This is a genomic window from Desulfitobacterium sp. PCE1 (assembly GCF_000384015.1).
Classification (GTDB): domain Bacteria; phylum Bacillota; class Desulfitobacteriia; order Desulfitobacteriales; family Desulfitobacteriaceae; genus Desulfitobacterium; species Desulfitobacterium dehalogenans.
The window spans coordinates 2,742,338-2,799,347 of the sequence record NZ_KB913023.1 but is presented as its reverse complement, the minus strand read 5'-3'; the positions used below and the strand labels follow the sequence as shown (position 1 = coordinate 2,799,347).

The following is a 57,010-nucleotide window of genomic DNA, read 5'->3' as shown; positions in this document are numbered from 1 at the left end:
TTGCCGCAGGCGACTATTTATGTGTATGATTCCAGCAGTCAGATACAAGGGTTTCTTGGACTGAATGGAGATTACATTGAGGGAATTTTTGTTGATACAGAATATCAATCCAAGGGAACTGGCGGTCAACTGCTCAATTATGCCAAAGAGAGGCATAACAAACTTCTTTTGAATGTTTATCAAAGAAATGAGCGGGCAGTAAGATTCTACTTGAAAGAAGGATTCGTAATTTTGTCGGAACAGATTGAGGAGGAAACCAAAGAAAGCGATCTCACGATGGTATGGAAGCACAGTAGATTAGAGTCAAATCCAATTGAGTAAAGAAGAATTATTTAATGTTGAAGGCATATAAGGGAGGAAGCATTTTTATGAAGTTTAGTTCGGCGCGTTATGCATAGCAAAGGCTATCGCATAGCATCAAAAAATTGATACTTGTATAGCCTTTGCTCATTCCTGAACACCCAAATTAGGAGGAGCATAAATGAGCTATATCAAAGCAGCCGATGTGCTGCCCAAAGAAATAATAGATCTAATTCAAAAATATATTGACGGTGAATATGTTTATATCCCAAGAAAAGAAAGCAATCGTAAGGCATGGGGAGAAAACACCAAAGGCAAAGAGATGATTCTTTTCAGAAACATGGAGATTTACGAAAAATATACAGAAGGAATGCCGGTTGGCCATCTTTCGGAAACTTACTATTTATCACCGAAAAGCATACAGAAAATTATTGCAAAATTTAAACTGGAGAACCAGTAAACAAAGAAGCGCCATGGCGCTTCTTTGTTTCTGAAACGTCAATTCGGTTGCTCCTATGAGTAAACAGAATCTATACTATTTTATGAAAGAGTAAGTGCGCCCCAAAAGCCTGTCCCTTATTTAGGAGGAAACTAAGATGAAGAAGAAAGCTACTGTTGTAAATATCGTGAATAAACAAGTCCAAGTATTAGCGGAAGGTGAAATCATTTCCTGCCTGCTTCCTGGCTCTTTGGTCTCGAAGAAGAATGCATTGATTGTTGGTGATCAGGTTGAAATAGGACTTGCTGGGAATGATCAATATAAACTGATTCAAGTTCTGCCAAGAAAAACTGCCTTATATAGGGGAAATCGTCGTTCCACAGAAGAGAAAGTCCTGGTAGCAGCGAATGTTCAGTATCTTTTGGCGATCGTGACCGCCGATTACCTGCTCAATCAGGCAGGTTATTTGGAAGCGGCGATTATCGCCGCCAAACGAGCAGGAATTCAAGTCGGTATATTTATTAGCAAATGGGATTTAATTGGGGAAAGCAATCAGGCTCTGTTAGAAGCCAAACTGGCTCTGTATCAAACTTCCGTCGACTTCGTATTTGTAGGTTCAGCTCGTGAACGGCAAGAAGAACTAATTAAAACAGTTGAGGGAAAAACTGTGGTTGTTGTTGGTGATAGGTCTTGCGGCAAAACGTCTTTGATACATGGGAGTCTAAACAAACCATTAGAAAAAGAAGATTCCCGCTGTACTATGTCAAGCACTCATACCAGTGTTTTACAGGTTGGCTCCAGAGGAACCTTATGGATTGATACACCGGGCTTTCGCGATTTTGCCCTGCAGGAAATTTCCGCGGAGGAACGAAACGCGGTATTCCCTGAAATAGCGCAACTCATTGAAGGTTGTTATTTTAGGAACTGTACGCATGTCCACGAGGAAGGGTGCCAAGTTCTTGAGGCGCTTCGCGCGAAAAAACTCAAAAGAGAACGATATGATGCTTATCAGAAAATGGCGGATACCAGAGTCGTTACATGTACTTCCCCTAGAACTGATTATCGGCATTCAGCTTGTACAGAGAGCTTTACATGCAAGGCATGTGGGACGCTTGTTGTGCCGGAAGGTGCTGGGAGCCAGCATCGCAACCATTGCCCGAAGTGTTTATCGAGCGTACATGTAGACAATGAGCCGGGCGACCGTGCTTCCCTGTGCAAAGGAATAATGGAACCGGTCAGTGTGTGGGTGCGTAAGGGCGGTGAATGGGCGATTATTCACAGATGCCGAACGTGCGGCACTTTGAATTCGAATCGAATTGCAGCAGATGATAATCCGGCCCTGCTCATATCCATTGCAGTTAAGCCGTTGGCTATGACACCATTTCCCCTCGATAAATTGTCAATTAAAGATGGCTGCAGCGAAATTAGTTTTGGTAGATGATGAGTCCATTTCAGGTGAATATGAACAATACGGTGAAAGTGCGTTTCCAGACCATGGAAACGCACTTCCTAATTTTCAATATTGAAATGATGCTTTTTTTGTTGTATCTAAGTCAGTAATGCAGAGAGATCCTCGGCCTGATGTACGGGTTTGTGGCAGGCGTAATTTTGACATAGATAAGCGGTAACCTTGTCAGAATCCAAAGGATAATCCTTTAACCAGGGGATAAGCTCAGAAAGGGTACCATCTTCATAGAGAAGAGTAGTATAGGGACGGAATTCTTTAAAGATCATAGTCCTCATGTTCCTTAGCTCAGGCTGCTGCAGAGAGCCGGCCAGGATAATCTCCCTGCTTTCCTGGAGAGCGAACTGGATGGCTTGCAGAAAAGCGCTATATCCTGAAGGGTAAGTTGAAAGAGTGGATCTAAAAGCCATTATCTGTTCAGATGCCCTTTTCTCCAGATCCCCATCTCCAGTAAGCCGGGCAAGCCGAATCAGATTTAGGGCAGAGACGGAGTTCCCTGAGGGAGTTGCCCCATCATAGATTTCTTTCGGGCGGATCAGCAGTTCCTCAGCGTCTTTGCCTGTTAAGAAGTATCCGGTCTTTTCCGAATCCCAGAAAAGTTCATCCTGCTGACGTTGCAGCTTTAGAGCGAATTCCAGATACTCCTTTTTTCCGGAAACCTGATAAAGTTCGATGAGCCCCCAGATTAAAAAGGCATAATCATCCAAATAGCCTAAATGGGCGGAATCGCCATCCCGGTAGCGGGCCAACAGGCGTTGATTGGGGTAGAGGTTTTTTTGGATAAAATGAACGGCTTTCTCTGCTCCTTCACCGTAGGCGGGATCGCCAAGGATTTGGGCACCTTTGGCTAAGGCGGCGATCATTAATCCATTCCAGGAGGTGAGGATTTTATCATCCTTGTGAGGATGGATTCTTTTCTTGCGGACAGCAAAAAGCTTTTTCCGGGATTCTTCGAGGTGTTTCTTGAGGCTTTCAGGAGATTGATTCCATTCTGACTCCAGAGCTTCCCAATCCGTATCCAGAAGATTGGGGATATTTTCCCCTTCAAAATTGCCTGCCGGGGTGATTCCGTAGGCCTGGCAATAGAGCCGGCCTTCTTCGTCCCCAAGAATTTCGTGGATCTCCTGTGGAGCCCAGACATAGAATTTTCCTTCCACTCCTTCGGAATCCGCATCTTCTGCAGAATAAAAGCCTCCTTCCGGAGCGGTCATATCCCGGAGGACATAAGTGAAGATTTCCCGGGCCTTTTGCTCATCATGAGGGTTATGTTGGACTTGGTAGTTCTCAAGATAGGCAATGGCTAACAAGGCATTGTCATAGAGCATTTTTTCGAAATGAGGAACAAGCCAATGACGGTCCGTACTGTAGCGGGCGAAGCCAAAGCCCACATGATCATAGATCCCACCTTGTCCCATGCGCTCCAGAGTGGTACGGACCATAAGGGCGGCCTGCCGGGCCGCGGAGTCATCCCCATGGTCATGGGCATAACGCAGAAGGAAGGTTAAATTATGGGGGGTGGGGAATTTCGGTGCCCGCCCAAATCCCCCATAGTGGGGATCAAAGGACTTTTGCAAGGTTTGAAAGGCTGTGTCCAGAATCTCCTTTGCCCAAGGAATAAAATCGTCCTTCTGAGCAGGAGTCAGTGAATCCACAGAGGGCTCTTCACGAGAAGTAACAGCCTTATAGATGGCTTCAGCCGAGTCGCGAATCTTTGGCTTATCTTTTTGCCAAAGCTCTCCCAGCTGGGACAAAAGATCGAGAATTCCTGGTCTCCCGTAGCGGCTTTCTTTGGGGAAATAAGTCCCGGCATAGAAAGGCTTCCGCTCATCAGGAGTCAGAAACAGGGTCAAAGGCCATCCCCCTGAGCCAGTGAGAGCCTGACAGAATTCCATATAGATATGGTCTACATCGGGGCGCTCTTCCCGATCCACTTTAATGGGAACAAAGTAACGGTTAATGAGTTGGGCGACCTCCTCGTCTTCAAAGGATTCCCGCTCCATGACATGACACCAATGACAAGTCGCTTAGTATAGACAACTACGAATACCCAATAGATAAAAATATCGGCTTATCTTCGGCTTTTGCTTTAGCAAAAGCTTCTTCACTCCAAGGGTACCAATCGACGGGATTATAAGCGTGTTGAAGAAGATAAGGAGACTTTTCATTGTTTAATCTATTGGGTATGCTTTTAACGTTTGTCATAGGGCATCACCTCCTTGTTTTATAAATTTCTTATATTATCTCACAATGGGCAATGAATATGTTATGGCCGCTATAAAATCTTCTTAGATGATGGAATATGTGAGAAACAAGAGTAGCTACATGAGTGACAATAATGAGAATCGGAGAATTTTCTTCCGAAACGTCCGAAAAGGTCGGAGAAAAAAATTCTTACTATAACCCGGATCACGCAACGACCTAGGCCAAAGTTAACTGCATGTTGAAACTTCCAGATCCGTTCAGCTGTGCAGCCTATTGCGAGTAGAAATAATTCTGCGAAAAAAATGTGGGACTCCTAGTTAATATTGACGTTCTTCGATATGAGTCATATAATAAACATATTGATAAAAGTAGATTTGAGGTATTGATATGGAAAATAAATATCAAAATAACGCAAAAATTTTTAAAGCACTCTGCGATCCAAATCGGCTCATGATTATAGAGATGTTGCAAAGTGCTGAGAGATGTGCCTGTGAAATCCTCGAGGATATGAAGGTCGGGCAATCAACCTTATCACACCACATGAAGATTCTTTGTGAATCCGGACTTGTGGATAGCCGAAGGGAAGGAAAGTGGATGTACTATTCTCTTGATAAGGAGGGATGCGAAGCTGCCAAAAATCTGTTGGATGAAATAATAAGCCAAAAGGAAAATAATAATGTAGGAGGTCGCCAATGTGAGTGTTAAAGACCCAGAGAAATTATTAATGCTAGATCACTTTCTCTTGCCAAGTCTTGCTAAGAAAAAATATAAGGAGATTGGGAAAGTTGCCCAAAATAAAAAGGTTCTCCGTCCGTCTTTAGTTCAAAACTGGATAATAGGTCCTGTGTTGATATGTACAAAGTAAAGGTTGCTTTCATCTGTGTTCATAATTCTTGCCGTTCACAGATGGCAGAAGCCCTTGGTAAAAAGATGGCTTCCGATGTATTTGAGCCCTATTCAGCGGGCACTGAAACCAAACCTTCTATCAATAAAGATGCGGTCCGAATTATAAGACAGCTTTATGATATCGATATGGAAAAGACGCAGTTTTCCAAGCTTATCCAAGATATCCCTCAACCAGATATCGTGATTACGATGGGATGTAATGTCTATTGTCCCTATGTACCCTGCAAATACCGAGAAGACTGGGGTTTGGAAGATCCAACCGGAAAAAGCGATGAAGAATTTATTCTCACGGCAAGAATAATAGAAAAAAAGGTTTTAGAACTGAAAGAACGGTTAACTAGCGGCTGAAATTAATGTCTAAGTGAGGAAGAGGTGGAGTATGTTATCCATCGAAACGAATAGAGAAATTAAGATCATGCAGACATCAACTCAATTAACCTTTCACGATAGATTGGGTTCGTGGAAGGCTCGTTGGGGTATTAACAGAATGAATTATAAAGTAGAGGCGGGGCTTTATCGTGTGGGAGACCCTAATGAGAATTCCCCGGTTCTCGTTACAGCCAATTACAAAATGAGTTTCGATAGTTTGCGGAAAGAGTTATCAGGCCTGGACACTTGGATTTTGGTTCTTGATACTAAGGGAATAAATGTATGGTGTGCTGCCGGCAAGGGGACATTTGGAACAACAGAGCTCCTTAATCGTTTAGCGATTGTGCAGCTTGATAGGGTTATTTCACATCGAACGCTTATCTTACCTCAGTTAGGAGCTCCGGGTGTAAGTGCCCATGAGATTACAAAGTATTCCGGGTTCAAGGTCATTTATGGGCCGGTGAGAGCCAAAGATTTAAAAGAGTTCATTCAAGCGGGAATGAAAGCCACGCCTGAAATGAGAAAGGTGCGATTTAGTGCGTATGATCGTCTTGTTTTAACACCGATTGAACTTGTGGGCACGTTAAAGGCATCCTTAATGATTTTTGGAATACTTTTTTTGTTAAATCTTATGGGGCTTGGGCCTTTTGGTTTGGTCGACTTTTATGGATATATGGGTGCCGTAATTATCGGCTGTGTATTGACGCCGGTATTGCTACCCTGGATTCCAGGGCGGGCCTTTGCGTGGAAAGGTTGGTTATTGGGACTGGTTTGGACTGTGTTTGTTAATGCCACTAATGGATGGCCCTATGACCCACAATACAGTATGCTTCAGGCTCTTGGGTATGTACTTGTTTTTCCTGCAGTTTCTGCATATTTAGCCATGAATTTTACTGGTTCTTCAACGTACACTTCCTTCTCAGGGGTTTTGAAAGAGATGAGGATAGCAATCCCGGCTATAATTGTATCAATTTTTATAGGTTGTGTATTGATTTTAGTCAATAGCTTTATATAAGAATTAAAGGGAGATTAAAGCATGAAGAATCAATATTTAAGAAACGTTTCAACCTTGAAATTGGAACAAAGCCTATGCACAGGCTGTGGAAAATGTATCGAAGTTTGTTCTCATCAGGTTTTTGCGATCGTTAACAGTAAATGTTCTGTTGTCAATAAAGACGGTTGCATCGAATGCGGTGCCTGTGTTAAGAACTGTCCGTTTCTTGCATTAGAGGTCAAGCCTGGCGTAGGTTGTGCTTCAGCTATTATTAAAGGTTGGTTGACTGGCACAGAACCTAGCTGCGACTGTTCTTCTGATAGTGGAAGCTGTTGTTAAGTTGATACCACAACAATTCTTAGTGAATTTACAACATTGCATGGTTGCATAAGTACTAATACTCGAAATTTATGTAGTGAGCTCCCTGCTTTTGTCTGTGAATTTCACGATCCCTGGCCCGTCGGCATATTCTGCATTAGATCAATTAAGGAAAGGGCGGGCATAGGGAGTGAATGATTTAGCAACCGAACGGACGCCGCTGGTGATAGCGGCTGAAATAAATATGATTACCCACCAAACCAAAAAAATTCTGCTTGCTAGTGCCGTTGAAATCGGCCGCCGGCTGAAAGAAGCGAAGAGCTTGGTCAAGCATGGGGAATGGGGTAAGTGGCTGGAAGAGTCGGTGAGCTATTCCCAGCAAACTGCCGGGAGACTGATGAAGCTCTATGAAGAGTATGGGTCCAGCTTCCCTGACGGATCCGACAGCTCAAATTCGTCACCAGGGGTCTGTTGACAAATGGGGTAAATCATAGCGATTAAGGACCATCAACAATAATTAACTGAGAGATTTCTCTGCAGACTTACTATCCTCAGCTTAATTTGCGGATAGGAGACAGCTGGCCTGAGCGGTGCTGTCCCATACTTCACCAATCTTTTCAGGTTCAGGGCCATTGCCGAAAAGAGGCATTGTTCCTGGACTTTCTCAATGCCTCGCTTGCGAGTGAACCTTAGATTGTGACATCGCTTTTGAAGAGCAAAATTCCCTTCACATATTACCTGCCGCTTGCGCATGACGTAGCGGTATAAGGCTGTTCCGACTAAGGCGTGATGGCGTTCCTGATCTTCTTGATAGAAATCCCGTCTGACTTCTTTGTAATTCGCCTTCCCGGCAATACATTGACTTTTCAAAGGACAGTTTTTACAATCTTCTGATCGTGTGACATAGTTTTTACCCACTCTGTAATGTGCTTTTCTTACACCTATGTAACGCAGTGTGCAGTCGTTAGGACAGATATAACGGTCATTCTGAACGTCATAGTGAAAATCCTCAATGGTAAACAGTCCTCTTTCTTTACGCCAATGGGCTGTATGACCAGGATTGACAGGGATATAGGCTCTTATTCCAAGCTGATGTAATCCATGATGAACTGCCACTGTATCATAGCCGCTATCCAATCCGGCATAGCGGAAAGGAAGTCGACATTCTTTCTTTTGGTAAGCTATCCGTTCCACACAATAGGGGGCGTCGGTCACATCCCCCGGCGTGACATGGACGTCGGTTACGATACCATAGCGGATATCTGAGCTTTGATGGCAAAGGTAGTGAAAGCCTGCCGGCTTGGGATGTCTGTGCATCCACCCGGCTTCAGGATCAGAGAGAGACTTTTTTTTAACCGTCAAGGTCATGTCTGCCTCTTCTGTTTTTTGCCGGATATGACCGCCGTGCTCGTCGTTGAGCTTGAGCCAGTAGTCATTCGGACCTTCCACAAGAAGGACTTTCTCTGCATGTCCGTTAGCGGCATTGGCTTTAATATGGGTGGAATCCATGACAACGCATTCACCGCCGATGAGTCCTGCTTCGGCGCAACGCTCAACCACGGTATTAAAGATCTCCCGAAACACTTCCGTATCCTTGAACCGGCGTCTGCGGTTTTGAGAAAAGACCGAGTGATCCGGAACCTTATCTTCTAAGTCAAGACCTAGAAACCAACGATAGGCGATATTGACGAGGATCTCTTGTTCCAGCTTCCGTTCGGAGTCTATTCCGTAGAGGTAGCCGATCAAGAGCATTTTTACAAGAACAACCGGATCAATGGAGGGTCGTCCTTTATCGCTGTATAAAGGCCTCATCATGTCATAGACAAAGCTGAAATCTATGGCTGCGTCCAGCTTGCGCAGAAAGTGCCCTTTCGGCACGAGGTCCTCCATAAAGACACAAAGCATACGGTTTTGTTTGTGTTGTTGCTCTTTCATCATTGGCGCCACCCCCTACACCATTATACCATGTCGAAGGAGATACCCTTTGATTTTCCAGGGTCCAAGGGGAGTGATGGTGAAAAACGCCGGTTTTGAGACGAGTCATCTAGATGAGTAATTTCGAAATGATCTAATCTTGAACTTACTTGTCATATCTCGATGTTGGCTGACAAGCATCTATGCTTTTGTCAACAGACCCCCAGTGTCGAATTTGACTTACACCCAGGCTCTCCTCTTGCTGAGTTTACCGGGAGAGGAGCGGGAGGAATTCATGGCCCAGAACGATGTGGCTGGCATGACGAAACAGGAGCTGCAGCAGGTCCTGAAAGACAGAGATCAGGCCAAGGTGGGGAAGGAGCAGGCCGAACAGGAAAATGAAGTACTCAAAAAAGGGCTGGAGAAGATCGACAGCGCTCTCTCCGAATTAAAAAAGGAACAGGCCAAAGCCCCAGTACAGCCTGATCATCCGGAAAATGTCCAAGGGGAAGCCCCGGCAAGCCATGCCGCTTTACCGACTCACAACCTTCAAACCGAACTGGACCCCAACGCCGCCTCTAAGTATGCGGAACGCTGCGACACCTGCTGCAAAACCATCAGCACGACCTTCTTCGAGTTGACGACGGCCCTTACCAATCTGACTCATCTTGATGCGAAGCTGAAAGAGGAAAAAAGAAAAGAAGCCCAGAAGCTGCTTGATTTCATAGCTGAGATGATTAAGGAGTGGCCGCCTGCCAAAAAGCCCCTTAAAGTTATTCGCTGATTGTGGAACCTTTCGTCAGCCCATGCCATAGTATGTTGATAGGACAGCCTAGCCTGTCACATGGGGATGAAAGGAGATGATGTTAATGCCCGTTGTTGCGGTACCATCCGGCGCGGCCCTGGTATTGGTCTATCAGACCGGCCTCAGCCCCACCGGCGCTCCGATCACCAGGCAGCGAACCCTGAGCAATATTGACTATAATGCTACGGAGCAAGCAGTCTATGAAGGGGCTCACGCCATTTTTAGCCTGTCGGAGTATACACTCCTGGACGTCTATTTCCGCAAAACTGAGGAATTGATCAACGAGGAATAAATTCAGGGTAAATTCAAGGGAAGGGAGGTGCCTCATTTGGCCGTGACCACGAGCAGAACAGGAAGGCTAACCTTCACAACCAGTGGAGGGAATACGTTCTCGATAACGGTTCCCCAGCCGCGGGAGGGTATTCAGTTGGCTGAAGCCATGAACGTCATGAATTCACTGATTGCCGGCGGGATATTCCTCACAGCACACGGCACCCTTACAGGCGTAAGGGATATAAAGGTCATCGACACAACGACGAATGACCTTTATGATCCTCCGCAAGTGTAAACGGGCAGTGCCAGCTTAAATGATGAAAGAGCGGGGGCAGGCTGAAGGAAAGCAGGATTTGCCGGCAGCTTGCGCCCCGGTCTCATCGTTTTTCCTGCACGCTGTTAATACTATGATATGAACTTTCCGCTGTTTGATCTATTAAATATTTAAAAACAGGAATAGGAGAAGCACCTTTCGGAACTTCTCCCGCTGGATTATTTCTTTTCCACCGCGACCCAGATTTCGCAGGTATAGCTGGGGTCCGTCACATTGGCCGAGGGGTAAGCCTCAAAATCCGTACCGCCGCAGGGCTGATACTCACTGGTAGGGAAAAACTCGCTGTAGATCTGCTGATAGAGCTTCTGGAACGCCTCCGGCATCTTGCCGATGCAGGGAAACACTACATAAGTGTGGGCAGGAATCTCCTCCACAGTCAAGCCGGCATCGGTGACAGGCATACCGTTGTAATGGGCACCGATGGCGTAGGGAAACTCCGTGTCACTGGCATCCTTGCCAAAGCTGGTGCCTACGATGCAGTTCGGAAAAATATTATCCTCTGGGATATACTTGCACAGCGCCGGAATGGTGCCGTCCGTGCTGCATATCTGCCAGAAACGGGAGATTTCCTCCGTCGTCAGTTCCGCCTTGCAGGAGACCTGCTTCTTTTTGCAGATGATCTGAAATGCGTCCTTGGTCTCAATTCTGTAATTCATCATGTTTCCTCCGTCTAAAATCAGTTTTACGGAAAGCGGAGAAAAGGATTTGAGCGCAGCGCCGCCCTGCTTCGCCTGCGAGGGTGATACCCCATGGAATCGGGTGAAAGCACGGCTGAAACTCTCAGGCGTATCATACCCGTACTTGAACGCGGCGTCGATTACCCGGATGCCTGACGACGCAAGCTCGTTTCCCGCAAGGGAGAGCCGCCGCATCCGAACGTAATCGCCTAACGTGAAACCACAAAGGATGCTGAAAACCCGCTGAAAATGAAAGCTGGACGAATAGGCCTGCTTCGCCGCTTCTTCATAGTCAATGGGTTCCGTAATATGGGCTTCCACATAATCCACAGCCCTCTGTATACCTGTGATCCAATTCATCGCTTCGCTTCCTTTCCGTATGAGTCCATGATAAAGGAAATTACGCTATGTTTCATGACATTCCGTGCGGTTCGATGTTGACCCACGGGTGGTAGGGAGCTTATCAGATCGGAATTTAAAAGAAAGAGATGATATAAATTTGCTCCGTGTTCACTCTATCTTTCGACAAGAAAATGATATCATAAACGCAGAGCATTGCCATGCAAATTTGTAAACTCGCAATGGACAGTCAACGTCTCATTACAATTCTACTATAGAAAAGATAATCTAGTTCGGCCTCAAAATTCATTTAGGTGATAATAAGGTCTTGACATCCGATAGACATATCTCTACAATTTAGGCAATTTACCTAAATCCAATCAAGGATTAGCCAAATGGCTAATCAAATGGAGGAGGAGCAAACTGCTCGGCAATTGGCTGCAAAAACATGTGCTGATCGAATACTCGCCATTTTTAGAAATGGTTGCCAGCCTTCATGTTTTACAGGATCCGGAACACCACCTGGGGAGACTGAACTGGGCACGGGAAACAGAGGCCTTACTTTCCCATGCTCTGAAGACTGGGAAAATCAATTTGTTCTAAACTAAATTTCCACAATATTCATGCTCTGGAAAGGAATATAACATAAGGATGACGAAATAGAGTAGTAAATAAGGTGACTTCTATTAGAAATAATGTAAAGGAGTGAAGTGTATGAGTTTATTTAAAAGGGTAAGTGACAACATCAGGGCCAATCTTAACAGCTTGCTGGATAAAGCCGAGGACCCGGAAAAAATGTTGGATCAATATCTTCGCGATATGGAAGAGGATATCGCCGATGCCGAAGTGGCTGTAGCCAAGCAATTGGCAGTGGCCTGGAAATTCAAAGCTCAGTTAGATGATGCGGTGGCACTGGTCGAGAAACGTGAAGCTCAGGCTATTGAGGCCCTGCAAAATAACCGTGAAGATCTGGCCCGCAGAGCCCTTGAGGACAAAAATATCAATAAAGCCAAGACCGAGGAATACCGCCTGCAATACGAAAACAGCAGTTCCATGGCCGAACAGCTTCGCTCTGAGTTAAAAGATATGAAAAATGAATATGAGAAGTTGCGTGTTAAGCGGGATACCCTGATAGCCAGGGCCCAAGCTGCTAAAGCACAAAAAGAAATCTATGGAGCCACGAGCGGATTGGGTAAGGACAGCACCCGGAGGAATTTTGATAGAATGGAGGATAAAGTCCTGCGTATGGAAGCTGAGGCCAAGGTCGCGGGGGATTTAAAAGAAAAAGATCTTGATCAGGAGCTGGAGTCCCTGGGCAAGGATGCCGAAATAGAAAAGGAATTGGCAGCCTTAAAGGAACGCCTTATGGCAAAAAACGAGTAAGAGCCGGAGGTTAAATAGCGAGGGGAGGGGATAGTTATGCTGGAAGTATACTGGATGTGCTTAATCGGCGGAGTACTTTTCGCCCTGGTGAGTGTCATTTTTGGTGATGTATTAGGCGATATTTTTGATGGATTATTTGATGCTCTCTCCTTCGATAACGTTGATTTTCTTCACCCCATGGTTCTGATCGGGGGAATGACCATCTTTGGTGGTTCCGGGGTGATGCTGAGCCGATATACATCCATGGAGCCCGTTCCTGTCGCCCTGCTTTCCCTGATGATTGCTATTGCCCTCTCGATAGTGGTCTATTTCGCCTATGTGAAGCCTATGAAAAACAGTGAGAATTCCACGGGTTTTTCCATGAAGGATCTTGTGGGCAAAATCGGTGAGGTAACGGTTCCTATTCCGGTGGGAGGTTATGGAGAGGTGATCCTTAAGGTTGGGGCAGGCAATACCAACCAGATCGCGGCCACTCTTGATCAGTCGGACATACCTGCCGGGACGAGAGTCGTGGTGGGGGAAACAAAAGAGGGAGTGCTCTATGTTTTTCCTTATGATAAGGAGGAGATGTAATGTTTGATTTACTGGTTATTCCTATGATTGTGCTGGGGGTCATCATAGTCCTTGGGTTGGCCTTTTGGGCCAGATATAAGACGGTAGGGCCTGATCAGGCCATGATCGTTACCGGTTCTTACCTGGGCACCAAAAATGTTCATACTGACGAATCAGGCCGCAAGATTAAAATCGTTCGTGGGGGCGGGGCCTTTATTCTGCCTGTTTTCCAGCAAGCAAAATTTATCTCTCTGCTTTCACACAAGCTTGATGTAACCACTCCGGAGGTGTACACGGAGCAGGGGGTTCCGGTTATGGCGGATGGGGTGGCTATTATCAAAATCGGCGGTTCTGTGGAAGATGTGGCTACGGCAGCCGAGCAATTTCTGAGCAAGCCCGCTCAGGCCTTAAGTCAGGAAGCCCAGGAAGTTTTGGAAGGACATCTGCGGGCGATTTTAGGGACGATGACCGTCGAGGAAGTCTACCGCAATAGAGATAAGTTTGCTCAGGAGGTCCAGGGGTCTGCAGCCAAGGATTTACGGAAAATGGGTTTGCAAATCGTATCCTTTACCATCAAAGATATCCGCGACAAAAACGGTTACCTTGAGGCCTTAGGTAAACCGAGGATTGCTATCGTCAAGAGGGATGCTGAGGTTGCGGAAGCGGAAGCAGTGCGTGACGCCCGGATTCAGAAAGCGAAAGCCGATGAAGAAGGTCAGAAGGCGGAGCTGTTGAGAGATACGAGCATCGCAGAAGCAACGAAGGAAAAAGAACTCAAAGTCGCTTCATTTAAGAGAGAACAGGATACAGCCATGGCAGAGGCCGATCAGGCCTATCATATTCAAGAGGCCCGTTCCCAACAACAGGTTACCGAAGAACAGATGAAGGTTTCTCTTGTCAAGAAAGAAAAAGAAATCGAAATCCAAGATAAAGAAATATTGCGCCGCGAGAAGCAGTATGATGCTGAAGTCAAGAAAAAGGCCGATGCCGATAGGTATGCCGTGGAGCAAGCCGCTGAAGCGGATAAAGCCAGAAGAATGCGGGAAGCCGATGCCCTTAAATACAAGATCGAGGCTGAAGCCAAGGCCAATGCCGAACAAAAACGCCTGGACGGTCTGGCCATAGCAGAGGCTGAAAAGGCTAAAGGAACTGCGGAAGCCGAAGTCGTCCGGCTTAAGGGATTAGCTGAAGCCGAGGCTAAGGAGAAACTAGCCGAAGCCTTTGAAAAATTTGGTCAGGCTGCCGTTTTGGATATTATCGTGAAGATGCTGCCCGAGTTAGCCGGAAAGATCGCCGAGCCTTTAAAAGCCATTGATAAATTGACGGTTGTCGATACCGGAACAGGGCAAGGAGCGGCTAAGTTAAGCAACTATGTCACCTCACTCATGGCAACTGCTCCGGAAATGCTCAATAATGTATCAGGAATCGATTTGGAAAAGCTGGTGAAGCAACTAACCGGTGAGGTTGTCGATTCTGTGGAGCCTGAGGATAAAAAAACAGACATGGAATAAGAGAATAGGAACGAGAACTAAAAGACACTTAGCCAAATCGGGCTAAGTGTCTTTTGCTGGATTCAGCTACTCCATCAGATCAAAAATCTCGTGCCAACGCTTTTCCAATCCTTCTTTCTCCGCATAGACCTGCTGTAATCGCTCCAGATCCCCAATATCCTGGAGCTCAAGATCCAGGGATGAGATCTTTTCCTCTAAGTCCTTGAGTTCTGATTCCAGCTCTTCGAGACGATAGTCTCGGGTCACTTTATTCTTTACAGGGAGAGATCTGCTTCCACTCTGATTAGGGATTTTCTCATTACTCCTTTCGTTAAATATATCGGTTTTGTCGGGGAGGAGGGCTCTCATTTTTTCTTCCGCATAGTCAAAGTTTCCTTCAAAATGGTGCAATACTCCGGCTTCAATCCAATACACCTTATTAAAGAGCTTATTGAGAAAGTAACGGTCATGAGAGACTGCCAGTAAGGTCCCATCATAGTTTTCCAGGGCATCTTCCAGAACTTGCAGGGAGTCGATGTCCAGATGGTTGGTGGGCTCATCAAGAATCAGCAGATTGGTATCCTGATACATCAGTTGTGCCAAGCGGAGCCTCATCCGCTCCCCGCCGCTAAGCTGAGATACTTTCTTATAGACCATGGGACCGTAAAATAGGAAGCGGGCGAGAATGCTTCTGGCCTCTCCTTCAGCCACGGGAATTTCGGCGCGGAAACTATCCAGGACTGTTTCTTCTTTAGTATCTGAGAAAACATGCTGGGATAGATAGCCGATTTTTACATTGCTCCCGATGCTCACTTTCCCTTCATCCGGACTGAGTTCCTGCAATATCAATTTAATTATAGTGGATTTTCCCGTTCCGTTTTCACCGACGATGGCAGCCCGTTGGCCAAAGGAAAGGTGGATATCAACATGGGTAAAAAGAGGTTGCTTGCCAAATCCCTTAGCTACCCCTTGGAGCAGAACCACATCCTTACCGCTTCGCTCGGACGCTTCCATCTCCAGATTTATTTTTTTACGGATAAGCTGAGGACGAGTAAGCTTTTCCATTCTTTCCAGGGCTCTTTCGATGTTTCTGGCTTGCCGATGGAGTCCTTCATTGGGGGGATTAGCGCGATTTGCCCATTCCCGTAAGCGCTTAATGGCTTCCTTCATCTTTTTGATTTTCTTTTGCTGCTCTTCGTAATCATGGAATTCTTTAAGAAGGCGTTCCTCTTTTTCTTTCACATAGCCCGTATAGTTGGTATGATAGGATGCCAGTTCGCCATCTGCTAAATCCAAGATCTTCGTTGCCACTTCATCCAGAAAAAAACGATCGTGGGAGATAACCAAGACAGTGCCCCTGTAGTTTTTGAGAAAACTACCAAGCCATTTTACGGCAAACAAGTCAAGATGATTGGTGGGTTCATCCAGTAATAAGAAATCGGGATTCCTGAGAAGGGTGAGAGCTAAGCCGACCTTGGTTTTTTCCCCTCCGCTCAGAGTCGAGAAATCCCTGGGCAGCAAGTCCCTGATGTTGAGTCCATGGGCTATTTTTTCAAGGTTAGGCGCGATTTCGTATCCGCCTTGGAGTGTGAATTGATTCAGGTAATGGCCGTAACTTTCCATGAGTTTGTTCAGTCTATCTTGGTCTTGTTCCAGAGACATGGCTTCTTCAAGCAGTCTCATCTTCTCTTCCATCTCTAAAAGTTCATCATAAGCTGTCATCAGGACCTCTTTCGCTGTTAATCCATCCTCAAAGTCCGGAATCTGCATAAGATAGCCGATCTTTAAACCTTTCTTCCAATGGATGTGCCCAGCATCAGGGTCTTCTTGACCAGCCAGCAGTTTGAATAAGGTGGTCTTGCCGCTGCCATTGGGGCCGACTAAGCCCACTCGCTCATTTTCCTGGATCTCCAAGGATATATTTGAAAAAATAATATTGCCCCCGAACATTTTGGTCATTTTATTAACACTGCATGCAATCATGGTATACCTCCGTTATTCATTTAAGATCAAAACTAAACTCCGCCGGTGCCGCCTGCGGCATGACCGGCTACCCGGAAAAAGACCCGCAAGCGTAGCTTTGCGCACAAGAGTGAACAGCTTTAGCGGAAGGGCGACCGGGTCAACAAAGTTTTCTTAACATAGCAGAGCCACTGGTTCACATCAGGTATTACCCGAAGGTTTGGCGTAGCTGTTAAGAAAGCGAGTTGACCAGCCCTGGAGCTATGGAGTGAGCGTTGTGCGTAAAGCTACCCGACCCTGGTTGGTCTTTTCATCATCTGAAAACATAAAAAAAGCTATGGAGAAGACACTGCCCCATAGCTTAAAAAAGACGTGATGATGGCACAAAAAAAGAGGAGCCTCTAAACTCCTCCATAGCCATCCTATAAATATATGAGTAAATAGGGGTAAGAGATGTTTTCGCCGTTTTAGATTTGCTATTCAATTGCTAAAAAAGGACATAGTAATCCCCTTGAAAGCAAAAGTGGCAAATTTTGCACGGTTAATATAAAGGAATTCCATTAAAAAGCCGTGCCTTAAAACAGCTTGCATCGCTACCCACCTCCTCAACAACTCATTTCTGATCTTTACTATTCTATCATATCAGGAATGATATAACTTTCAAGAGCCTGGGAAGAATGATTGAAAAATTTTAGGATATAATCAATAAAAAGGCTTGTACTACAAAAAACATTCAAAATATTAGGAAAGATGATAAAATAGACTAAAGGATAAAGAGAGACCTAAGGGAGAGGAGAGATCGTGATGGCAAAGGTTACATTTTTTCCTGGGAAAAAAACAGTTGAAATTTCTGAAGGGACGACCCTATTGGAAGCAGCCATTGCCGCAGGGATTCAATTGGAAAGTACCTGCGGAGGTAGAGGAACCTGTGGGAAATGTAAGGTGCAAGTAGAGCCGGGAAAACTGGATTCTCATAAAGACTATGGAAATAAGTTCCTGAGTGAGAGTGAGAAAGAAGAGGGATGGGTCTTAGCTTGCAAGGTCCAGGTACAGGAAGACTTAACGGTGCAGGTAAAAGATCAGCAAAAGGATGCCCATCGGCGTAAAACCGGCCTGGATCAATCCATCGATGTGGAGGTTAACCCCAGCGTTGAGAAGCATTTTCTGCAGCTTTCGAGACCCACGGTGGCTGACCAAACTCCGGATTGGGATCGTTTAGTAGCTGCCCTGCCTAATCAAGCCACCCTTTTTAACCGTCGGATTGCGGTAAATCTGCCTAATGTTTTCCGTGATGCCAATTTCCAAGTTACGGCGACAGTAGCCGGAGATTCCCTTTTAGCAGTGGAGGGAGGGGATACCACCCAGAGAAGTTATGGATTGGCCATCGATATAGGGACCACCACCACAGTGGTTTACCTTATGGATTTGAATAGTGGGAAAGCCGTGGATAGTGATGCTGTAACCAACCCTCAACGGGTATTTGGTGCCGATGTTCTTTCACGGATTACCTATGCTTCTAAAGGGCCGGAGCAATTAAAACAATTGCAGACCTTAGTCATCGAAGGTTTGAATAAAATTATCGAGGGGTTATGCAAGAATAATCAGATCCGTCGTGAAGAAATTTATCAAGCGGTCGTGGTAGGAAATACGACCATGAGCCACTTGTTTTTGGGAATTGACCCAACCTGCCTGGGCCCGGCACCCTTTATTCCGGTGTTTCGCCAGTCTGTTCAGGTGGAGGCCCTGGAGTTGGGATTAAATATACTTGAGACCGGTCATGTGGTAGTCGTTCCCAATGTGGCGGGGTATGTAGGTGCGGACACTGTAGCGGTAATGATTGCGGCAAAAGTGGATCAACTACCCGGATATACCCTGGCCGTTGATATCGGTACCAATGGAGAAATTATTCTTGCCGGCGGGAAGCGGATTCTTACCTGCTCTACGGCTGCAGGTCCAGCCTTTGAGGGAGCAGAGATCAAATACGGCATGCGGGCAGCCGATGGAGCCATCGAGCGGGTTAAAATTATCGATGATGTGGAACTGGCCGTGATCGGAAATACGAAACCCATCGGGATCTGCGGTTCAGGATTGATTGATGCCATTGCCCAAATGGCTGAAGCCGGTGTAATCTATGAAAGCGGACGGATTGTCAATGTACCGGAGGATTTGGCAAAGCTTCCCCCTAAGATTCAAGAGCGGATTCGTCAAGGGGAGGGAGGATTTGAATTTGTCATAGCCTGGGGAAAAGACAGCGGCTCAGGGGAAGATGTGGTCCTCACTCAGAAGGATATTCGGGAATTGCAACTGGCGAAAGGGGCTATTCTGGCCGGAATCAAGATTCTTATGAAAGAGATGGGAATTGGGCTGGAGCATCTGGACCGTGTACTGTTAGCCGGGGCTTTCGGGAACTATATCAGTAAGGAAAGTGCTCTGCAGATTGGTTTGCTGCCGGATGTACCCGTAGAACAGATCAAGGCGATTGGAAACGCAGCCGGCAATGGGGCAAAAATGGTCTTGTTATCGAAAGAGGAACGGAAAAAGGCTGTGACCTTAGCTGGACTTTCCGAGCATTTGGAACTGTCTACGCGAAGCGATTTCCAGGATGAATTTATTGATGCTTTGGCATTTGAAAGGTAAAACACAAAATATATCCTTGGTATGGTGTAGTGACGGGCATTGGTCCATTATTTTATCAAAGAAGAGAAACATAGTTAGAGTATTTTAGCTATGTTCCTCTTCATTTTTATTTTATACCTGGGTGGTGATCCGAGTAGGGTTCTCAAGGTTTTTTCTTGTTCACATGCTCAAGCAACCAGGGAAAAAACCACTTCATTCATAGAGGCTGAACAATTTTGGGGTTAACTAGCAAGATTAATGCATACATGCTATAATCATATAAACCAATCATCCTACGTTTGGAAAGGGGTAAAATAATTTATGGTGATTGAGAAAGCAAGCCGTTCAACCCTTGTGGATCAGGTCACGACACAGATTGAACAAATGATAGAAAGTGGTCAATGGAAAATCGGAGATAAAATCCCCGCAGAGCCGCAATTGATGGATATGTTTGAAGTCAGCAGAAACACATTGAGAGAAGGGATACAATCCTTAGTTCATGTTGGTTTACTTGAAACCCGTCAAGGTATCGGTACTACGGTAAAATCCAACAGTAATTTAGCGCTTGCCTTGGAAAAAAAGATTCGGCAAAGCGATCTTTTGGAAGCCTTAGAGGTACGTTTGGGATTTGAACGTGAAGCGGCCCAACTTGCATGCAAGAGAAGAACAGCTGAGGATTTAATACAAATGAAAATTTGTCTTGATGATTGTAAAAAGGCTGCTAAAAGTCATGATCCGTTTCAATTTGCACTGATGGATATTGCGTTTCATAAATCGATTGCTAAAGCCACACACAATAAGATGTTCAGTGAGCTGTATGAACATATCACAGATGCTTTGCAAAATTCTATTGATAGAATTATGCGTATCAAAAAACCAGCCAATTTTGAAAATGAAATTCATACAGATCTTTTTCAAGCAATTGAGGCAAGGAACTCCCAGTTGGCCTTCGAAAGTGTGACTCATTATCTGAACGATGCAATAGAAACTCTAAGTACGATAATTAATGAATAGAAGAGAATATAACATACAAGGAGAAACTATACCAATGAATCAAATAGGCATCAAACACGAAAAAAACTTATATCCCTATTCAAAAGGAACTGCACCCGTAATGCTGATAGTAGGAATTGCATTTATTGCAGCAAATCTGCGGGCACCTTTAACGTCGGTTGGGCCTTTGGTCGATTTGATTCGTGACAACTTGCATATTTCAAACACATTAGCGGGCATGATTACAACCCTCCCTCTATTTGCCTTTGCCCTGTTTTCACCTTTTGCGCCGGGATTGGCGCGTAGGTTTGGAACAAATTTGGTACTGCTTTGGTCGGTTGCCTTTCTTACAGTTGGGATTTTATTGCGTTCGTGGTCAGGAAGTTTTGGTCTATTTCTTGGGACAGCAATTCTCGGGTTGTCCATTTCTGTAGGAAATGTATTGATACCCAGCTTAATTAAAAAGGAATTCCCTGAACGTATTGGGGTTATGACGGGCGTTTATTCTGTTTCTATGAATATATTCGCAGCAATGGCCTCCGGCATCAGCATCCCCCTAGCGGTAGGATTGGGGTTGGGGTGGATGGGAGCCTTAAGAATTTGGGCTGTACTTAGCTGTCTATCTATTATCCTCTGGATTCCCCAGATGAAACGGAGAAACCGGAAAACATCAATTGTCGAGGAAACAATCGATGTCGACATCGTAACAGATACTCTTAAAATCCATGACAAACTAGATGAAATGGCAGTTGTGCAAGGATCGGTCATTGAGAAAGTGAACTTATGGAAATCACCTTTAGCCTGGCAGGTTACTTTGTATATGGGATTGCAGTCTATGGTGTTCTATTGCATGGTTGCATGGTTGCCGGATATTTTAATCAAGCAGGGCATGAATCCGAGCAAAGCCGGATGGATGCTTTCCCTCATGCAATTGGCGTTGATCCCCATTACATTTTTAGGCTCTGTCCTTGCCGGACGCAGGGCCAGCCAACGTTCATTAGTAATAATTGGGTCAACATGTGTATTAACAGGGCTTTTAGGGCTGCTTCTCGGAGGGGCAGAGCTAGCTTTCTTATGGATTATCATATTGGGTATTGGCGGAGGGTTTACCTTTAGCCTATCTATGATGTTTTTCAGCTTGCGAACGGGAAATGCGGATGAAGCGGCAAGGCTATCTGGCATGGCTCAATCCATAGGTTATCTGCTGGCTGCTTTTGGTCCGATGTTTTTCGGGTATCTGCATGATGCGACTAACAATTGGACGATGCCGCTTGTTATCCTGATTGGAGTTGCCGGTATATGTTTGCTTGCAGGATTAGGCGCATCTCGTGATCTGTATGTTAGTTCAACTGTAAGAAACAATCATCTCTCGAAGCTGTGATGCCGTAATAGTCAGATTGGTGGCGAAATGGTTCCGAGTAACCCGGCAGCATGATTAAAAAAAGAACCTATAGACATAGGCACTTTTTGCGGTGTCCATTCTATAGGTTCCTTTTTATTTACAATATTCCTTTTGGGCTAAGCGGCATTTTTTGCCGATTCCAAGACTTTTTTCTTATTTATACGATGACCAAGGTATAAAACACCGGCGATGAGGACTGCGCTTAACCCCCATTCGATGAGGGGGCTTTCTCCTATGATATTGACGACGAATTTTTCATGCACAAGCATGGTCACAGCGGTATGAGTAATAACAGCGGCTCCAATGGGAATAATCACCGGGAAGCGGTCAATAGCCTTAATGACAAGGGTACTCCCCCAAACCACGATGGGGATACTAATGAGTAAGCCGATAATAACAAGGATGGGGTGGCCATGGGCAGCACCGGCAACAGCCAGAACATTATCCAGTCCCATAACGGCATCGGCTATGATGATTGTTCGCACAGCACCCCAAAAATTTGCGGCACTTTCTACCTGTTCATCGTGTTTCTCATCGGTAAGGAGCTTAAAGGCCATCCAAACCAGGAGAAGGCCGCCGACAAACATCAACCCGGGAATCTTTAAGAGGTAAACGGCCACTAAGGTAGCTAAGGTCCGGATTAAGATAGCTCCTCCTGTGCCGGCGAAGATCACTTTTTTTTGCTGCTGTTTCGGCAGATTGCGGGCTGCCATGCCGATGACAATGGCATTATCACCGCCTAAGACCAGGTCCATAATAACGATAGATAATAATGCTTGAAAAAATTCAGGGCTGAATAACTCCATCTTGTTCTTCCTTTCATTCTTTAAGATAAGCCATAATCCTTATTATGTGTTTTCGGAGATCGTATTATTGCATCAAAAAAGACCTTCACCCCCCTAGTGGGCAAAGGTCTTGCTTACAACAACGTTGTCAACAAAGCCGGGATGTTAATCCGTAATGACGACTTTGCTGTCCAGCTACTCCCCTTTGAACCTATTACTTTTTTAGTATAGCCTATAGGTGCATTTACCGTCAAGGATAATTTTGTAAAGTTAAGCCAACCTTAGGGAGCCGATTCCCGACCATTTACCTGTTTATACATTGTGTTTTGCAATATTTTAGTATAAAATTCGAAATAAATACTCAAGGTGATATAGTATAGGTGCTCTATTTGAACTATAGGAGAGAGATAATAATGCATGTACTCATAGCCGTTGATTCATTTAAAGGAAGTTTAAGCAGCCAAAAGGCCGGAGAGGCCATTACCCTGGGAATTCAGCGGGTTTTTCCCGAAGCTACTACAGAGATTATCAGCATGGCGGATGGAGGGGAAGGAACAGTTGAAGCCATTGTCCATGCCGGTAAAGGGGAGCTGCTTAGGACCAGGGTTACCTCACCTCTTGGTGAGGAGGCAGAGGCCATAATGGGCCGGCTTCCCGATGGAACCATCGTTCTGGAAATGGCTTCAGCCTCTGGCTTGCCCATGGTCCCCCCCGACAAGAGAAATCCTCTGGTGACCACCACAAGAGGCACAGGGGACCTTATTCGTGCTGCCTTGGATTTGAAGCCCCGGGAAATTCTCATCGGTATTGGGGGCAGTGCAACCAATGATGGCGGAGCAGGAATGGCTCAGGCCCTTGGAGCAAGACTTCTTGATCGGGAAGGACAGGAACTGAGCCCCGGTGGAGGTTTCCTGGATCAGCTTGATAAAATCGATATTTCGGATCTCGATCCACGCTTAAAAGAGACAAAGATAACGGTAATGTGCGATGTGGATAATCCATTGTGCGGCCCTCGAGGAGCTTCTGTAGTTTATGGACCGCAAAAAGGAGCGACACCGGATAAGGTTGAAATTTTAGATCGGAATCTTGCTCATTTTGCTCGGAAAATCCAGGAAGATTTAGGTCTGGATTTAAAAGACGTTCCAGGAGCAGGTGCAGCCGGAGGTCTAGGGATGGGGCTTTTGGCCTTTACAGGGGCTCAACTTAAGACTGGTGTGGAAGCTGTTCTTGATACAGTAAATTTTGATAATAAACTTCAAAAAGCGGATATTGTCATCACAGGTGAAGGGCGAATCGATGGCCAGTCAATTTATGGAAAAGTACCCATGGGTGTTGCTAAACGAGCCATTAACTGCGGGAAACCCACTTTGGCCATCGTTGGTTCCATCGGTGCCGGCTCTGAAGCACTGTATGAGCATGGAATAACCTCTATCATCACTATTGTCAATGGCCCTATGACCTTAGAAGAATCTATGGAAAGAGCTTTTGATTTAACCGTTGACGCTGCGGAGCGGGGATTCCGTATCTTGAAGCTGGCTTATCCGGGGTAATCTACCCTAAAAAAGACCTGTAAGCGTAGCTTATCCTACAGAAGAGAGCGATTTGCGCGGAGGGGTGGCCAGGCGGACGATGTTTCCGCAGCGATAGCGAAGCCACAGGTTCACATCAGGTATTACCCAAAGGTTTGGTGGAGCTGCTGTGGGAACCAGGCCGCCAGCCCTGGAGCGCCTGAGCGGTGCGGATGTAGGATAAGCTACTCAGCCCTGCGACTTTTTCATCCTCTGCTGGTATCACTTTTTTTTGTGACTTAGAAATAGTTCGATTTTCAGAAAACCGGCATATATTAATTGTAGTTATACCGAGTTAATAGAAACCAAAGTCCTTCAACTTAAATCGTTAACTAATTTAAAATTAATTTGTTAAAAGAATTATCAAAATCAAAACCAATTTATTAATAGAATGTGGTAAAATATTTACTGTATAAGCCTATCATTCAAATTGCTCTTAAATGAAGGGTGAGGAGTCAGTGCAATTACAGAGAATTGAAAAGAGGGAATTTCCCGATAATAGCCCTTCGTATGCAGAGATTTTACTGACTACCATTCAAGAGATGAATCGTGAGGAAAATCTCTTGACGGCATTAGATCTCTTTACTCAGCGAAGTCTGGAGCTATTTAACTGTGATTTAGCTGCAATCTACCTTTTTGAGCAAGGAAAATACAAACTTTATTCTATCAGCTCTCGTGATGACAAGTACAGAGAAACGGTGATGTTAAGCGAATTTCCCCAGGATTTCCGGGAAACCTTTACCGAAGTCGTGGAAATGGACGAGGAATGGGTTTTGCCCTTAAGCCATTTTGACAAAACCTTAGGAGCCTTTATCCTTAAGGGTAAGCGGGCTCAGTCCAAAGATGAACGATTAACGGTTTTTGTAAAACAAGTTATTTCGATTATATCTTCTTTTATTTTTGAAAGAATGCTGAGAATTGACTCTTTAGATAGGGAACAAGCCCTTACCTTGCTATTGCGGGGAACAGAAATTCTCGTCCGTGCTGACTCAGAAGAGCAGCTTTTATCGGAAGCTGGAGAAATGGCCATGGAAATTCTGTTTTTGCCCGGAGGATTTTTTCTGTTGGAGAGTGCCGAAGGGACCTGGGAAATGCGTTCACCTTTTGGGCGGCTGAAACAAGAGATGGAATGGGATTGGCGAACTTGGGTCAGGCAATATATCTCTAAGGAGGAATGTTGTCTTAGAAATGCCAAGGTTCACTTTCTTGATATTGAAGATAATCCCTTTAAATGGGAGCGTGTGTGGATACATCCTCTCCAGACCCATAGCGGGGTAGTTGGTGAGCTTTGGCTTATGAATGCAGGTAAGCACCTCAACGACCAAAAACAAGAGATACTGGCTGCCTTTATTCGCGTAGTTGGGGTTGCTTTAGAGACGATTCGCCAGCGTGAGGAGCTTGCTCGTTTGGCCAATACGGACCGCTTGACAGGAATCCTTAATCGTCAGGGTTTCGAGCAGCGTGTTCGTGAAGAAATAGCCAGTACCCTAAGGAGAAATTCACATTTCTTATTATTGGTTCTCGATTTGGATCTGTTCAAACAACTCAATGATACAATGGGGCACCCTATGGGGGACCGGGCCCTGAAAGAAATCGCTCAAAACTTACGAGCCGCAGTACGGGAGCAGGATATTGTCGCCCGAACGGGTGGCGATGAATTTACCGTGGTGCTGACAGAGGTTTCCATGAATGACGAATCTCTGGCAGTTATTGAACGGATGAGAAAAAGCATGTGTCTTGAAATATATAATTTAGGAGTCAGTATCGGAGTTGCCGAGTTTCCGACGGAAGGCCGTAGCTATGATGATCTGTATCGTTTAGCTGATCAAAGGCTTTATAGAGGTAAAAATTTAGGGAAAGGGAATATCATAGCGGACTGACCCTCCAAGCGGAGGGGTCTTTTATTTAGTAGGGATTTCGTGGTATTCTGAAACAAGTAAGCAAGCTTCGTATATCCACACAGTGGACAACTATTGCAGAGGGTGTGACTTGAATGAAAAAATATTTACGCACAATTTTTGAATGGGGGATTTTGATCGTAGTCGCCTGGGTTTTATCCTTTGGAATTAGAACCTATATCATCGACACCCGCATTGTCCCTACCGGTTCCATGCTCCCCACTATCCAACTTCAAGATCGCTTAATCTTCGATAAGGTATTTTACAAAAGTAAACCCCTCCAGCGTGGAGATATCATTATGTTTACTGCACCAGAAGGCTCGGGAGAGCACGATGATTTGGTTAAACGTGTCATCGGTTTACCCGGGGAGACCTTGGAAGTCCGGGAGGGTAAAGTATGGATTAATGGAGAACCCCTGGAAGAACCTTATTTGAAAGAGGCTCCTGAATATGACTATGGGCCTATCCAAATTCCGGAGCAATCCTACCTTGTTTTCGGGGATAATCGCAACAACAGTAAGGATAGCCATGTCTGGGGCTTCGTTCCCGAGAAAAATATCGGAGGAAAAGTCTTAGTGCGTTATTGGCCTATGGAACGCTGGGGTTTTCTTGAGTAATGAAGGAATAATATCTTTGGGTATTATTACTATAGATTTGAGGATGGAAAGGAGAAGCTAATGAAGTACGCCAAGTGGATGAAAAATGTAGGAGAAGGATTTATCGGGGAAATGCTCAGAGCAGCCCAAAACCCCGAGATGATATCTTTTGCCGGAGGGTTACCTGCCCTTGACCTTTTTCCTACTCAGGATTTACAGGCAGCCTTCCAAAAGGTTTTTGAGGAACAGGGCAATTCCGCCTTACAGTATGCCCAGACCGCAGGATATCCGGAGTTGAGATCATGGGTTGCCTCTCAGCACAAACGCAACCAAAGACCTGCCCGGACCAGCGAGGTGATTATCACCACCGGAAGTCAGCAGGGATTGAGCCTATTAGCCCAAACTTTTTTGGATCCGGGAGATACGGTTTTCTTGGAGACGCCTACTTATTTGGGTGCTATTCAAGCTTTCGAGGGATTTCGGGCTAATTTTCAGATGATCCCCTGTGATGAGGAAGGAATCATTCCCAGTGAACTGGAGAAAGCTTTAGCTTTCACCACGCCCAAATTTCTTTACTTAATACCGAATTATCAAAATCCCTCAGGAAGAGTTATGGGGCTGGAGAGAAGAAAAGAGCTTCTCAAAGTGTCCCAAAAATATGATCTGCTTCTTATCGAGGATAATCCTTACGGAGAATTGCGTTATGAAGGAGAGGCAATCCCTCATCTGGCGGAATTGGGGGAAAATGTCATCTATCTTGGGACCTTTTCCAAGGTTTTGGCACCGGGGTTGCGGATAGGTTATGTTCTTGCCGATGAAGATATTATTATGCATCTGGAACAAACCAAAGAAGGCGTGGATCTTCATAGTAATAACTTAACTCAGAGAGCGATCTATGAATATCTGAAAAAGGATCTTTTGCCGGATCATATCCTCAAATTGCGGAAAGTTTATAATGATCGCCGTCAGGCTATGGTGGAGTCCATCCATACTTATCTGGGAGATAGAGTAGAGATGATCGTCCCCTCAGGTGGTTTATTCCTTTGGGCCAAGCTGATTGGCGTGAACAATAGCTTTGACTATGTGGAAGATATGATTCGCCAAAATGTTCTTTATGTTCCCGGAGCTCTCTTCTACGCCGATGGCCGGGTGTCCAATGAAATGCGCCTCAATTACTCCTGCTCGACACCGGAGATTATTGAAGAAGGAATGAAGCGTTTAGCCAGGGGGCTGAATAAATAGGCTTGAAAAAGCTTTACTACCTGTACTAAAACTAAGAGACCGTTGCCCAGAACTTTACAGTTCGTTGAGCAACGGCCTCTTTTGTTAATTCGGAACGGATTACGAATTTCGGACAAGTTCTAAGAAATCAGAGGGAATGCCCCCAAAAGAAAGAGCAGTTCGGAGAGTTCAATGCTGGCGCCATAAAGATCCCCGGTTAACCCTCCCAGAAGACGGGACACCTTGCGAGTGAAAAAGAGGATGAATAGGGTGGCTAGAATAAAGCCGGAAATCCCCGGCCAGTGCAGAACCCAATAGGTGAGGAAAAGGAGCAGCAAGCCTTCACCTAAGAATAACCACCGGGTTTTAAGGGAGGCTTCATGAAATCCCTGACCGAAGCCCTGGGCCCGGGCGTAAGGGAAGAAATGAACCCCAATCTGAAAAATCCAGCGGGATAGGATGGGCATGAAAAGAATGAGGTAAGGAACAAAAGGTGAGGGGAGGGCAAGGAGTCCGGCCAGGAGAGTGAATTTGAGCAGCAGGTAAACCATGGCACTTACGGCGCCGAAGGCTCCCACATGGCTGTCCTTCATAATCTCCAGCATGCGTTCAGGTGTCCGTGCTGAAAGCAATCCATCCATGCTGTCCATAAATCCATCAAGATGGATTCCCCCGGTGAGAATGAGTTCCAGGGTAAGGAGTAAAGCGGCCGTAACCAGAGGTGGGTAGTGGGGAAGGAGCAGGATGAGGGCCAGCCAGAGTGTTCCCCCCAGAATTAAGCCCACTAAGGGATAATAATGCTGGCTTTGAGTGAACTCCTCCGTGGTCACATTTTCCGGCTGTGGAAGAGGTATTCGTGTGAGAAAGGTCAGGGCGATCCATAATTTGCGCATGCTAGGAATCCTCGCGCCGCAAGGAATCCAATAAAGCCTGGCCGGTGGCTTTGATCTCCGTCGGATAACCGGCAACGACCGAATAGACCTGTTGGGCACCTTGACCGAGGATCTGGTTGGCCCTGCCGGCCAGATCCCGATACACTCTGGAAAGAGGATTATCGGGAACGATACCGTCTCCCACCTCATTGGTGACCATAATCACCTGAGGGGTAATATCCTGGGCTATATGAGCGATGGTGCGGACCTGTTCCAGAATCTCCTGCTCTATCCTATGGAGGGCTCGGGTATACTCCTGCTCAGGCAAATCATCCTCTGCCGGATAGTTGGCAAGAAGAAGATTGGTCAGCCACAGGGTCACACAGTCCACCAAGAGTACCGCCTTGTCCTGGGCATGTCGTTCCAACACCGATGAGAGGGCAAGGGGCTCTTCCACTAAGTCCCAATGGGAAGGACGCTGGTCTTGATGTTTTTTGACACGCAAAGCCATTTCCTCATCGTAGACTTGTGCTGTGGCAATGTAGATTACGGGCAGACCGGGATGGGCTGCCAGGAGCTCGGCAAAGCGGCTTTTACCGCTGCGGGCCCCGCCGGTTATGAGAACAAAATCCGACATAGTTACCTCCAATGATGCTTAGTTTTTACTGCTGACCCCTGCGGATTCAAAAGTAGCCATCTCATTGAGAATGCGGATGGAGGCATCCAGGAGATGGAAGCCGATAGCGGCCCCTGTTCCTTCTCCCAGTCTGAAATCCAGGTGCATGATGGGTTTCAGATCCAGTTCTTTCAAGGCGGTAATATGGCCAATTTCCACGGAAGAATGAGAAGGAATCAGGAAGAAGCGGGCCGTGGGGCAGAGACGTGTAGCAATGAGTGCGGCTGCCGTGGAGATTACTCCATCTAAAAGGATGGGGACACGGGAAAAGGCTGCTTGAAGAATTGCTCCAGCTAGGGCACCGATCTCTAAACCGCCTATTTTGCTGAGAACATCCATCCCATCCTGGGGATCCGGCTGATTGATTTCGATAGAACGGGCGATAACCTCTTGTTTGCGGATGAGTCCCGCATCATCCAGACCTGTTCCCCGTCCGGTAACCTCTTGGGGGGGCAAGCCCGTAATGAGAGAAATAATGGCTGCACTGGGAGTCGTATTGCCAATCCCTACTTCCCCAGTAGCCAGGACATTTACTCCGGAATCAATAGCCTGGCGGGCGATTTTAGCTCCGGTCAGCAGGGAGAGGAGAGCTTCTTTGCGGCTCATGGCGGGTCCCAGAGCCATGTTATGAGTTCCGTTCATGATGCGGTGAACCATGAGCTCAGGCGGGTCCAGAGGAAAAGCCATTCCCACATCGGTGCAGATCACATCAGCGTTGGCATGGCGAGCCAGGACATTAATCCCTGCACCGCCACTTAAAAAGTTATAGAACATCTGCGGGGTTACTTCTTGAGGGAAGGCACTGACACCTTCGGCCACCACACCATGATCTCCGGCCATGACGAGGATGGCCTTTTTTTCTACTTCCGGCCAAGGTTGCCCTTGAATCCCCCCCAATTGCTTGGCAATTGTCTCCAGGACCCCTAAACTGCCCTGAGGTTTTGTCAAGGAATCCAAGCGTGCTTGTACCGCTTCCATAGCCTGTTCGTCAAGACCGCGTATTCCCTGGATAAGATGGTTCAATGCGGCTTCACATTCCTCAAGGGAAGCAGCACCCAGGTTCTCCTGTTTAAAGAAATCATCCCATAGCTTGTCCTGTTCTAATTCGGTTTTACTCATCTTTATTCCTCTCCTTTGTAAAAAAAATAAAGTCCCGCCACTTAATAAGTGGTCGGGACTTTGCCTTCATCGCCGCTGCTTTCCAAATTCACCCATGGAAAGGCTTTATACATTCCTGGCAGGTCTCCTGGCTTGGATTCAAACGCTTTTTACCCCTTCCCGGCGTTGCCGGTGGTTATGGTTTAAGCTCATCCTACACAGTGGTGGGTCCGCACCGGAATCACACCGGTTTCCCTATTCTCCCCCCCGTGGGGGCACCAAAGAATGGTTTAATTTTTAATTAATTATAGAATACCAAAGAAGGAGAGTTTGTCAAGTAGTTGGCTTGTATTAAAAGAGAGATTCCGGTAAGATCAACCCTTTACTTAAGGAATTGAAGGATTTATGATAGTGTCTAGGAGTTGTACTAGAACACATAAGGATGTGCATTGCGTGAATAGGACAAAAATAACTCGATTATCCCTTCTTTTTGATGGAATGGTTGTGTTCCGTGGCTTAATAGGAGACCCAGTGGCGGCTTCTTGCCAGAGTCTGCTTCAGAAAATTGGGAGCAAAGAATTTGATCTTATGGAAATCTATAAAGACTACCATCATTTCTGCTCCTTAGCTACCCAGGTTCATTGGCCGGATTATCTTTGGGAACGTATTCTCCAGGATGACAATGAGCTCACCAGGCAAGCAGCCCAGGGGGGGAAGAATAGGGTATCGACCGGGCTTCGCCAACTGGCAGGGCGGGAGCTGCTGTATTTACGAGAGATCGCTGAACTGACGGCTGAAGAGATCAAGGATGCGGTTAATGCGCGGTGCGAAGAGCAGGAGATGGAAAACCTGGCTCTCTGGCAAGAAGCTCCTTTGCACCCTAAAACCTGGCCCATATGGATAAGTCTTCAGGAGATGAAGATGGGGGATGCTTATCCTACGGAAACCTATGGGCAAGAAGAAAGTTATGCTGAGGGTTATCTCCGGTCTTGGCAAAGAAGGCTGAAGCAAAGTCTGCTTCAAGGGACGGCAGAAGAAATGGTGGAGGCTCTCCTTTCTTATTATCAAACTATGGGTACAGGATTGTTTGGTCAGTGTATAGCTCTCAAATGGAGGGGCGAGACAGAAAGGCTTGAAGGGGTACGCCCCGATCCCATGCGCATAAACAAATTGATTAATCAAGAACGGGAGCAGGGAATCATCCTTCAAAACACTGAATTTTTCCTGAAAGATCTTCCGGCCAATAATGTGATTCTTTACGGCAACCGTGGGACGGGTAAATCTTCCTTGGTTAAGGCTCTATTGCAGGAATATTGTGATCAAGGACTACGTCTCGTTGAATTATCGAAAACAGATCTACAGGACTACCCTAAGATTATTCGGCTCCTGGCTAAGCAGCCTCTAAAGTTCATCTTGTTTATTGATGACCTTTCCTTTGAAGATACGGAAGGCGATTATAAGAATTTGAAGACCTTATTGGAGGGGGGCTTGGAAGGAAAGCCTCAAAATGTGCTGATTTATGCCACCTCCAATCGGCGTCATTTGATAAGAGAAACCTTTGGCGAACGCCAAGTTGATGAAGTCCACCGACGGGATAATATGGAGGAAAAGCTGTCTTTATCCGACCGCTTCGGCATTACGGTCACCTTCCCCACACCGGACCAGGAAGGATATCTGAAGATTGTCGAGAAATTAGCGGCTCAGGAAGGGCTGGCAATTCCAAGAGAGGATCTGCGGCAGCAGGCTCTGCGCTGGGTTATGAATCATAACGCCCGTTCCGGGAGAACCGCTCGTCAGTTTGTGGATTTTTTACTGGCCAAGCAAGGGATGGCGACTCATCCATAGTTTTTTCAACCGGCTCACAGGCCGGTTTTTTTATGGTGCGGTGTGCGCAAAGCTGCATAGGGGTCTGCCCCCGACACGGCAAAGGAAAGAGATTAATCCCTTCGGAAGATGCATAGTATCAGGCTGAGTGTTCATCCTAATACTAAGCTATCTATAATGGTGAAAGTGTGAAATCCATGAATGTAAAAATCTCAAGCCGCCAATCCTTTTGTACATATTTCATTATTGTCTCACTATCTTTAGGCATGCCCAATCTACTAATAAGAGAGTTGAGGCAGGATTTTTGGCAGGCCATCCTAGTGGCTATGGTTATAGAAGCAATGCTGGGTTTTTTCTTATATAAAATGGGGAGGAATTATATCAATCAGACGATTTTCCAGTACAGTGAGAAAATCCTCGGCAAAACCTTAGGAAAGATAAGCGTTGGAATTTTTAGCATTTACTTTATTAGTGTAGCCATCACTCTTACCCAAGCTCTTATCGACTTCTTTGGTTCGGTGGTGATGCCGGAAACTCCGAAATACGTCTTTGCTTTTTTGCTTTTACTGGTGAGTACATATGCCTGCTGTTCCGGGATTGAGGTGATTATGAGGCTCTCTGAGATTATTGCCCCTTTTGTCCTTGGCTCCTTTCTTTTTGTGACGCTGTTTAATATAGGGAATCTGGAGTTTGATAATTTGAGACCGGTTTTCCGGCACGGAATAGGTGAGATTCTAAGGGGGTCCATGCTTCCTTCTGCTTGGTTCGGAATCTGCATTATTATGGGTGTTTTAATGGCTTATCATAATAATCCTAAAGCCATGTATAAGGTAAAGCTCATGGGAGTCGGACTGGGTATTCTGGCGATCACCACGTCCATGTTCTTTGTCATTATGGTTATTGGCGTAGAAGTCAGTTCCAGGCAATTGTATTCTATCTACAATCTTGCACGCAAAGTCGATGTAGGAAACTTCATCCAAAGGACGGAAGCTTTTCAAATAGTATCGTGGACAGCGGGAGCCTTTTTAACTTTAGCTTTGTTTCACTATGCCGCTGTGGAAGGTTTAAAGCATATTTTTTCAAGCAAATCCCGTATGTTTTTGGGGATCGGCATTGCGGTGGTTATATTTGTCTTTGCTATCTTTATTAATCCTACCAGTATTGATAAAACTGTGTTTTTTAAAAATATCTTTGGAGTCTATGGTTTAACCGTCGAAATATGTGGAGTCTCTCTCCTTTATATAATTTATAGCTTAAAACAAAAATTTAAGGTATTTAAAAAGAGGTCCTCAAATGAGCGATAAGAATTCATCAGACATATCCCCCAACCTTGAAGAGAATCGAAGTCGTTTAGAAGATATCTTCAAAAACTCTGCGGATCTTTCATTTCGTGAATTGTGGTTTGACAAAACGAGCAAAGGTTTTTTGGTGTATCTTGATGGATTAGTGGATCGGCAATACATGAGTGCTTTTGTGATCAGGCCTCTCCTAGATTTTCGAAGCGCTGAGAAGAATTCGGAGCAAGCAGAGGGTTCTGAGCCAATCCTCTCTCTCAAGATTTTACACAGAGATGTCCTAAGTAATAGCTTAATTAATACTGTGAAGACCCTTGATGAAGTGGTGCGGGGGATATTATCCAGTCGAACGGCTCTTTTTTTAGAGGGAGCGGGGGAGGTTTTGCTTCTTGAGACCTTCGGTGCTGAGACCCGTAATGTTCAGCAATCGGAAACTGAGTCCACCATCCGGGGGCCCCGGGAAGGATTTGTGGAAAGAATTGAGGTGAATGCTTCTTTACTCCGACGTAAAATAAAGGACCAGCATTTACGTTTGGAAGCCATGAGCCTTGGACAAAGAACCAATACCACCATCTATGTGGCCTACATCGAAGGTATAGCTAACCCAAAGATTGTGGATGAAGTGAAGAGGCGCCTTCAATCCATTGATATTGACGGAATTCTGGAGAGCGGTTATATTGAACAACTGATTGAAGATGCTCCTCAATCAATTTTTCCTACTGTGGGAACTACAGAAAAACCCGATAAATTGACAGCAAAACTGCTAGAAGGCAGGGTAGGAATCCTGGTGGATGGAACCCCTTTTGTCATCACGGTGCCCTACCTTTTTGTGGAGGCCTTTCAAAATCCTGAAGATTATTATTCCCGGCCCTATTATGCTTCCCTGGTTCGGCTCATCCGCTACCTGGCTTTTTACTTCTCCACCACACTTCCTGCTTTCTATGTAGCTATCCAGACCTATCATCAGGAGATGGTTCCTACCAGCCTATTAATAAGTATGAGTGCCGGTCGCGAAGGAATACCATTTCCGGTGATCATCGAAGCTTTGGGTATGGGTATGGTCTACGAGATTCTTCGGGAGGCAGGCATACGTATGCCCCATACGGTGGGTCAGGCAGTAAGTATCGTAGGAGCCTTGGTCGTCGGGGAGGCAGCGGTACAGGCGGGCTTATTCAGCCAAGTTATGGTGATTCTGGTTGCCCTCACAGTTATTTCAGGGTTTCTTGTTCCGCCTATGACTGGACCAGTGTCCCTGCTGCGGTTATATTTTCTCGTGGCCACATCTTTTTTGGGAATGTTTGGCTGGCTGATGGCCCTGTTAGCCATTGTTATTCATTTGCTGTCCGTACGTTCTTTTGGCATTCCTTATCTTTCTCCTATTGTCCCAACCAATATCGGTGATTTGAAAGATGGCATGATCCGCTCCCCTCTTTGGTCCATGCTATCCCGCCCGTCCTTACTCAGTCCTTACCGGCGTCAAAGTAAAAAGGCTATGAAAAATAGCTTAAAAAAAGTAAAAGGAAGTTAAACAAAGATGATCATTCGATATATGAAGAGATGGGTAATCCTCATAGCCCTATTCCTTTTACTTTTATTGCCGGGGTGCTGGAGCCATCAAGAACTGAATGAGATCGGGGTCGTCAGTGCCATGGGATTGGACCTTAGCGAGCAAGGGAAGTTACGACTGACAGTTGAGGTCATTAATCCCCAGGCCTATACAACCAAAGGTCAACAGAGCAAAACATCCACTAGGATTCTAACCAGCGAAGGTGAGACTTTATTTGAGGTGGCACGAGATTTGATGACTAAATCAGGGGATCGGCTTTTTTACCCTCATAATCAAGTGATCGTGATTGGGGAGGATTTGGCCAGAGCCGGGCTTCTACCTGCTCTGGATTTTTTAGAACGTGACCCTGAAATCCGTTTGTTTACTTGGATTATGTTGACAGAAGGGAAGGCGGAGGAGATAATCAGAGCTCCTTCCAAAGAGTCCCTGGTTTCTGCAATGCACTTAAAACTCCTGGTTGAGGATTATAAATCCACGTCCAAAGGTATACCGAAGAACATTCTGGACTTTACCAACATGATTTACACAGAAGGAATCGAGCCTACCTTAGGGAAAATAAAGTTCTATGAAGAAAAGGGAGAACCAACCTTCCATATGATAGGAGGAGGAGCATTTAAGGAAGACAAGCTGATAGCCTGGCTGGATGCAGAGGAGGCACGAGGATATCTCTGGGTTCATAACGATATCAAAGGAGGGATCATTACAGCCCATACTATGGAAGGGGTTAAAAAGACAAATCGGGCTGAAGGTTCTTCTGGCCTTGAGGGGCGGTTATCCTTCGAGATTATACGAGCAAAGAGTCGAGTAAAACCGGTTCTGGAAGGTGAAAAGTTAAGATTTGTTATCGATATTAATGTTACCTGCAACCTAGGGGAGCGAACCGATAATAATGAAGCCGTAACTAAGGAGAATTTCAAGGAATTAGAGGCGATTCTAAGCCAAGCTGTGATAGGGGAAGTTCAAGTTGTCCTAGAAAAGGCCCAAAAGGAGCTTAATTCTGATATTCTTGGGTTTGGATTAGCGACTCAAAGGAAATATCCAGACTACTGGAATCAACACAAGGATAATTGGGAGAAAATCTTTCCCGATCTGGATGTAGAGATACTTGTTAAAGCTGTGGTTGATGATCCCGGGTCCGTTCGATAAGGATAGACGCTAAGCAAAATGTGGTATACAATGGAGAATAATAGGGTTTTACATGGAGATTCCACGAATTGACGAGGAGGAACACCTGTGTTTGAAAACGATATTCTCGTAGCCGGAGGGGATCCGGGATTTGGAGCCATTAAGCTGGATGCGGGAGATACTAAAGTATTATTCCCAGCAGTCATATGCAAAGGAAATGAACGTATTTTTTCGACCTTGGGTAGTGGCAATGTAAGCCGGGGAACCGATGAAGAAATGCAGATCAGTTCTTTGGATGTCATCGTTACCAATCACTCCACGGGAGTTTCCCGCCATTATTTTATGGGAAGCCTTGCTGAAAGCTTGAATCCCAATGAAGCACACTATTGCTGGGACGAGGATAAATCAACCGATGAAGAAGCCACTGCTTTGCTTGTTGTAGCTTTGGCTATTGCTCAAAAAGAATCTAAGGCTAATATTTATTTAGGAACAGGAGTCCCTGTCAAATACTATGCAGCCCTGAAGGACAAGTACGAGGCTGAGCTTAAGGGATCTTGGTCGGTAGCCTTTCGTTCGGGACCCTTTAAAGGTCAGACCCGTCAGCTGACCATCATCCGTTCCCGGGTCCTTCCGCAAAGTTATGGAGTATTTATTAAAGAGACCCTCAATGAATATGGAATCCCCATCAGCCCTAAGCTTTTCAATGGTTATGTGGTAGTGATCGACCCAGGTTTCAGAACCACGGATGTTGCGACCTTTTATGATGGTGTCATGCTTGATCCCCCTAATTCTTTCAGCATCGAAAAAGGGCTGAAGTGGGCTTATACCGGTGTAGCTGAGAGGTTGAAGGAAATGACCCTTAACCATGCAAACCCCATCGAAACCGACGATAAGGAATTGGACAAAGTATTCCGTGTCAATGAAGGGATGTATCCTTGGAACACTGGTGCTATTAATCTCAATCCCGTGATGCAGGAAATGCTCCAGCAATTGGGAGCAGATATTTCCCGTGAGGTCAAAAAGTCTCTGAAGCCAATGCTTGGGAAAATCCATACGGTTCTTGTGGCAGGGAAAGTAGGAGACATGGTATTTGACCATCTCCAATTTGAAAATAAAGTATTGATTGATAATCCTCAGTTCGGCAATGCCACCGGCTTTAGGATCATGGCTGCCAATTTGGTCAATAATGTTACCAAGAAAGCCAATGCCAACCCATGACCAAGAACCTTTCCTTCACTCTGAATTTTAGTGAAGAGGATGAATCTATATGGGCTTTTCTCCATACCTTTCCTCCGGATCAATGGGAGGATATACTGAAAAAAGCCCTCCATGCTTATCGTGCCGAAGGCACCAACCCGGGTCAGTGGAGTCTTGAGGGCTTGTGTGTTGTCCCTCCTGCCAAGGATTCCATGACGGAGAACCATCCTTTAGAGCATCTTTTTCAACTGATTGGAGAAGAGGAAGATGAAGTGGTGTTGGAACTTCTTAGCCGGCCGAAGCTGCAGAGTGTAGAAAGATTGGCAGAGAGGGCTCCTTCCATACCCATACCTAAGGTGGATCAGGAGCCGGTGGCGGCCAAAGAAGATGTTCTGAAATCTGCAAAAGGTCTGGCATTTCTTCTTAATCAGGTCATCGGAGAGGAAGAGGATCCCGAAGTGTTAAGTTTTTTTCTCCGCTCAGAGAATCGTAAGAAAGTTTAGCTATCCTTGTTTTTGGATAAGCTATTTAGAAACAATGCCTCTTCGTGGGGAAAGTTGTCACTTGACGGCATATTAAACTATGCTCTATAGTATATATTAAGTAATAATCGACTAGTAAATGGATTAGAGGAGAGAACATCGTGGACGACGACCCTTTACCTGCCCATGCAGTTCCATATGATAATGTCTTTGCAAGAATAGAACAGGGAAAGACAAAGCAATATGTTGCCGTTTTCCTTTGTCTTTTTTTAGGCTTGGCCTTAGCTCTTTGCCCTTACGTGGCTTTTGAACAACCCCAAACCGGACTCTGGATATTAAAATATAATTCAAGTATTAATCAGGCGCCAAGAGCTGTGATCTTCGGCGCCTTGGCTGTTTTACCCGAAAAAATCGATTTGGATAGTGTACCATTGCCCCAGATGTGGGAAATTAATAGAGGAACAACAGAGGATCCCGTCCAAAAACTGAAACACTGGATCGTGATGGTATGGTATGGGTCAACTTATGTCTATACTGATTAGACAAGTATAGAATAAAAGGAGGAGAATCCAAATCGACAGTATATTTTGGAGCATTGCAAAAGTGATTGCTGCATTGTTCCTTGTTGCCCTCAATGCATTTTTTGTGGCGGCTGAATTTTCTTTGGTTAAGGTGAGGAAGACCCGTCTTGCCGAGCTTTCGGAGACAGGATCCAGGAAAGCGACCGTGGCCCTTGATGTAACCTCTCAGCTGGATGCCTATCTTTCTGCCAGCCAACTGGGAATTACTTTAGCCTCATTGGGGCTGGGGTGGTTAGGGGAGCCGGCTATCGCTACCTTGCTTGCACCACTTTTTAAAAACTTCGTAACATGGGATGGAGTTCTGACTCACACAGTATCCGTGGTCATTGCTTTTCTCTTTATCACTTTTCTGCATATCGTCCTGGGGGAATTAGTTCCTAAATCCATTGCCATTCAAAGGGCGGAAGATACAGCCTTGTGGACTGCCGGCCCCTTAAAGACTTTCTATAAGGTCTTTTATCCGGTTATTCGTGCCCTAAATGGGATTGCCAACATGATTCTAAGACGTTGGGGGATATCTCCGGCTAATGAGGCGGACCTTGCACATACCGAGGAAGAACTGCGGATGCTTGTGGATGCCAGCCAACGTCATGGTATCTTGGATAAGATGGAAGGAAAGCTCCTGGATAACGTCTTTGAATTTTCCGATCGTGTGGTCAGCGAGGTCATGGTTCCCCGGCAAGATATGGTGTGCCTCTACATTCAGGATTCCATGGAAGAGGTCCTTGAAACAGTAAAGACAGCCGGACACACCCGCTACCCTCTCTGCGACGATGATAAGGATAATGTGATCGGACTGGTTCATATGCGGGATCTTTTGTCCCTTGCTGAATCATCGGTAAAAAATATTGGTGAATTGAAGCGGGATATCCTCATCGTCCCCGAAGGGATGCCCATTTCCCATTTAGTGCAAAAAATGCGTGTCCAAAGAACCCATCTGGCCGTTGTAGTGGATGAGTTTGGGGGGACAGCCGGTATGGTGACCATCGAGGATCTCATTGAGGAACTCGTTGGGGAAATCTATGATGAATTTGAAAGTGCGGATCAAGCAGAGATCATGAAGAGTGGAGAGGGCGAATACCTCATCAATGGCCGGGTCCTTCTTGATGATCTAACCGAGTTATTAGGTGTCGAATTCGAAGATGAGACCGTTTCCACGATAGGTGGTTTTGTCTTCAATCGGCTGGGCCGTAAACCGGTAAAAGGAGATCTGATTGATTTCATGGACTATACCTTTACTGTCATGGAAGTGGTTGGATTTAGAATCACCAGAGTTAGAACCAATCGGAGATCGGCTGTGAATGCCTCAGAAATACCTGGGGGTATTCAGGAAGATAGTGCAAAATAAGCAGCCAATCCTATTGGGTAGTTGTGGATCTGAAAGGAGTTGTCGTACTATGAATGGATTCGGAAACCAGTTAAAGACTGTTTTTCTGATGAGTTTATTAACTGTTCTTGTGATTTTGGCCGGACGTGCTATAGGTGGCACTGGCGGCATGCAAATAGCCTTTATCTTTGCGATAGTCATGAATTTTGGAAGCTATTGGTTTAGTGATAAAATGGCTCTGGCTATGACTAAATCCCAGCCTATCAGCCGTGAGCAAAGCCCCGAGCTTTATGCGATGGTGGAGAAGCTTGCCGATCAGGCCAACTTGCCTATGCCCAGGCTTTATATGACCCCATCCCCTCAGCCCAATGCTTTTGCTACCGGTCGCAATCCTAATCACGCTGCTATTGCGGTGACTCAAGGATTGATGCAGATGCTTAATCGTGAAGAGCTGGAAGGGGTATTAGCCCATGAAATGGCTCACATTAAGAATCGGGATATTCTTATCAGTACTCTGGCAGCAGTCATGGCCGGTGTCATTACAATGTTAGCCAATTGGGCTCAGTGGGCATTGATGTTCGGAGGTTTAAACGGAGATGATGAGGATGGAGCATCCGGACTGGCTGCCCTTCCCTTGATTATCTTAGGGCCTATTGCAGCGATGCTGGTCCAGATGGGAATATCCCGGTCCCGGGAATTCTTGGCCGATTCCACGGGAGCGGAGATTGCTGGGAACTCCTATGGGCTGGCCAACGCTCTTCAGAAATTGGAGAGAAGTTCGGCTGTCATCCCGATGGATGTTAACCCCTCCGCAAGTCATATGTTCATCGTCAATCCTTTGAAAGCCCGCAGAGTGGCGAATTTATTCAGCACCCATCCTCCCATTGAAGAGAGGGTAAAGCGACTTAATACTATGGAACGCCGCTAACGGGCTTTTTCATAGTAGCCAAAACTATAGCCAGCCAGGTTCAAGAGAATTCACGCTCTTGCCTGGCTGGCTATTCATGTAAACCCATCCAGAATGTTGTTGCTTTTTCCGGGTGTTCCGTTTAGAATTTAATCATGCTTAGAAGTATTATTATATATTATTGATTCGAAGAAGTAAGGGTTAACACGATTTGAGAGGTAAGGGATGGATTGTGAAAATTTTAATTGTTGATGATTCGGTCTTTTCCCAAAAGGTCAATGCCCAGTATATTAAACTGTTTTTGAAGGATGCGGAGATCACCTTTGCCAATGACGGCCTGGAAGGGCTTGAACGGTATAAAGCTCTTCAGCCCGATTATGTGTTTTTGGACTTATTAATGCCTAAGCTCCATGGGAGAGAGCTCCTTAATCTTATCAAACACTATGATCATGACGCTAAGATCGTTGTTGTCTCTGCGGATATTCAAAAAAATGTCCGGGAAGAAATAAATCAATATGATATATTGCAATTTATTAATAAGCCTTTTAATGAAGAAAAGGCAAAGGTAATATGCGAGTTAATAAGGAATGATTATGATGGGCGAGGATAAATCGTTAAAATTTGATATTTTGAATGAGTTATTCAACATTAGCGTGGGGCAGGCCGCAAGTTTGCTATCGGAAATGATTAATCGGACCTTGATATTAAATGTTCCCAGTATTGAGATCATCGATATTAAGGACAACAGCGCCGATGTGGATGCTTTTTTGCCCATGGATGTTGATGGCACTTTGATGGTCTCTTCAATCTGCTTTGAGAATAAATTAACAGGCAAGGCCAACCTCATTTTTCCCGCGGAGAAGATGAGACAGTTTATTAACCTTTGCATGAATGAAGTTGCCACTGAGGAAATTGGTGATTTAAGCTTTTCAGACGTTGATTTTGATATTATCAGGGAAATCGGTAATATTGTGCTGAATTGCATTGTGGGAGGGGTAAGCAACTATCTGGAAATCAATTTAGATTACTCCTTGCCTGAAGTAAAGGTCTTTAATAAGAAGGATTTTGCCCAAGATATTAAAAACAATGAACACTACGCAAGGAATATGATTTTATTGTATATTACCTTTATTATTGATGAAACGGAGATCGATGGTGCTATTATGATAAATTTAACCTTGACTTCTTTGCAGGAGCTCATGAGTAAAATTGAAAAGATTGAAGTTGAATTGAATGAATAAATGGATGAGTGTCTTCAATAATCTGGATATCGGTATTTTAATCCTTGACGAAGAGTTTAAAATTATTTATGCCAATCAATACCTTTTGGGCTTTATACCATTTAGGAGCAAAGAGGTCCAGGAACAGCCCCTTTATGAGGTACTGCCCAAATTTTATAATACCTATATCGAAAAAGTCCTTCTGAATTGCTTAAACAATGGCAGTAAAATGTTTCTGTCCGCCGGACTGCATAAGCATTTGCTCCATTCAGACTACGATTTCAATATCAAGATAAGCCGCTTTGAGGAGGGGAGCTCTAAGCTTCTGCTCTTGGAGTTTATCGATGTAACCAGTCAATTTATTCAGATTGCCCGCTTAAGGAATTATGTAGCTGAACTAAGTAAAGTCAATAAAGAGCTTAAAGAGAAAAAGAAGTATATTGAGAATATGGCTTATTATGATAGCTTAACAGGCATTCATAACCGGACATTTTTTTACAAATTGGCCGAAAAATATTTGGAAAGCGCAAAAAGAAGTGGCGGCATTTTAGGTGTTATGTTTATCGATGTCGATAAGTTCAAAGAGATCAATGATACCTATGGTCATGAAGCCGGGGATAAAGCATTGGTTCAAGTTGCCAATATTTTAACTCAAGTTATCCGAAAGGATGATACCGTTGCCCGCTACGGCGGCGACGAATTTCTCATCCTCTTACCTCATCTCCTGGCCGCTCATAATTACGAGATCATTGCTTCTCGAATCAGCAATCATCCGGATCGTTTCATCAATCTAACCGGAGAAAAAGTGGAAATCAGCCTGAGTATAGGGATCAGTTTTTATCCAGCCGATGGAGATAGTCTGAATCGGCTTATTGCTAAGGCTGATCAAGCTATGTATCTTGCTAAATCCCGGATTAAAACCGCGTGTAGATAGGGCTGAGATCGGAATTATACGAGCCACGACAATTATTGTCGTGGCTCGTATTAATTAATGTGATATAAGTATTTCTAAAAGGTTGAGCCGATGCGGAAAATACCGAATTCCCGATGGCCTAAGCTTTCTGATTTGGTTAATTTACCCCTGGCTACTTCCAGCATTTCCTCGAAAATCCGGCGGCCGCTATCCTCAATGGTCGCTTCCCCGGAAATGATGGAGGAGAGATCAAGGTCGATATTGTCTTCCATAGTTACGTAAGTATCAGAATTGGCGGTCACTTTAATAACCGGAGCAATGGGTGAGCCGGTGGGGGTACCTCGTCCTGTAGTGAATACAATGAGCTGTACACCTCCGGCAAGCATTCCGATCATAGACTCCACATCTTGCCCCGGAGTATCCATAACATAGAGGCCTTTTCCCTGTGGAGATTCGCCATAGGCCAAAACGTCTTGAATGGTGGAGTGACCGGCTTTATAAATACAGCCTAAAGATTTTTCCTCGATAGAACTGATCCCGCCGGCAATATTTCCGGGGGTCGGCTGACCATCCCTTAAATCCACATGGAGCTGTTTGGCACGCAGCTCGGCCTCCTTTACGATTCGGATGAGTTTTTCGGCGACTTCCGGAGATTTGGCCCGTTTGGCCAGAACATGTTCAGCACCGATGAACTCTGTAGTCTCGGATAGCATAGCTGTGCCCCCGGCCTTGACCATAAGATCAGAGGCTGTGCCAACGGCGGGATTGGAGGCTAAACCTGAAGTGAAATCAGAACCGCCGCATTCAATGCCCAGAGATAACTCGCTGATGGGTGCTTCTTCCCCCTTGAGCATCGAGAGGGTGCGAGCCATCTGACCGGCGATTTGGATACCGAGGGAGGTGGTCTTTAAGGTACCGCTATTTTCCTGAATGATAAGGGTTTGCACCGGTTTCCCGGACTTGGCGATTTCCTCTGCGGTATGCTGAATAGGTATCCCTTCGCAACCTAAGCCGACAACAAGCACAGCGCCCACATTAGGGTTTTTGCCTATACCGATCAAGGTTCGTAGGGTTTGCTCGAAATCAGCACCCAGCTGGCAACATCCGTGCTGGTTGGGGATAGCTATGGCGCCAGGGATTTGAGCAGCTATATTAAAAGCAACAGTGGTCGCACAGACTGAAGTAGGAAGGATTAAAAGATGGTTGCGTATTCCAAAGAGTCCATCGGGACGTCGAAATCCGAAAATGTTCATACTGTATCCTCCTTTAAAGAATCTAAATCCCCGCGACCCCGTTGTGACTCCATATTATGGACATGAACATGCTGGCCGGGTTGAATATCTACGGTAGCAAGTCCAATGCTTTCCGCATATTTCACAATATCGCCCCTTTTAGCAATTGGACGGATAGCCACCTTATGCCCTAAAGGAATGTCTTGATGAACCGTTAGTGTTTCTTCTTGGCCTCCGCGGAAAAAAGAAATCGTGGTACCGGCAGGTATATGATCGACACAGGTAGCCACATTGTCCTTTTCATAAATTACAACCGCTTGTTTTTTCACCACTGCTCCTCCATTCTTAATTGGATTTCTCTATGATAGAACACAATTTATCCATTGCTAACCGCCACTAAGGCTCCTGCATTTTAAGCGGGAGGTAAGTGGTGCTAAGCCCTGGACAAGTCAACTAAGCTTCAGATAGGAGTTGAAACTCCATCTGAAGCAAGTTTCCTATATTATAACATAAGACCTTAATTTGTGTATTAATACAGGATGAGAGAATTTTCGCTATCAATTTAAAGGAATGTTTAGGGGAATAAAACTATGGGGATGGAGAAAACTATTCAGGCATATGTCTTTCCGCCTTGAGGACTAATAATAGGTTTTCCTATGTGACAAAGAAACCATCGGAAGGAGTTACATAATGAAATTATGCTAATTACTGCGATCAGAACCTTGATTCTTTACTTTTTTGTTATTACGGCCTTGCGTCTTATGGGAAAACGTGAAATTGGCCAATTGCAACCCTTTGAATTGGTCGTCATTCTTATGATATCTGATTTAGCAGCCATTCCCAGTGAAGATGTTGGAATTCCTCTTATCTCAGGAATTATCCCCATGATAGTCTTGGTTCTTATGAGCATCTCTCTGTCTTATCTGGAGTTGAAGAGCGAGAAAGCCCGGGATATCCTGAATGGTACTCCTTCTATCCTGATCGAAAGGGGAAGGATCGTTGAGCATGAATTAGTCCGCAATCGTCTGCCCTTAACAGATTTGGTGGAAGAATTAAGAATGAGAAGTATTCCCAATATTACCGATGTAGAATTTGCCATCCTTGAAACCAATGGCCAGATCAGCGTATTACCCAAATCATCGAAACGTCCCGTTACTCCGGAAGATTTGCAGCTGAAAACAAGCTATGAAGGCTTGCCGATTGTGTTTATAATGGATGGAATTTTGCAGGAAAAAGCCTTTGCCATGTCGGGCAAAGATCGGGCTTGGCTGGATAAACAGATCAAAAGGCACAAATTGAAGGGCATAGAAGAGGTGCTTTTTGCCTGCCTGGATTCAGCGGATAATTTATATCTACAAGGCAAGGAACGATATACCAAAAAGAGATGAAGCTGCAGCAAAAGGAGGATGTTCTATGCTGAGAACGTATCTTGTAGCAGGCATACTTATCCTAATGCTAGTACTTGGGGGCTATTGGCAGAACCACTATGTCAGTGAATCGACGGATATCATGGTGGAAAAATTGGTCAATGTGGAGGAGCAGATACGAACCAAGAGCTGGAGCAATGCCGATCAGGAAATCGGGAAATTCAGCCAGGAGTGGAGTGAAACCAAAAAGCTTTGGAGCATATTGATTGATCACCAGGAGATCGATGAGATTGATCTCAGTTTGATAAGGTTGGAGCAGTATATCAAGGAAAATGAAATGGTTTTAAGCTTAGGAGAGGTGTGTGCCTTGCGCATGCTAATTAATCATATTGCCGATAAAGGGATGATTACACTTCAAAATATTTTTTGAAACAACCTATTCAGCGGGGCGGCTAAAAGATCAAATAAATAAGGGTTGGCCCCGTTGAGTTATTTATACGCCAGAATAAAGGTTAAAAGCAGTATTAGAAACCTTCTTATTATATTAGTAAACTCAGTGATATCATACGAAATATTTATAGCATGATTAAGAATACTAATTAAAAAATTAACACTTTACTGTAGAATTGGTAATAAAAAGGATGTATCATAGAAATTGATAAAGTGTTCACATTAACATGATTATGGTTATCTGAATTATCTAACATGATATAAAATATTGATGTTTTACCGTAGCAAATTAAGAGATAACCTCAGAAGATAGATGGTAGTACAAGTCCGAACATTCACTAGAGGGTTTTATAAGGACTTCATGCTTTTATCATAATAAAAAACTGCAAAAAAATAAGGAAGGTGAAAGGAGAGGATCAATTTATGGAAAATGGATATCAGCGCCTCGCAAGAAGAGGGATATCCAGAAGGGACTTTTTGAAACTGTGCACATTCACATGCGCAGCCCTGGGGATTGATTTGAGTTTAGCGCCTCAAATTGCGGAGGCAGCTGAAGCAAATTTGTCCAAAAAGCCGGTGATTTGGATGCAAGGGCAAGGGTGCACCGGGTGCAGCGAATCCCTGTTATCTTCAGCAGACCCAGGGCCGGAGCAGATTATCCTCGATCTCCTATCGGTACGCTACCATCCTACACTGATGGCGGCTTCAGGGGAGCAAGCCATTCAGAGCTTAGAAGAGTGTATAACTCAAGGTCACTACATACTTGTCCTGGAGGGTTCGATTCCCACAGCGGACCCCCGGTATTGCTTTGTGGAGGGGAAACCCTTTATCGAACAATTCAAAATGGCTGCGGCCAAAGCTGAAGCGGTGATCGCCGTCGGTTCCTGCGCTTGTTATGGCGGGATTCCCCGTGCTGGGCTCACTGGAGCAGTAGGCGCTCAGGAGGTCCTCGAAGGAGTTAAGGTGGTAAACCTCCCCAGCTGTCCGGTTAAGCCTGATCGGTTAGTGGGTCTACTCTTATATTATCTGAGTCAGAATGCTTTGCCTAAGCTCGACGGGCTTAATCGGCCGGAAGCTTATTATCGCTATACCTTACATGATAGTTGTTATCGCCGCATGCATTACGAACAGGGAGAGTATCTGGAGGATTGGAATAATCCGGACACTCTGGATTGGTGCCTTTATCACAAGGGGTGCAAGGGAAAAGAGACTTACACCAATTGTGCCAATTCCTGGTGGAATGACGGGGCTAATTTCTGCGGTTATGCCGGCTCACCCTGTGCGGGCTGCAGTCAGCCTGAGTATTATGAGGGATTCGCTCCCTTGTTCGTGAACCCCAAGGAGGTGAAGTAGATGGCTAAGCGTGTCGTTATTGACCCTGTCACACGGGTTGAGGGCCACTTACGGGTTGAAGTGGAAATTGAAAAGGGTATCGTTACCAATGCCTGGGCTCAGGGGACCATGTTCCGGGGGATTGAACAGATTCTCCAAGGCCGGGACCCTCGTGATGCCGTCTATATTACCGAACGGATTTGCGGAGTGTGTATGGCGTCACACGGTTGGACCTCGGCAATGGCTGTTGAAGATGCCCATGGAGCCGATGTACCCCGTGCCGCCCAGCTTATTCGCAATCTCATCGCCGGATCACTATGGCTGCACGACCATCCTTTGCATTTCTATCATTTGTCGGCACTTGATTATCTCGACGTTTTAGCCGTCGATCACTATAAAGGAAATGCTCCGGAACTTCTGGCTGTTAAAAATAAGATACTGTCTTTAGTTAAAGCAGGGGATACCGCCCCTCTGACCCCCCGCTATCAACCTGATAGTTATTCCGTAAACGATCCGGAAATCGTGATAACCGCTCTGGCTCATTATCTGGAGGCTTTAAAGATTCAAGGTAAAGCCAAGAAGATGTCGGCTATTCTGGGAGGTAAGCAGCCCCATCAATCCAGTATTGTCGTGGGTGGAGTGACGATCTACCCCCGGAAAGAGCAATTGGATGCCTTTAGAACCTTGCTCAATGAGGTCGTGTCCTTTGCCGAGCTGGTTTATGTTCCCGATGTGGTAAGTTTTTGTACAGGTCCCCTGTTAGGTCTGGGGAAAGCTGGAGTGGGTGCAGGTTCAGGGAGCTATATTGCCTATGGTGGTTTTCCTATGGATGATTCAGGCACAGAGACGTTGTTTAGGGGCGGCTTTATCAGTGGCAAAGCTCCGGGTGTTGTCGAAGAGCTGGATATGAGCAAGATTACGGAAAGCGTTGCCAGCGCCTGGTACAAGGAGGGTGAGCCCGCCAATCCCTGGGACGGAGACACCGTCATCGACTTTGATAAAAAAGGAGCTTATTCCTTCATTAAATCTCCCCGGTATAAGGGAGAGGCGGCTGAAGTGGGACCGCTGGCACGGATGATGGTTATGCAGCATTCGGGACTGCTCGACTTGATGAGCCGTTACGGAATAAAACCCGGAGCAGTTGCCCGTCATCTCGCCCGTGCTCAGGAAACTTTACTTATGACAAGCTCCATGTACCGTTGGCTGAATGATTTAGAGGAATTACTGGGAAGGAAGGGCAGCCGCCCAGCTATTCACGATTCCAGCCACTGGGAACCCCCCGCCCAAGGTCAAGGAGTAGCCCTTAATGAGGCTCCCAGAGGATCCTTGGGGCATTGGCTCAAGATCGACAATAATGTCATCAGCAATTATCAAATGGTCGTCCCCACCACATGGAATAGTTCTCCCCGTGATGAGAAGAACATGCCGGGTCCTGTTGAGCAAGCCTTGAAAGGGCTGCCCGTTGATCCGGATAATCCTGTCAATGTGGTCCGGGTGATTCGTTCCTTTGACCCTTGTCTGGCATGTGCTGTGCACCTCATTGATGCTGATGGGGAGAAGATAGTAAGGCTCTGATAGACCAATAGATTCGGTTTTAAGAATTGAGAAGTTCTAAGGCAAGGTAATCATAAAAAGGAGGCTGTTTCAATGAGTGAAGAAAGAGATATGTCAAGGAGAAAGTTTTTAAAATCCGGTATTCTGGCTGCAGGAGCTTTAGCTGTCGGCACAAGCGTCTTTCACACCCAGGCGGCTGAGGCTGCCCAATTACCCTCCGGGGAACATTGTGAGCCACCGAGTTTCCCATACCCTTATGTCCAGCTGGACCCGGAAAAGGCTAAGCTGGACGGCTATGGAGGTTATGGCAAATCCAAATGCTCTTATGGCGTCTTTGAGGCGGTGATCGGTCAATTAAAAGAAAAGGTAGGTTATCCCTACACTCATGTTCCTACACAGGTTCTGGGTTGGGGCGGTACCGGCGGCGGAGGGTGGGGCACCCTGTGCGGAGCCTTGATCGGTGCGGCTACGGCCATTAACTATACCATGGAAAAGAAAGATGCGGATAAGGTCGTCAGCGAATTGTTCGGTTGGTATTGCGATTTCGCCTTTCCTGAATTCATGCCTGTAGCAGGCAAGGCTTTGGAATATGAGGGCCCCATAGAAAAAAGTGTCGCCAAATCACCTCTTTGCCACGTTTCAGTGAGTGTGTGGTGTGACGCCAGCGGCCTCAAGGCCGAGAGCAAGGCCAGAAGTGAGCGCTGTGCTCGTATTACGGCAGATGTAGCCGCTAAAACTGTAGAGCTGTTGAATCAATTCCATAGCAATAATTTCAAGGCCGTTTATAAGAATGAAGTCGTGGACGACTGCATGATGTGTCACGGTAAAGGACATTCTTTGGAAAATACCCGGGGAATGATGGATTGTGCACAATGTCATACCGATGTTGATCCCGATAACCTGGTCGATCATATTAAGCGGAGCTGGAATATATTAAAATAACATAATTGAAAGGTTAAAAGACAGAACTTTAGGGTGCTGTCTTTTTTCGTCTACGCTACCTCCCTATTCTCTTTATGTATAGAGCTCACTGCGGCAACGAATATAAAGCATGAATATGAAGACACTAAAAGGTATTGGTTTAGAAGGGAGGCGGTTAGTCCATGAGCTTTGGAGATAAATTTACAAAATGGAGCAGCATTGTCGCAACTGTTGGAACTTCTATTTTGGCACTTACCGCCACGATTACGGTTGCAGTAACGCTTAATGCCTGGAAAATAGATCGCGAATCTTCACGTCCTTACTTGTCCCTGCGGGAACCTCCTAAGGTTGAGTTGAAATCTGGTTTAAAACTTGAATTTAAATTTACTAATGTAGGAATTCATCCTGCGGAGAATCTGGCCAGCCGAACCATAGTCTTTGAGGAAAAATTACAAGATAAGCCCATCCAAAATGAACCCAATTATTTAGTGAATGAGATACCTCAAGATATGAGCTCGAGTTTAGTGATCGCTTTGGACTCTTACGAAGTGGATATTAGTGAGCCCTATGTCAGTCCATACTATATTGTTCTTCATCTGGAATATGCCGATCCGATCATTTATCAACAGTATGAGCAAACCCTATATTTTCGGTGGAGCGGAATTGATGGGGGAGAGGTCCAACCCGTAGTTCATGTGGAAGTAGGCGAGAAAGAGAATATCGTCAATTATTTTAAAGCTCAGAGCATAGAAACCAATCTATAGATGCCTTGGTAGTAAAGAAAGGCGGGAACTCAAGTTGAGTTCCCGCCTTATGTGCAGAGATATTATTCCGCCATAACGATACAATAAACCTCCACAGGGCCATGGACACCGATGGAAAGATCCATCTCAATGTCTGAAGTACGGCTTGGTCCGGAGATAATTTCGATAGCTGCCGGAATGTCTGTTCCCATGAGCTCTTCAAGGACTTGGTCGAGACTGTCCCTGAGGAAAGATGCCGGGATAAAGGTCAGATGGCGAATGGGTACCAGGCTGACCCCGCGTCCCCGTTTGGAGCCGCTTTTTAAAACGAGAGACCCGGATTGAGCTATGCCGAAGTCTGCTCCCGTGATGCCCAATTCAGTCTTATCCATGATGGCATTGCGTTCATCGGCAGGAAGATCGGCATAGGAATGGGCCGGCCAATCCAGCTCTTCTAAACTGGCACGGGCCATAGTTGGGAGCTCATTCCAAGTGACAATGGAGTTAGGGCTGAGCCATTGAGGTTTTTCGCCGAACCATTCCTTCAAAGCCCGTGCGGCTTCTTCATGAGTGGAGGCTGTGGCTGCTTTGCCTCCCATGGCTTCGTACATTTTCATAAATTTATCGATCCGTTCCTCCTGGGAATCTAGACGATAGAGGGGAAAGTTGAGTTTGATAGGTTCCACAGAGGTGGGAGTGGGACGCCCAAGTTTTTTAGCAATGTTTGCGATAAATGCTTGACGATCACTCATTCTTTATCACCCCGCTGCATGTTTTTTAGATCTTTCTCCAACTCCGGCCATTTATCCCGGAACATTTGCTTGGCTATAGGGGGCAGAGTCTTGCTGTTGGTCCAGTTATTAATCGGGGGTGGTCCTGAGGTAATTTTGCCGTTGCGCATGAGGATAAACTGGAATTTCGATCCTAAGCGGACAAACTTGCTGAGAGTTTTGGGATGGGAGAAGTAGTGGCCATAGTATTTGAAGAGTTTCTTTTCCACACCGGAAGTGAGCCCCTTGAGGACCTTGCGGTCCCGATGCTTGACGATCAAATCATGGAGGGGAATCCGTACCGGGCAAGCTTCGGAGCAGGCTGCACAGAGGGAGGAGTAGTAAGGGAGATGTCCCCATTTCTCATAATCCTGTTCCAATAGTGGAGTAATAACGACTCCGATCGGACCTGAGTAAACGGAACCATAGGCATGTCCGCCGACTTGGCGATAAACGGGGCAGACATTGAAGCAGGCTCCGCAGCGGATACAACGAAGGGATGAGCGGAAATCCACATCCCCAAGGATTTCCGAGCGATTGTGATCGAGAATGACCAAATGCCATTCTTTAGGTCCGTCAAGATCCTCTTCCCGCTTGGGTGGTGTAATCATCGTGGTGTAGACCGAGAGGCGTTGTCCTGTGGCGCTGCGGGCCAGCAGATTGAGAAGGACACTGAGTTCCTTGAATGAAGGAACAATCCGCTCCATCCCCATCATCGTGATTTGTACCTCGGGCAAAGTGCTGGTCATTCGGCCATTACCCTCATTGGTAACCATAGTAATGGTTCCTGTATCCGCTACGGCAAAGTTACAGCCGGTTATTCCGATTTTACTCGTAAGGAATTTTTCCCGCAGCTGTTCCCGGGCGAATTTGGTCAAGGTTGGAGTATCTGAGTCTAGCGGGTGTCCGGCTATGGGTTCGAAGAGTTTGGCAATTTGGTCGCGGTTTTTATGCATGGCCGGGACAATGATGTGAGAGGGCGGCTCATTGGCAATCTGGATGATATATTCGGCCAAATCGGTCTCAACTACCTCAATACCGTCTTTCTCCAGGACAGGGTTGAGGTGAATCTCTTCAGTAATCATGGATTTGGATTTGATCACGGATTTAAATCCATGTTTTTTGAAAATCTCCTGAACGATTCTTACCCCATCTTCCGGTGTTTTGGCAAGATGAACGTGACCTCCGTTCTTTTCCACATTTTCAATGAGCATATTAAGGTAATAATCCAGGTTTTCGACCACGTGATTACGGATTCTTTCTCCTACATGGCGCCATTCTTCCCAGTTACCCAGTTCTTCCGTAATGGCGAGTTTATTGTTTCTCAGCCTATCTGTAGCCCGGCGGGTTGCCTTACGTAAAAAATCATCTTTGAGAGCTTTATCTAAAGCAGCGTCGACATCATAATGATTATCCAGTGACATAGTTACATCCCCTTTCCGAGCAATTGAATGACATGCATGGCCGGAATGGAGCGGCCATGTTTCTCCATATAGCCGGATATATTCATAAGACAGCCCATATCCAGGCCGGTCAGAATATCAGCACCGGAGGCCAAAACATGCTCAGCTTTTTCAGCAACCATGGCTTCGGATATTTTGGGCATCTTAATGGAGAAAGTACCTCCAAACCCGCAGCACAGATGGGCTTCCGGTAGGGGGAGAAGCTCTAAGCCTTGGATGTTTTGCAGTATAGCCATAGGTTCATCCCGAAGCCCTAAGAGACGAGTGGCATGGCAGGAAGGATGATATGTGACTTTGGCCTTATAACGGGCGCCGAGATCCGGGGTTTTAAGGACATTGACTACGAATTGTGTGAACTCATAGCTCTTGTCGATCAGGTCTTTGGCTTTCTTTGCATACACTGGGTCATCCTTAAATAAGGTGGGATAATTATGATGGATCATTCCAATACAAGAACCACTGGGCGCTACCACCACTTCACTGTTTTCGAAAGCGTCAATGGTCGCCCGAGCTACTGTGCGGGTATCCTCCATATAACCGGAATTAAAAGAGATCTGGCCGCAGCAAAATTGTCCTTCAGGAAAGTCTACGGTATGCCCCAACCGGGTAAAAATTTTGGACATGGTTTCACCAAGATCCGGAAACATGGTGTCTCCAAGACAGGTAATAAAGAGCGAGATTTTCATGAAGCTACAGTCCCTTCATTCGATGCTTGTTTTTTTTATTATGGCATGAATTATTTGGATTTATCCATTGCTAACCCAGCACGGGAACATTGGGTTCTTCATACCAAAGGCAGATGAGATGGGTTGGACCTGAACTTTGAGTAATATTTACAATGTTGACCCAGCGATTATCCTCCAACCATTGATTCAATTCATGCTCAAGGAGTCGCGGGTCGGAAGAACTGATCGCCTTAACTTTCACAATAAAATCTCCTTTCTAAGACATAATCCGTTCTTATGTACCTTGTTATTATATCAAATTGGGAGATATTACTAAAGTTTTTTGACGAATTAGGGGAAAAATAAGTTTGAGGTGATAAGAAGATGCCTAGAAAAGACGGCAATAAGCAGCAGAAGGAAGAGTTAAAGAAAATAGAGTTGACCCTAAAAAATATCCAAGAAAATGAACAGTTTCTTGCCGAGAATGCTGAGGAGCTCTCACCCCATCAATTAAAAGACGTGCGAAAACATTTAGATTCTAAGAAGAAGTTTCTTAAGGAGACAGACGGAACGATAAAATACTAGAAATAAGGAGCGGGAAAACCGCTCTTTATTTGCACTATCAGAAAGTATAAACTTGCGCACTATACTTACTAAGCATAAGGACAACCAGCGACTTCGCCTCATTTGCGAGCATGCGTTTAAAGCTCGGCGAAGTCGGGTTTTCTTTATCCAAATAGTAAGAGGTATCCTTGCGGATACCTCTCATAAGGTTAATGTACAGTTAGATGCGGGTTCCTCTTTTGAGGTTTTCTTCTGCAAATTGAATCATGCGTTTGGTCATCATTCCACCGACAGAACCGTTTTCACGGCTGGTGCGGTCGCCGCCCAATTGAACGCCGAGTTCATTTGCGATTTCATACTTGAATTGATCCAATGATTGTGATGCACCTTGTGTTGCTGGTTGGTTAGTGTTTCTTTCTCCTGCCATGTAGGGTCCCTCCTTAAGTAATTTGTATTAGTTAGTGAGACGATCTTATTATCTGAATCAGCAGGAGAAAATAAACAGGTAATTGTTGGTTTAATCATCATCAATCAACTATTAATTCTAATAAAAGGAAAAGATACTTAGTCATCATCTTGGGAACAGATTCGAACCGCTTCCTCAGCCGGATAGTCTTCGGATATGATTTTGATTAATCCAGGATAATAAGTATCAAAGGTTTGTGCACCATTCCAGATCAGATTAATGAGCTGTTCCTGGGAAGGCTCTGAATTGGCAGAATCCAGGTAGGTCCGGAAACGAATTTCCCCATCATCCATATCCATTTCAAAATTACCAATGGTAAGTTCATGATTAATCCGATTCATGAAGTTGCAGACTTCTACGCGCTTGGCAAAAGGTATCTTTTGCTTGATATGTGTATTGCAAAGCAGCGACTCCTGCTCTTCATCAACAATAATGAAAGAGACAAAATCACAGTTAATACCGCGAATTTCTAAACGGAACAGCTCGTTTTTTTGGTCGAAGTCAAATTTCCAACAGTCCTTTTTAAGGGTATTGTACAGAACTTCAAAGAGCGTCATAGCAAGTCCCCTCCTTTACCTATACTATTTCCACATGCTGATGGTGATTCCTGCAAAGTTAACAAGGATAAAAAGCAGAAATCCTGTCCATTGGAGTCATTCTGATTCCTTTTTTCGTAGAATTTATTATGTTATAATAAAATGCTGTTCATCGTTATGGAGCGGTCAATCCTATTACGAAAAGATCCTATTGATCTTAATTTATAGAGTAAGGAGTAAACTTTGTGAGCATATCCCTTGAAGAACACATCAGTTCTCGAAAAACATTTGCTATTATCTCACACCCTGATGCGGGGAAGACCACTTTAACTGAAAAACTGCTGCTTTTTGGGGGAGCTATCCATTTGGCGGGGAATGTCAAGGCAAGAAAGACCCAACGGTATGCTACTTCGGACTGGATGGAATTAGAACGGCAAAGGGGAATTTCCATCACTTCCAGTGCCATGCAGTTTAATTATCAAGGATTTGTCATCAATATTCTGGATACCCCAGGTCACCAAGATTTCAGTGAAGATACCTATCGCACCCTGACAGCCGCGGATAGTGCCGTGATGTTGATCGATGCGGCAAAAGGTGTGGAAGTACAGACCATTAAACTCTTCGAAGTCTGTAAACGTCGGGGAATTCCCATCTTTACCTTTGTTAACAAGATGGATCGGGAAGGAAAGCACCCTATCGATCTTATGGATGAAGTGGAGAAAGTCTTAGGCATTGAAGCTTATGCTATGAATTGGCCTATAGGCGACGGAGCTGATTTTAAAGGAATCTATGACCGGGAAACGGGTAATGTGGAGTGCTTTACCGACGGACTGCGTAAAGGCAATGACGATACACGCCGGACAGGTCATGTTGATGATCCCGAGATCAGGGAATGGATTGGGGAAGACTTACTCAATCGCCTCCAAGAGGAGATTGAGCTTTTGGATATGGCCGGGAATGTCTTTGATAAGGAACGAGTGGATCGGGGGGAAGTAACTCCCGTGTTTTTTGGAAGTGCTTTGAATAATTTTGGGGTGCCCAACTTCCTGGATAGTTTCTTAGAGCTGGCACCGGCTCCGGCACCGCGACAATCCAACATGGGTACTTTAGAACCGGCAAGTCCGCAATTTGTAGGGTTTGTCTTTAAGATTCAAGCTAATATGAACGCAATGCACCGGGACCGTATTGCCTTTATCCGCATTTGCTCAGGCAGATATGAACGGGGCATGAATGTCATTCATAATCGGACTCATCGCAAAATGAGGCTGGCTCAGCCTCAGCAGCTGTTCGCCCAGGAGCGGACTATTTTGGATGAGGCCTATGCGGGAGATATCATTGGGGTTCATGACAGTGGAGTGCTCCGCATCGGTGATGTCTTGGCGGAAAAGGATGGTATCGAATTTGAAGCCATGCCTTTTTTCAGCCCGGAGAACTTTGCCCGGGTCAGCATCGCCAATGCCCTGAAAAGGAAGCAATTCATTAAGGGGATACAGGAGCTTCAGGAAGAGGGGGCTATCCATGTCTTCCGGGATTTGAATATTGGGGTAGAGGCTCCCGTGGTAGGGGTAGTCGGCCAACTCCAATTTGAAGTTTTGGAATACCGACTGCGGGACGAGTATGGAGTAGAGGTTCAAATCAACAGTCTGCCCTACGAAATTGTCCAATGGATACCTAAGGATGAAGAAAAGATTCGTATTCTTAAGGAATCCAGTATGAGTATGGTGGTCTTGGATCAGGATGAGAATTATGCTGTCCTGCTTTTGGACAAATGGAAGGCCAATTGGTTAAGCGAACGCTATGGGATAGATTTTTATCCGCAGCCTATTAGAGAGTAAGAAAGCTCGGGTCAGGGTAGCTATACGCACAACGCTCACTTCATAGCTCCAGGGCTGGTCAACTCGCTTTCTTAACAGCTGCGCCAAACCTCCGGGTAGTACCTGATGTGAACCGGTGGCTCCGCTATGTTAAGAAAGCCTCGTTAACCCAGCCGCCCTTCCGCTTAAAGAAAGCTTGGCTTATGGTGAGTGAAGCGAATCAGAAGCCTTAGCTGCCTTATACACAG

Annotated in this window: 56 protein-coding genes, 4 pseudogenes and 1 riboswitch (1 of these 61 only partly in view); of the genes and pseudogenes, 43 read left to right on the top strand and 17 right to left on the bottom strand. The window is 45.5% G+C overall.

What is annotated here, in order from left to right; all coding sequences use genetic code 11:
* From DESPCE1_RS0113925 to rsgA, 3 genes are all read left to right on the top strand, one after another.
* On the top strand, positions 1–321 hold the 3' portion of the coding sequence (locus DESPCE1_RS0113925) for an N-acetyltransferase (protein ID WP_019850850.1). The gene continues 129 nt to the left of window position 1, outside the view; the window shows 321 of its 450 coding nt (coding positions 130–450); its start codon lies beyond the left edge, outside the window; the stop codon is at positions 319–321.
* Between the two features lie 160 nt (positions 322–481).
* Complete coding sequence (locus DESPCE1_RS0113920) at positions 482–760, top strand: CD3324 family protein (RefSeq protein WP_019850849.1); 279 nt, start codon at positions 482–484, stop codon at positions 758–760.
* Between the two features lie 136 nt (positions 761–896).
* Positions 897–2,180, top strand: coding sequence for a ribosome small subunit-dependent GTPase A (gene rsgA, locus DESPCE1_RS0113915; RefSeq protein ID WP_019850848.1), 1,284 nt, complete (start codon positions 897–899; stop codon positions 2,178–2,180).
* Positions 2,181–2,287: 107 nt separating this feature from the next.
* On the opposite strand, the pseudogene DESPCE1_RS0113910 reads toward rsgA, so the two are convergent.
* Positions 2,288–4,406, bottom strand: a pseudogene (locus DESPCE1_RS0113910) (thioredoxin domain-containing protein).
* A 387-nt stretch (positions 4,407–4,793) separates the two neighbouring features.
* Between DESPCE1_RS0113910 and DESPCE1_RS0113900 the strand changes: the two are divergent.
* The 6 genes and pseudogenes from DESPCE1_RS0113900 to DESPCE1_RS0113880 form a co-directional block, all read left to right on the top strand.
* Positions 4,794–5,111 (top strand): helix-turn-helix transcriptional regulator, encoded by a 318-nt coding sequence (locus DESPCE1_RS0113900; protein ID WP_014794565.1) that lies wholly within the window; start codon positions 4,794–4,796, stop codon positions 5,109–5,111.
* Between the two features lie 19 nt (positions 5,112–5,130).
* Positions 5,131–5,259 (top strand): annotated as a pseudogene (locus DESPCE1_RS23045) (hypothetical protein); the annotation flags it as partial.
* On the top strand, positions 5,259–5,660 hold the full coding sequence (locus tag DESPCE1_RS0113890) for an arsenate reductase ArsC (RefSeq protein WP_014794564.1): 402 nt from the start codon (positions 5,259–5,261) through the stop codon (positions 5,658–5,660). The pseudogene DESPCE1_RS23045 and the gene DESPCE1_RS0113890, both read left to right, overlap by 1 nt.
* 31 nt (positions 5,661–5,691) lie before the next feature.
* Positions 5,692–6,696: a mercury methylation corrinoid protein HgcA gene (gene hgcA, locus DESPCE1_RS0113885; RefSeq protein ID WP_014794563.1), complete on the top strand. Its 1,005-nt coding sequence runs from the start codon at positions 5,692–5,694 to the stop codon at positions 6,694–6,696.
* 21 nt (positions 6,697–6,717) lie between these two features.
* Entirely contained in the window at positions 6,718–7,014 is a 297-nt protein-coding gene (gene hgcB / locus DESPCE1_RS22655) for a mercury methylation ferredoxin HgcB (RefSeq protein WP_014794562.1), read from the top strand.
* A gap of 169 nt (positions 7,015–7,183) precedes the next feature.
* Positions 7,184–7,456 (top strand): annotated as a pseudogene (locus DESPCE1_RS0113880) (DUF3102 domain-containing protein); the annotation flags it as partial.
* A 44-nt stretch (positions 7,457–7,500) separates the two neighbouring features.
* On the opposite strand, the gene DESPCE1_RS0113875 reads toward DESPCE1_RS0113880, so the two are convergent.
* Positions 7,501–8,931, bottom strand: coding sequence for a transposase (locus tag DESPCE1_RS0113875; protein ID WP_019850844.1), 1,431 nt, complete (start codon positions 8,929–8,931; stop codon positions 7,501–7,503).
* A 190-nt stretch (positions 8,932–9,121) separates the two neighbouring features.
* On the opposite strand from DESPCE1_RS0113875, the pseudogene DESPCE1_RS21470 reads away from it, so the two are divergent.
* From DESPCE1_RS21470 to DESPCE1_RS0113860, 3 genes and pseudogenes are all read left to right on the top strand, one after another.
* A pseudogene (locus DESPCE1_RS21470) lies at positions 9,122–9,691 on the top strand (DUF3102 domain-containing protein); the annotation flags it as partial.
* An 85-nt stretch (positions 9,692–9,776) separates the two neighbouring features.
* Complete coding sequence (locus DESPCE1_RS0113865; protein WP_019850842.1) at positions 9,777–10,004, top strand: DUF1659 domain-containing protein; 228 nt, start codon at positions 9,777–9,779, stop codon at positions 10,002–10,004.
* 36 nt (positions 10,005–10,040) lie between these two features.
* The gene (locus DESPCE1_RS0113860) at positions 10,041–10,280 is read left to right on the top strand and encodes a DUF2922 domain-containing protein (RefSeq protein WP_019850841.1); all 240 of its coding nucleotides are present in this window, start codon (positions 10,041–10,043) and stop codon (positions 10,278–10,280) included.
* A 197-nt stretch (positions 10,281–10,477) separates the two neighbouring features.
* On the opposite strand, the gene DESPCE1_RS0113855 is transcribed toward DESPCE1_RS0113860, so the two are convergent.
* A complete protein-coding gene (locus DESPCE1_RS0113855; RefSeq protein WP_019850840.1) occupies positions 10,478–11,356 on the bottom strand; it encodes an AraC family transcriptional regulator in 879 nt (292 codons plus the stop codon).
* Positions 11,357–11,785: 429 nt separating this feature from the next.
* Here DESPCE1_RS0113855 and DESPCE1_RS23810 point away from each other — a divergent pair, with 429 nt between their 5' ends.
* From DESPCE1_RS23810 to DESPCE1_RS0113835, 4 genes are all read left to right on the top strand, one after another.
* On the top strand, positions 11,786–11,938 hold the full coding sequence (locus tag DESPCE1_RS23810; protein WP_019850839.1) for a DUF5937 family protein: 153 nt from the start codon (positions 11,786–11,788) through the stop codon (positions 11,936–11,938).
* A gap of 111 nt (positions 11,939–12,049) precedes the next feature.
* A complete protein-coding gene (locus tag DESPCE1_RS0113845) occupies positions 12,050–12,718 on the top strand; it encodes a PspA/IM30 family protein (protein WP_019850838.1) in 669 nt (222 codons plus the stop codon).
* Between the two features lie 36 nt (positions 12,719–12,754).
* Positions 12,755–13,291 carry an NfeD family protein gene (locus DESPCE1_RS0113840; RefSeq protein WP_019850837.1) on the top strand — a complete coding sequence of 179 codons (537 nt, stop codon included), beginning with the start codon at positions 12,755–12,757 and terminating at the stop codon, positions 13,289–13,291.
* Positions 13,291–14,781: a flotillin family protein gene (locus DESPCE1_RS0113835; RefSeq protein ID WP_014794557.1), complete on the top strand. Its 1,491-nt coding sequence runs from the start codon at positions 13,291–13,293 to the stop codon at positions 14,779–14,781. Before DESPCE1_RS0113840 ends, DESPCE1_RS0113835 begins: the two co-directional genes overlap by 1 nt.
* A 66-nt stretch (positions 14,782–14,847) precedes the next feature.
* Here the strand turns inward: DESPCE1_RS0113835 and abc-f are convergent, their stop codons facing one another.
* Together abc-f and DESPCE1_RS24205 are read right to left on the bottom strand one after the other, a co-directional pair.
* A complete protein-coding gene (abc-f, locus tag DESPCE1_RS0113830) occupies positions 14,848–16,743 on the bottom strand; it encodes a ribosomal protection-like ABC-F family protein (RefSeq protein ID WP_019850836.1) in 1,896 nt (631 codons plus the stop codon).
* A 459-nt stretch (positions 16,744–17,202) separates the two neighbouring features.
* The gene (locus tag DESPCE1_RS24205) at positions 17,203–17,313 is read right to left on the bottom strand and encodes an RAxF-45 family protein (protein WP_014794555.1); all 111 of its coding nucleotides are present in this window, start codon (positions 17,311–17,313) and stop codon (positions 17,203–17,205) included.
* Between the two features lie 213 nt (positions 17,314–17,526).
* Here DESPCE1_RS24205 and DESPCE1_RS0113820 point away from each other — a divergent pair, with 213 nt between their 5' ends.
* The 3 genes from DESPCE1_RS0113820 (at position 17,527) to DESPCE1_RS0113810 (ending at position 21,712) form a co-directional block, all read left to right on the top strand.
* Entirely contained in the window at positions 17,527–19,359 is a 1,833-nt protein-coding gene (locus tag DESPCE1_RS0113820; protein ID WP_019850835.1) for an ASKHA domain-containing protein, read from the top strand.
* 300 nt (positions 19,360–19,659) lie between these two features.
* Entirely contained in the window at positions 19,660–20,352 is a 693-nt protein-coding gene (locus tag DESPCE1_RS0113815) for a FadR/GntR family transcriptional regulator (RefSeq protein ID WP_019850834.1), read from the top strand.
* Between the two features lie 34 nt (positions 20,353–20,386).
* Positions 20,387–21,712 (top strand): MFS transporter, encoded by a 1,326-nt coding sequence (locus tag DESPCE1_RS0113810; protein ID WP_019850833.1) that lies wholly within the window; start codon positions 20,387–20,389, stop codon positions 21,710–21,712.
* 137 nt (positions 21,713–21,849) lie between these two features.
* On the opposite strand, the gene DESPCE1_RS0113805 is transcribed toward DESPCE1_RS0113810, so the two are convergent.
* Positions 21,850–22,539, bottom strand: coding sequence for a TerC family protein (locus DESPCE1_RS0113805; RefSeq protein WP_019850832.1), 690 nt, complete (start codon positions 22,537–22,539; stop codon positions 21,850–21,852).
* A gap of 392 nt (positions 22,540–22,931) precedes the next feature.
* Here DESPCE1_RS0113805 and DESPCE1_RS0113800 point away from each other — a divergent pair, with 392 nt between their 5' ends.
* The 4 genes from DESPCE1_RS0113800 (at position 22,932) to DESPCE1_RS0113785 (ending at position 27,822) form a co-directional block, all read left to right on the top strand.
* Complete coding sequence (locus tag DESPCE1_RS0113800) at positions 22,932–24,068, top strand: glycerate kinase (RefSeq protein WP_014794550.1); 1,137 nt, start codon at positions 22,932–22,934, stop codon at positions 24,066–24,068.
* 458 nt (positions 24,069–24,526) lie between these two features.
* Complete coding sequence (locus DESPCE1_RS0113795) at positions 24,527–25,966, top strand: GGDEF domain-containing protein (RefSeq protein ID WP_028305580.1); 1,440 nt, start codon at positions 24,527–24,529, stop codon at positions 25,964–25,966.
* Between the two features lie 113 nt (positions 25,967–26,079).
* Positions 26,080–26,601 carry a signal peptidase I gene (lepB, locus tag DESPCE1_RS0113790; protein ID WP_014794548.1) on the top strand — a complete coding sequence of 174 codons (522 nt, stop codon included), beginning with the start codon at positions 26,080–26,082 and terminating at the stop codon, positions 26,599–26,601.
* A gap of 60 nt (positions 26,602–26,661) precedes the next feature.
* On the top strand, positions 26,662–27,822 hold the full coding sequence (locus DESPCE1_RS0113785; protein ID WP_019850830.1) for a PLP-dependent aminotransferase family protein: 1,161 nt from the start codon (positions 26,662–26,664) through the stop codon (positions 27,820–27,822).
* 119 nt (positions 27,823–27,941) lie between these two features.
* On the opposite strand, the gene cobS is transcribed toward DESPCE1_RS0113785, so the two are convergent.
* From cobS to cobT, 3 genes are read right to left on the bottom strand one after another with little or no spacing between them, the layout of a single operon-like run.
* Positions 27,942–28,694 carry an adenosylcobinamide-GDP ribazoletransferase gene (cobS, locus tag DESPCE1_RS0113780; RefSeq protein ID WP_014794546.1) on the bottom strand — a complete coding sequence of 251 codons (753 nt, stop codon included), beginning with the start codon at positions 28,692–28,694 and terminating at the stop codon, positions 27,942–27,944.
* 1 nt (position 28,695) lies between these two features.
* A complete protein-coding gene (gene cobU / locus DESPCE1_RS0113775) occupies positions 28,696–29,310 on the bottom strand; it encodes a bifunctional adenosylcobinamide kinase/adenosylcobinamide-phosphate guanylyltransferase (RefSeq protein ID WP_014794545.1) in 615 nt (204 codons plus the stop codon).
* An 18-nt stretch (positions 29,311–29,328) separates the two neighbouring features.
* On the bottom strand, positions 29,329–30,468 hold the full coding sequence (cobT, locus tag DESPCE1_RS0113770; RefSeq protein WP_014794544.1) for a nicotinate-nucleotide--dimethylbenzimidazole phosphoribosyltransferase: 1,140 nt from the start codon (positions 30,466–30,468) through the stop codon (positions 29,329–29,331).
* Positions 30,469–30,567: 99 nt separating this feature from the next.
* Positions 30,568–30,745: riboswitch (cobalamin riboswitch) on the bottom strand.
* A 155-nt stretch (positions 30,746–30,900) separates the two neighbouring features.
* On the opposite strand from cobT, the gene DESPCE1_RS0113765 reads away from it, so the two are divergent.
* The 12 genes from DESPCE1_RS0113765 to DESPCE1_RS0113710 all read left to right on the top strand — a co-directional run bounded on the left by DESPCE1_RS0113765 (position 30,901) and on the right by DESPCE1_RS0113710 (position 42,906).
* Positions 30,901–32,292 carry an ATP-binding protein gene (locus DESPCE1_RS0113765; RefSeq protein ID WP_028305579.1) on the top strand — a complete coding sequence of 464 codons (1,392 nt, stop codon included), beginning with the start codon at positions 30,901–30,903 and terminating at the stop codon, positions 32,290–32,292.
* Positions 32,293–32,468: 176 nt separating this feature from the next.
* Complete coding sequence (locus tag DESPCE1_RS0113760; protein ID WP_014794542.1) at positions 32,469–33,575, top strand: endospore germination permease; 1,107 nt, start codon at positions 32,469–32,471, stop codon at positions 33,573–33,575.
* Positions 33,565–35,094, top strand: coding sequence for a spore germination protein (locus DESPCE1_RS0113755; RefSeq protein ID WP_014794541.1), 1,530 nt, complete (start codon positions 33,565–33,567; stop codon positions 35,092–35,094). Before DESPCE1_RS0113760 ends, DESPCE1_RS0113755 begins: the two co-directional genes overlap by 11 nt.
* Positions 35,095–35,100: 6 nt before the next feature.
* A complete protein-coding gene (locus tag DESPCE1_RS0113750) occupies positions 35,101–36,279 on the top strand; it encodes a Ger(x)C family spore germination protein (RefSeq protein ID WP_014794540.1) in 1,179 nt (392 codons plus the stop codon).
* A gap of 87 nt (positions 36,280–36,366) precedes the next feature.
* Positions 36,367–37,476, top strand: a complete 1,110-nt coding sequence (locus tag DESPCE1_RS0113745; RefSeq protein WP_014794539.1) for a ParM/StbA family protein — start codon at positions 36,367–36,369, stop codon at positions 37,474–37,476.
* On the top strand, positions 37,473–37,958 hold the full coding sequence (locus DESPCE1_RS0113740) for a hypothetical protein (protein WP_019850827.1): 486 nt from the start codon (positions 37,473–37,475) through the stop codon (positions 37,956–37,958). Before DESPCE1_RS0113745 ends, DESPCE1_RS0113740 begins: the two co-directional genes overlap by 4 nt.
* Before the next feature lie 140 nt (positions 37,959–38,098).
* Positions 38,099–38,479, top strand: a complete 381-nt coding sequence (locus DESPCE1_RS0113735) for a hypothetical protein (protein WP_014794537.1) — start codon at positions 38,099–38,101, stop codon at positions 38,477–38,479.
* Positions 38,480–38,540: 61 nt separating this feature from the next.
* Entirely contained in the window at positions 38,541–39,866 is a 1,326-nt protein-coding gene (locus tag DESPCE1_RS0113730) for a hemolysin family protein (protein WP_014794536.1), read from the top strand.
* Between the two features lie 49 nt (positions 39,867–39,915).
* The gene (locus DESPCE1_RS0113725; RefSeq protein WP_014794535.1) at positions 39,916–40,773 is read left to right on the top strand and encodes a zinc metalloprotease HtpX; all 858 of its coding nucleotides are present in this window, start codon (positions 39,916–39,918) and stop codon (positions 40,771–40,773) included.
* Positions 40,774–40,984: 211 nt separating this feature from the next.
* Positions 40,985–41,362, top strand: a complete 378-nt coding sequence (locus DESPCE1_RS0113720; protein ID WP_028305578.1) for a response regulator — start codon at positions 40,985–40,987, stop codon at positions 41,360–41,362.
* Entirely contained in the window at positions 41,346–41,993 is a 648-nt protein-coding gene (locus DESPCE1_RS0113715) for a chemotaxis protein CheC (protein ID WP_242835396.1), read from the top strand. Before DESPCE1_RS0113720 ends, DESPCE1_RS0113715 begins: the two co-directional genes overlap by 17 nt.
* The gene (locus tag DESPCE1_RS0113710) at positions 41,986–42,906 is read left to right on the top strand and encodes a sensor domain-containing diguanylate cyclase (RefSeq protein ID WP_019850825.1); all 921 of its coding nucleotides are present in this window, start codon (positions 41,986–41,988) and stop codon (positions 42,904–42,906) included. Before DESPCE1_RS0113715 ends, DESPCE1_RS0113710 begins: the two co-directional genes overlap by 8 nt.
* Before the next feature lie 74 nt (positions 42,907–42,980).
* On the opposite strand, the gene DESPCE1_RS0113705 is transcribed toward DESPCE1_RS0113710, so the two are convergent.
* Both DESPCE1_RS0113705 and DESPCE1_RS0113700 read right to left on the bottom strand, forming a co-directional pair.
* Positions 42,981–44,138, bottom strand: a complete 1,158-nt coding sequence (locus tag DESPCE1_RS0113705; protein ID WP_014794531.1) for a UxaA family hydrolase — start codon at positions 44,136–44,138, stop codon at positions 42,981–42,983.
* Positions 44,135–44,446 (bottom strand): UxaA family hydrolase, encoded by a 312-nt coding sequence (locus tag DESPCE1_RS0113700; RefSeq protein WP_014794530.1) that lies wholly within the window; start codon positions 44,444–44,446, stop codon positions 44,135–44,137. Before DESPCE1_RS0113700 ends, DESPCE1_RS0113705 begins: the two co-directional genes overlap by 4 nt.
* 369 nt (positions 44,447–44,815) lie before the next feature.
* On the opposite strand from DESPCE1_RS0113700, the gene DESPCE1_RS0113695 reads away from it, so the two are divergent.
* The 6 genes from DESPCE1_RS0113695 to DESPCE1_RS0113670 all read left to right on the top strand — a co-directional run bounded on the left by DESPCE1_RS0113695 (position 44,816) and on the right by DESPCE1_RS0113670 (position 50,505).
* Positions 44,816–45,505, top strand: a complete 690-nt coding sequence (locus DESPCE1_RS0113695) for a DUF421 domain-containing protein (protein WP_014794529.1) — start codon at positions 44,816–44,818, stop codon at positions 45,503–45,505.
* A gap of 25 nt (positions 45,506–45,530) precedes the next feature.
* Positions 45,531–45,914, top strand: a complete 384-nt coding sequence (locus DESPCE1_RS0113690; protein WP_014794528.1) for a DUF4363 family protein — start codon at positions 45,531–45,533, stop codon at positions 45,912–45,914.
* Between the two features lie 443 nt (positions 45,915–46,357).
* Complete coding sequence (locus DESPCE1_RS0113685) at positions 46,358–47,287, top strand: hydrogenase small subunit (RefSeq protein ID WP_014794527.1); 930 nt, start codon at positions 46,358–46,360, stop codon at positions 47,285–47,287.
* Positions 47,288–48,841 carry a nickel-dependent hydrogenase large subunit gene (locus DESPCE1_RS0113680; RefSeq protein WP_019850824.1) on the top strand — a complete coding sequence of 518 codons (1,554 nt, stop codon included), beginning with the start codon at positions 47,288–47,290 and terminating at the stop codon, positions 48,839–48,841. It abuts the gene before it with no gap.
* A 72-nt stretch (positions 48,842–48,913) separates the two neighbouring features.
* A complete protein-coding gene (locus tag DESPCE1_RS0113675; protein WP_019850823.1) occupies positions 48,914–49,762 on the top strand; it encodes a C-GCAxxG-C-C family protein in 849 nt (282 codons plus the stop codon).
* A 161-nt stretch (positions 49,763–49,923) separates the two neighbouring features.
* Positions 49,924–50,505, top strand: coding sequence for a hypothetical protein (locus DESPCE1_RS0113670; RefSeq protein ID WP_019850822.1), 582 nt, complete (start codon positions 49,924–49,926; stop codon positions 50,503–50,505).
* A gap of 62 nt (positions 50,506–50,567) precedes the next feature.
* Here DESPCE1_RS0113670 and DESPCE1_RS0113665 read toward each other — a convergent pair whose 3' ends face one another.
* The 4 genes from DESPCE1_RS0113665 to DESPCE1_RS23370 form a co-directional block, all read right to left on the bottom strand.
* Positions 50,568–51,236 carry a lactate utilization protein gene (locus DESPCE1_RS0113665; protein ID WP_014794523.1) on the bottom strand — a complete coding sequence of 223 codons (669 nt, stop codon included), beginning with the start codon at positions 51,234–51,236 and terminating at the stop codon, positions 50,568–50,570.
* On the bottom strand, positions 51,233–52,678 hold the full coding sequence (locus DESPCE1_RS0113660; protein ID WP_014794522.1) for a LutB/LldF family L-lactate oxidation iron-sulfur protein: 1,446 nt from the start codon (positions 52,676–52,678) through the stop codon (positions 51,233–51,235). Before DESPCE1_RS0113660 ends, DESPCE1_RS0113665 begins: the two co-directional genes overlap by 4 nt.
* A gap of 2 nt (positions 52,679–52,680) precedes the next feature.
* The gene (locus tag DESPCE1_RS0113655; RefSeq protein WP_028305577.1) at positions 52,681–53,403 is read right to left on the bottom strand and encodes a (Fe-S)-binding protein; all 723 of its coding nucleotides are present in this window, start codon (positions 53,401–53,403) and stop codon (positions 52,681–52,683) included.
* 70 nt (positions 53,404–53,473) lie between these two features.
* A complete protein-coding gene (locus DESPCE1_RS23370) occupies positions 53,474–53,644 on the bottom strand; it encodes a hypothetical protein (protein WP_019850820.1) in 171 nt (56 codons plus the stop codon).
* 122 nt (positions 53,645–53,766) lie between these two features.
* Between DESPCE1_RS23370 and DESPCE1_RS0113645 the strand changes: the two genes are divergently transcribed.
* The gene (locus tag DESPCE1_RS0113645; RefSeq protein WP_014794519.1) at positions 53,767–53,967 is read left to right on the top strand and encodes a hypothetical protein; all 201 of its coding nucleotides are present in this window, start codon (positions 53,767–53,769) and stop codon (positions 53,965–53,967) included.
* Positions 53,968–54,166: 199 nt separating this feature from the next.
* On the opposite strand, the gene DESPCE1_RS0113640 is transcribed toward DESPCE1_RS0113645, so the two are convergent.
* Positions 54,167–54,373 carry an alpha/beta-type small acid-soluble spore protein gene (locus tag DESPCE1_RS0113640; RefSeq protein WP_014794518.1) on the bottom strand — a complete coding sequence of 69 codons (207 nt, stop codon included), beginning with the start codon at positions 54,371–54,373 and terminating at the stop codon, positions 54,167–54,169.
* Between the two features lie 137 nt (positions 54,374–54,510).
* Positions 54,511–54,969 carry a YbjN domain-containing protein gene (locus DESPCE1_RS0113635; protein WP_019850819.1) on the bottom strand — a complete coding sequence of 153 codons (459 nt, stop codon included), beginning with the start codon at positions 54,967–54,969 and terminating at the stop codon, positions 54,511–54,513.
* A gap of 224 nt (positions 54,970–55,193) precedes the next feature.
* Between DESPCE1_RS0113635 and DESPCE1_RS0113630 the strand changes: the two genes are divergently transcribed.
* The gene (locus DESPCE1_RS0113630) at positions 55,194–56,783 is read left to right on the top strand and encodes a peptide chain release factor 3 (RefSeq protein ID WP_019850818.1); all 1,590 of its coding nucleotides are present in this window, start codon (positions 55,194–55,196) and stop codon (positions 56,781–56,783) included.
* The last annotated feature ends 227 nt before the right edge of the window (positions 56,784–57,010 follow it).

Coding starts and splice junctions, on each gene's coding strand:
- DESPCE1_RS0113920 (WP_019850849.1), top strand. CDS start 482: ATGAGCTATATCAAAGCAGCCGATGTGCTGCCCAAAGAAATAATAGAT.
- rsgA (WP_019850848.1), top strand. CDS start 897: ATGAAGAAGAAAGCTACTGTTGTAAATATCGTGAATAAACAAGTCCAA.
- DESPCE1_RS0113900 (WP_014794565.1), top strand. CDS start 4,794: ATGGAAAATAAATATCAAAATAACGCAAAAATTTTTAAAGCACTCTGC.
- DESPCE1_RS0113890 (WP_014794564.1), top strand. CDS start 5,259: ATGTACAAAGTAAAGGTTGCTTTCATCTGTGTTCATAATTCTTGCCGT.
- hgcA (WP_014794563.1), top strand. CDS start 5,692: ATGTTATCCATCGAAACGAATAGAGAAATTAAGATCATGCAGACATCA.
- hgcB (WP_014794562.1), top strand. CDS start 6,718: ATGAAGAATCAATATTTAAGAAACGTTTCAACCTTGAAATTGGAACAA.
- DESPCE1_RS0113875 (WP_019850844.1), bottom strand. CDS start 8,931: ATGATGAAAGAGCAACAACACAAACAAAACCGTATGCTTTGTGTCTTT.
- DESPCE1_RS0113865 (WP_019850842.1), top strand. CDS start 9,777: ATGCCCGTTGTTGCGGTACCATCCGGCGCGGCCCTGGTATTGGTCTAT.
- DESPCE1_RS0113855 (WP_019850840.1), bottom strand. CDS start 11,356: ATGAATTGGATCACAGGTATACAGAGGGCTGTGGATTATGTGGAAGCC.
- DESPCE1_RS0113845 (WP_019850838.1), top strand. CDS start 12,050: ATGAGTTTATTTAAAAGGGTAAGTGACAACATCAGGGCCAATCTTAAC.
- DESPCE1_RS0113840 (WP_019850837.1), top strand. CDS start 12,755: ATGCTGGAAGTATACTGGATGTGCTTAATCGGCGGAGTACTTTTCGCC.
- DESPCE1_RS0113835 (WP_014794557.1), top strand. CDS start 13,291: ATGTTTGATTTACTGGTTATTCCTATGATTGTGCTGGGGGTCATCATA.
- abc-f (WP_019850836.1), bottom strand. CDS start 16,743: ATGATTGCATGCAGTGTTAATAAAATGACCAAAATGTTCGGGGGCAAT.
- DESPCE1_RS24205 (WP_014794555.1), bottom strand. CDS start 17,313: ATGCAAGCTGTTTTAAGGCACGGCTTTTTAATGGAATTCCTTTATATT.
- DESPCE1_RS0113820 (WP_019850835.1), top strand. CDS start 17,527: ATGGCAAAGGTTACATTTTTTCCTGGGAAAAAAACAGTTGAAATTTCT.
- DESPCE1_RS0113815 (WP_019850834.1), top strand. CDS start 19,660: ATGGTGATTGAGAAAGCAAGCCGTTCAACCCTTGTGGATCAGGTCACG.
- DESPCE1_RS0113810 (WP_019850833.1), top strand. CDS start 20,387: ATGAATCAAATAGGCATCAAACACGAAAAAAACTTATATCCCTATTCA.
- DESPCE1_RS0113805 (WP_019850832.1), bottom strand. CDS start 22,539: ATGGAGTTATTCAGCCCTGAATTTTTTCAAGCATTATTATCTATCGTT.
- DESPCE1_RS0113800 (WP_014794550.1), top strand. CDS start 22,932: ATGCATGTACTCATAGCCGTTGATTCATTTAAAGGAAGTTTAAGCAGC.
- DESPCE1_RS0113795 (WP_028305580.1), top strand. CDS start 24,527: ATGAAGGGTGAGGAGTCAGTGCAATTACAGAGAATTGAAAAGAGGGAA.
- lepB (WP_014794548.1), top strand. CDS start 26,080: ATGAAAAAATATTTACGCACAATTTTTGAATGGGGGATTTTGATCGTA.
- DESPCE1_RS0113785 (WP_019850830.1), top strand. CDS start 26,662: ATGAAGTACGCCAAGTGGATGAAAAATGTAGGAGAAGGATTTATCGGG.
- cobS (WP_014794546.1), bottom strand. CDS start 28,694: ATGCGCAAATTATGGATCGCCCTGACCTTTCTCACACGAATACCTCTT.
- cobU (WP_014794545.1), bottom strand. CDS start 29,310: ATGTCGGATTTTGTTCTCATAACCGGCGGGGCCCGCAGCGGTAAAAGC.
- cobT (WP_014794544.1), bottom strand. CDS start 30,468: ATGAGTAAAACCGAATTAGAACAGGACAAGCTATGGGATGATTTCTTT.
- DESPCE1_RS0113760 (WP_014794542.1), top strand. CDS start 32,469: ATGAATGTAAAAATCTCAAGCCGCCAATCCTTTTGTACATATTTCATT.
- DESPCE1_RS0113755 (WP_014794541.1), top strand. CDS start 33,565: ATGAGCGATAAGAATTCATCAGACATATCCCCCAACCTTGAAGAGAAT.
- DESPCE1_RS0113750 (WP_014794540.1), top strand. CDS start 35,101: ATGATCATTCGATATATGAAGAGATGGGTAATCCTCATAGCCCTATTC.
- DESPCE1_RS0113740 (WP_019850827.1), top strand. CDS start 37,473: ATGACCAAGAACCTTTCCTTCACTCTGAATTTTAGTGAAGAGGATGAA.
- DESPCE1_RS0113725 (WP_014794535.1), top strand. CDS start 39,916: ATGAATGGATTCGGAAACCAGTTAAAGACTGTTTTTCTGATGAGTTTA.
- DESPCE1_RS0113715 (WP_242835396.1), top strand. CDS start 41,346: ATGATGGGCGAGGATAAATCGTTAAAATTTGATATTTTGAATGAGTTA.
- DESPCE1_RS0113710 (WP_019850825.1), top strand. CDS start 41,986: ATGAATAAATGGATGAGTGTCTTCAATAATCTGGATATCGGTATTTTA.
- DESPCE1_RS0113705 (WP_014794531.1), bottom strand. CDS start 44,138: ATGAACATTTTCGGATTTCGACGTCCCGATGGACTCTTTGGAATACGC.
- DESPCE1_RS0113695 (WP_014794529.1), top strand. CDS start 44,816: ATGCTAATTACTGCGATCAGAACCTTGATTCTTTACTTTTTTGTTATT.
- DESPCE1_RS0113690 (WP_014794528.1), top strand. CDS start 45,531: ATGCTGAGAACGTATCTTGTAGCAGGCATACTTATCCTAATGCTAGTA.
- DESPCE1_RS0113685 (WP_014794527.1), top strand. CDS start 46,358: ATGGAAAATGGATATCAGCGCCTCGCAAGAAGAGGGATATCCAGAAGG.
- DESPCE1_RS0113680 (WP_019850824.1), top strand. CDS start 47,288: ATGGCTAAGCGTGTCGTTATTGACCCTGTCACACGGGTTGAGGGCCAC.
- DESPCE1_RS0113675 (WP_019850823.1), top strand. CDS start 48,914: ATGAGTGAAGAAAGAGATATGTCAAGGAGAAAGTTTTTAAAATCCGGT.
- DESPCE1_RS0113670 (WP_019850822.1), top strand. CDS start 49,924: ATGAGCTTTGGAGATAAATTTACAAAATGGAGCAGCATTGTCGCAACT.
- DESPCE1_RS0113665 (WP_014794523.1), bottom strand. CDS start 51,236: ATGAGTGATCGTCAAGCATTTATCGCAAACATTGCTAAAAAACTTGGG.
- DESPCE1_RS0113660 (WP_014794522.1), bottom strand. CDS start 52,678: ATGTCACTGGATAATCATTATGATGTCGACGCTGCTTTAGATAAAGCT.
- DESPCE1_RS0113655 (WP_028305577.1), bottom strand. CDS start 53,403: ATGAAAATCTCGCTCTTTATTACCTGTCTTGGAGACACCATGTTTCCG.
- DESPCE1_RS0113645 (WP_014794519.1), top strand. CDS start 53,767: ATGCCTAGAAAAGACGGCAATAAGCAGCAGAAGGAAGAGTTAAAGAAA.
- DESPCE1_RS0113640 (WP_014794518.1), bottom strand. CDS start 54,373: ATGGCAGGAGAAAGAAACACTAACCAACCAGCAACACAAGGTGCATCA.
- DESPCE1_RS0113635 (WP_019850819.1), bottom strand. CDS start 54,969: ATGACGCTCTTTGAAGTTCTGTACAATACCCTTAAAAAGGACTGTTGG.